At 35.2% G+C, this 55,107-nt stretch carries 87 protein-coding genes and 3 pseudogenes (2 of these 90 cut by a window edge); 87 read left to right on the top strand and 3 right to left on the bottom strand.

The annotated features are described in order from the left end of the window. The 85 genes and pseudogenes from HFE01_RS06740 to HFE01_RS27040 form a co-directional block, all read left to right on the top strand. Positions 1-356: the 3' portion of a YhjD family protein gene (locus HFE01_RS06740; RefSeq protein WP_019687616.1), read on the top strand. It extends 28 nt beyond the left edge of the window; only the last 356 of its 384 coding nucleotides appear in the window; the start codon falls outside the window, past its left edge; the stop codon is at positions 354-356. 113 nt (positions 357-469) lie between these two features. Further along, entirely contained in the window at positions 470-625 is a 156-nt protein-coding gene (locus HFE01_RS06735; protein ID WP_167438087.1) for a hypothetical protein, read from the top strand. Positions 626-1,013: 388 nt separating this feature from the next. Further along, positions 1,014-1,784: a hypothetical protein gene (locus HFE01_RS06730; protein ID WP_167438088.1), complete on the top strand. Its 771-nt coding sequence runs from the start codon at positions 1,014-1,016 to the stop codon at positions 1,782-1,784. Between the two features lie 29 nt (positions 1,785-1,813). Continuing rightward, positions 1,814-2,131 (top strand): hypothetical protein, encoded by a 318-nt coding sequence (locus tag HFE01_RS06725; protein ID WP_167438089.1) that lies wholly within the window; start codon positions 1,814-1,816, stop codon positions 2,129-2,131. Positions 2,132-2,200: 69 nt separating this feature from the next. Continuing rightward, positions 2,201-2,890 carry a hypothetical protein gene (locus HFE01_RS06720; RefSeq protein WP_167438090.1) on the top strand — a complete coding sequence of 230 codons (690 nt, stop codon included), beginning with the start codon at positions 2,201-2,203 and terminating at the stop codon, positions 2,888-2,890. A gap of 98 nt (positions 2,891-2,988) precedes the next feature. Continuing rightward, the gene (locus tag HFE01_RS06715; RefSeq protein WP_167438091.1) at positions 2,989-3,504 is read left to right on the top strand and encodes a DUF1643 domain-containing protein; all 516 of its coding nucleotides are present in this window, start codon (positions 2,989-2,991) and stop codon (positions 3,502-3,504) included. 34 nt (positions 3,505-3,538) lie between these two features. Then, positions 3,539-3,706, top strand: a complete 168-nt coding sequence (locus HFE01_RS27055) for a hypothetical protein (RefSeq protein ID WP_155613662.1) — start codon at positions 3,539-3,541, stop codon at positions 3,704-3,706. A gap of 202 nt (positions 3,707-3,908) precedes the next feature. Beyond that, positions 3,909-4,271, top strand: coding sequence for a hypothetical protein (locus tag HFE01_RS06710; protein WP_167438092.1), 363 nt, complete (start codon positions 3,909-3,911; stop codon positions 4,269-4,271). A gap of 32 nt (positions 4,272-4,303) precedes the next feature. Further along, the gene (locus HFE01_RS06705) at positions 4,304-4,837 is read left to right on the top strand and encodes a 3'-5' exonuclease (RefSeq protein WP_167438093.1); all 534 of its coding nucleotides are present in this window, start codon (positions 4,304-4,306) and stop codon (positions 4,835-4,837) included. A gap of 326 nt (positions 4,838-5,163) precedes the next feature. Next, on the top strand, positions 5,164-5,373 hold the full coding sequence (locus HFE01_RS06700; RefSeq protein ID WP_063213224.1) for a hypothetical protein: 210 nt from the start codon (positions 5,164-5,166) through the stop codon (positions 5,371-5,373). A gap of 42 nt (positions 5,374-5,415) precedes the next feature. Next, the gene (locus HFE01_RS06695) at positions 5,416-5,565 is read left to right on the top strand and encodes a hypothetical protein (RefSeq protein WP_167438094.1); all 150 of its coding nucleotides are present in this window, start codon (positions 5,416-5,418) and stop codon (positions 5,563-5,565) included. A 32-nt stretch (positions 5,566-5,597) separates the two neighbouring features. Continuing rightward, positions 5,598-5,816: a hypothetical protein gene (locus tag HFE01_RS06690; RefSeq protein WP_167438095.1), complete on the top strand. Its 219-nt coding sequence runs from the start codon at positions 5,598-5,600 to the stop codon at positions 5,814-5,816. Positions 5,817-5,846: 30 nt separating this feature from the next. Further along, complete coding sequence (locus HFE01_RS06685; protein ID WP_167438096.1) at positions 5,847-6,104, top strand: hypothetical protein; 258 nt, start codon at positions 5,847-5,849, stop codon at positions 6,102-6,104. A gap of 37 nt (positions 6,105-6,141) precedes the next feature. Continuing rightward, positions 6,142-6,324: a hypothetical protein gene (locus tag HFE01_RS06680; RefSeq protein WP_167438097.1), complete on the top strand. Its 183-nt coding sequence runs from the start codon at positions 6,142-6,144 to the stop codon at positions 6,322-6,324. Positions 6,325-6,420: 96 nt separating this feature from the next. Continuing rightward, entirely contained in the window at positions 6,421-6,636 is a 216-nt protein-coding gene (locus HFE01_RS06675; protein WP_167438098.1) for a DUF1653 domain-containing protein, read from the top strand. Beyond that, a complete protein-coding gene (locus HFE01_RS06670) occupies positions 6,633-6,806 on the top strand; it encodes a hypothetical protein (protein ID WP_167438099.1) in 174 nt (57 codons plus the stop codon). Before HFE01_RS06675 ends, HFE01_RS06670 begins: the two co-directional genes overlap by 4 nt. 76 nt (positions 6,807-6,882) lie before the next feature. Further along, the gene (locus HFE01_RS06665; protein WP_243208152.1) at positions 6,883-7,716 is read left to right on the top strand and encodes an ATP-dependent DNA ligase; all 834 of its coding nucleotides are present in this window, start codon (positions 6,883-6,885) and stop codon (positions 7,714-7,716) included. Between the two features lie 5 nt (positions 7,717-7,721). Beyond that, a complete protein-coding gene (locus tag HFE01_RS06660) occupies positions 7,722-8,303 on the top strand; it encodes a hypothetical protein (RefSeq protein WP_167438101.1) in 582 nt (193 codons plus the stop codon). Continuing rightward, positions 8,296-9,813, top strand: coding sequence for a replication protein (locus tag HFE01_RS06655; RefSeq protein WP_181955920.1), 1,518 nt, complete (start codon positions 8,296-8,298; stop codon positions 9,811-9,813). Before HFE01_RS06660 ends, HFE01_RS06655 begins: the two co-directional genes overlap by 8 nt. 19 nt (positions 9,814-9,832) lie before the next feature. Next, on the top strand, positions 9,833-10,906 hold the full coding sequence (locus tag HFE01_RS06650; RefSeq protein ID WP_167438103.1) for a toprim domain-containing protein: 1,074 nt from the start codon (positions 9,833-9,835) through the stop codon (positions 10,904-10,906). 169 nt (positions 10,907-11,075) lie between these two features. After that, positions 11,076-11,318 (top strand): hypothetical protein, encoded by a 243-nt coding sequence (locus tag HFE01_RS06645; RefSeq protein ID WP_167438104.1) that lies wholly within the window; start codon positions 11,076-11,078, stop codon positions 11,316-11,318. 111 nt (positions 11,319-11,429) lie between these two features. Continuing rightward, positions 11,430-11,858, top strand: coding sequence for a hypothetical protein (locus HFE01_RS06640; protein ID WP_167438105.1), 429 nt, complete (start codon positions 11,430-11,432; stop codon positions 11,856-11,858). A 27-nt stretch (positions 11,859-11,885) separates the two neighbouring features. Continuing rightward, positions 11,886-12,203, top strand: a complete 318-nt coding sequence (locus HFE01_RS06635) for a hypothetical protein (protein WP_167438106.1) — start codon at positions 11,886-11,888, stop codon at positions 12,201-12,203. A gap of 46 nt (positions 12,204-12,249) precedes the next feature. Further along, a complete protein-coding gene (locus HFE01_RS06630; RefSeq protein WP_167438107.1) occupies positions 12,250-12,531 on the top strand; it encodes a hypothetical protein in 282 nt (93 codons plus the stop codon). Positions 12,532-12,586: 55 nt separating this feature from the next. Then, positions 12,587-13,156, top strand: a complete 570-nt coding sequence (locus HFE01_RS06625) for a hypothetical protein (protein WP_167438108.1) — start codon at positions 12,587-12,589, stop codon at positions 13,154-13,156. A gap of 75 nt (positions 13,157-13,231) precedes the next feature. Next, positions 13,232-13,759 (top strand): hypothetical protein, encoded by a 528-nt coding sequence (locus HFE01_RS06620; protein ID WP_167438109.1) that lies wholly within the window; start codon positions 13,232-13,234, stop codon positions 13,757-13,759. Between the two features lie 31 nt (positions 13,760-13,790). Next, positions 13,791-14,021, top strand: a complete 231-nt coding sequence (locus HFE01_RS06615) for a hypothetical protein (RefSeq protein WP_167438110.1) — start codon at positions 13,791-13,793, stop codon at positions 14,019-14,021. A 23-nt stretch (positions 14,022-14,044) separates the two neighbouring features. Further along, positions 14,045-14,191, top strand: a complete 147-nt coding sequence (locus HFE01_RS06610; RefSeq protein ID WP_167438111.1) for a hypothetical protein — start codon at positions 14,045-14,047, stop codon at positions 14,189-14,191. A 16-nt stretch (positions 14,192-14,207) separates the two neighbouring features. Then, positions 14,208-14,366: a hypothetical protein gene (locus tag HFE01_RS06605; protein ID WP_167438112.1), complete on the top strand. Its 159-nt coding sequence runs from the start codon at positions 14,208-14,210 to the stop codon at positions 14,364-14,366. A 34-nt stretch (positions 14,367-14,400) separates the two neighbouring features. After that, a complete protein-coding gene (locus HFE01_RS06600) occupies positions 14,401-14,592 on the top strand; it encodes a hypothetical protein (protein ID WP_167438113.1) in 192 nt (63 codons plus the stop codon). A gap of 350 nt (positions 14,593-14,942) precedes the next feature. Then, a complete protein-coding gene (locus tag HFE01_RS06595) occupies positions 14,943-16,469 on the top strand; it encodes a DHH family phosphoesterase (RefSeq protein ID WP_167438114.1) in 1,527 nt (508 codons plus the stop codon). A 30-nt stretch (positions 16,470-16,499) separates the two neighbouring features. Next, positions 16,500-16,721: a hypothetical protein gene (locus HFE01_RS06590; RefSeq protein WP_167438115.1), complete on the top strand. Its 222-nt coding sequence runs from the start codon at positions 16,500-16,502 to the stop codon at positions 16,719-16,721. A gap of 4 nt (positions 16,722-16,725) precedes the next feature. Next, on the top strand, positions 16,726-16,965 hold the full coding sequence (locus tag HFE01_RS27050) for a hypothetical protein (protein ID WP_019687575.1): 240 nt from the start codon (positions 16,726-16,728) through the stop codon (positions 16,963-16,965). 68 nt (positions 16,966-17,033) lie between these two features. After that, positions 17,034-17,294 (top strand): hypothetical protein, encoded by a 261-nt coding sequence (locus tag HFE01_RS06585; protein WP_167438116.1) that lies wholly within the window; start codon positions 17,034-17,036, stop codon positions 17,292-17,294. 36 nt (positions 17,295-17,330) lie between these two features. Beyond that, positions 17,331-17,624 carry a hypothetical protein gene (locus tag HFE01_RS06580; RefSeq protein WP_167438117.1) on the top strand — a complete coding sequence of 98 codons (294 nt, stop codon included), beginning with the start codon at positions 17,331-17,333 and terminating at the stop codon, positions 17,622-17,624. 31 nt (positions 17,625-17,655) lie between these two features. Then, positions 17,656-18,105 carry a hypothetical protein gene (locus HFE01_RS06575; RefSeq protein WP_167438118.1) on the top strand — a complete coding sequence of 150 codons (450 nt, stop codon included), beginning with the start codon at positions 17,656-17,658 and terminating at the stop codon, positions 18,103-18,105. Between the two features lie 34 nt (positions 18,106-18,139). Next, positions 18,140-18,679: a hypothetical protein gene (locus tag HFE01_RS06570; protein ID WP_167442850.1), complete on the top strand. Its 540-nt coding sequence runs from the start codon at positions 18,140-18,142 to the stop codon at positions 18,677-18,679. Positions 18,680-18,685: 6 nt separating this feature from the next. Further along, positions 18,686-18,958 carry a hypothetical protein gene (locus HFE01_RS06565; protein ID WP_167438120.1) on the top strand — a complete coding sequence of 91 codons (273 nt, stop codon included), beginning with the start codon at positions 18,686-18,688 and terminating at the stop codon, positions 18,956-18,958. A 10-nt stretch (positions 18,959-18,968) separates the two neighbouring features. Continuing rightward, positions 18,969-19,172, top strand: coding sequence for a hypothetical protein (locus HFE01_RS06560; protein WP_167438121.1), 204 nt, complete (start codon positions 18,969-18,971; stop codon positions 19,170-19,172). Positions 19,173-19,206: 34 nt separating this feature from the next. Beyond that, positions 19,207-19,485 (top strand): hypothetical protein, encoded by a 279-nt coding sequence (locus HFE01_RS06555; RefSeq protein WP_167438122.1) that lies wholly within the window; start codon positions 19,207-19,209, stop codon positions 19,483-19,485. Between the two features lie 6 nt (positions 19,486-19,491). After that, entirely contained in the window at positions 19,492-19,788 is a 297-nt protein-coding gene (locus tag HFE01_RS27045; RefSeq protein ID WP_167442979.1) for a hypothetical protein, read from the top strand. A 34-nt stretch (positions 19,789-19,822) separates the two neighbouring features. Further along, positions 19,823-20,227, top strand: coding sequence for a hypothetical protein (locus HFE01_RS06550; protein WP_167437949.1), 405 nt, complete (start codon positions 19,823-19,825; stop codon positions 20,225-20,227). After that, positions 20,228-20,650 (top strand): hypothetical protein, encoded by a 423-nt coding sequence (locus HFE01_RS06545; RefSeq protein WP_167438123.1) that lies wholly within the window; start codon positions 20,228-20,230, stop codon positions 20,648-20,650. Between the two features lie 44 nt (positions 20,651-20,694). Continuing rightward, a complete protein-coding gene (locus HFE01_RS06540; RefSeq protein WP_167438124.1) occupies positions 20,695-21,015 on the top strand; it encodes a hypothetical protein in 321 nt (106 codons plus the stop codon). A gap of 40 nt (positions 21,016-21,055) precedes the next feature. Beyond that, a complete protein-coding gene (locus tag HFE01_RS06535) occupies positions 21,056-21,484 on the top strand; it encodes a hypothetical protein (protein WP_167438125.1) in 429 nt (142 codons plus the stop codon). 27 nt (positions 21,485-21,511) lie between these two features. Next, complete coding sequence (locus HFE01_RS06530) at positions 21,512-21,709, top strand: hypothetical protein (protein ID WP_167438126.1); 198 nt, start codon at positions 21,512-21,514, stop codon at positions 21,707-21,709. A 203-nt stretch (positions 21,710-21,912) separates the two neighbouring features. Then, positions 21,913-22,113, top strand: coding sequence for a hypothetical protein (locus HFE01_RS06525; RefSeq protein ID WP_167438127.1), 201 nt, complete (start codon positions 21,913-21,915; stop codon positions 22,111-22,113). Further along, positions 22,091-22,321 (top strand): hypothetical protein, encoded by a 231-nt coding sequence (locus HFE01_RS06520; protein ID WP_197492096.1) that lies wholly within the window; start codon positions 22,091-22,093, stop codon positions 22,319-22,321. The genes HFE01_RS06525 and HFE01_RS06520 overlap by 23 nt, the downstream gene beginning before the upstream one ends. 16 nt (positions 22,322-22,337) lie before the next feature. Further along, complete coding sequence (locus HFE01_RS06515; protein ID WP_019687558.1) at positions 22,338-22,598, top strand: hypothetical protein; 261 nt, start codon at positions 22,338-22,340, stop codon at positions 22,596-22,598. Next, on the top strand, positions 22,582-23,043 hold the full coding sequence (locus HFE01_RS06510; RefSeq protein ID WP_019687557.1) for a hypothetical protein: 462 nt from the start codon (positions 22,582-22,584) through the stop codon (positions 23,041-23,043). Before HFE01_RS06515 ends, HFE01_RS06510 begins: the two co-directional genes overlap by 17 nt. Before the next feature lie 41 nt (positions 23,044-23,084). Beyond that, positions 23,085-25,280, top strand: a complete 2,196-nt coding sequence (gene nrdD / locus HFE01_RS06505) for an anaerobic ribonucleoside-triphosphate reductase (protein ID WP_207714765.1) — start codon at positions 23,085-23,087, stop codon at positions 25,278-25,280. Next, a complete protein-coding gene (gene nrdG, locus HFE01_RS06500; RefSeq protein WP_167438128.1) occupies positions 25,280-25,783 on the top strand; it encodes an anaerobic ribonucleoside-triphosphate reductase activating protein in 504 nt (167 codons plus the stop codon). The genes nrdD and nrdG overlap by 1 nt, the downstream gene beginning before the upstream one ends. A 68-nt stretch (positions 25,784-25,851) precedes the next feature. After that, on the top strand, positions 25,852-27,102 hold the full coding sequence (locus HFE01_RS06495) for a ribonucleotide-diphosphate reductase subunit beta (protein WP_207714827.1): 1,251 nt from the start codon (positions 25,852-25,854) through the stop codon (positions 27,100-27,102). Between the two features lie 28 nt (positions 27,103-27,130). Continuing rightward, the gene (locus tag HFE01_RS06490) at positions 27,131-28,801 is read left to right on the top strand and encodes a ribonucleoside-diphosphate reductase subunit alpha (protein WP_167438130.1); all 1,671 of its coding nucleotides are present in this window, start codon (positions 27,131-27,133) and stop codon (positions 28,799-28,801) included. 358 nt (positions 28,802-29,159) lie between these two features. Next, entirely contained in the window at positions 29,160-29,594 is a 435-nt protein-coding gene (locus HFE01_RS06485) for a dUTP diphosphatase (RefSeq protein ID WP_167438165.1), read from the top strand. 2 nt (positions 29,595-29,596) lie between these two features. Next, positions 29,597-30,382, top strand: coding sequence for a hypothetical protein (locus HFE01_RS06480; RefSeq protein ID WP_167438131.1), 786 nt, complete (start codon positions 29,597-29,599; stop codon positions 30,380-30,382). A 40-nt stretch (positions 30,383-30,422) separates the two neighbouring features. Next, the gene (gene thyX / locus HFE01_RS06475) at positions 30,423-31,106 is read left to right on the top strand and encodes an FAD-dependent thymidylate synthase (protein ID WP_167438132.1); all 684 of its coding nucleotides are present in this window, start codon (positions 30,423-30,425) and stop codon (positions 31,104-31,106) included. A gap of 178 nt (positions 31,107-31,284) precedes the next feature. Beyond that, the gene (locus tag HFE01_RS27750) at positions 31,285-31,749 is read left to right on the top strand and encodes a CPBP family intramembrane glutamic endopeptidase (protein ID WP_167442978.1); all 465 of its coding nucleotides are present in this window, start codon (positions 31,285-31,287) and stop codon (positions 31,747-31,749) included. Between the two features lie 237 nt (positions 31,750-31,986). Beyond that, a complete protein-coding gene (locus HFE01_RS06465; protein WP_167438134.1) occupies positions 31,987-32,169 on the top strand; it encodes a hypothetical protein in 183 nt (60 codons plus the stop codon). Between the two features lie 23 nt (positions 32,170-32,192). Next, positions 32,193-32,480 carry a hypothetical protein gene (locus HFE01_RS06460; protein ID WP_167438135.1) on the top strand — a complete coding sequence of 96 codons (288 nt, stop codon included), beginning with the start codon at positions 32,193-32,195 and terminating at the stop codon, positions 32,478-32,480. Between the two features lie 164 nt (positions 32,481-32,644). Continuing rightward, positions 32,645-32,842: a hypothetical protein gene (locus HFE01_RS06455; RefSeq protein ID WP_167438136.1), complete on the top strand. Its 198-nt coding sequence runs from the start codon at positions 32,645-32,647 to the stop codon at positions 32,840-32,842. Positions 32,843-32,871: 29 nt separating this feature from the next. Beyond that, the gene (locus HFE01_RS06450) at positions 32,872-33,126 is read left to right on the top strand and encodes a hypothetical protein (RefSeq protein ID WP_167438137.1); all 255 of its coding nucleotides are present in this window, start codon (positions 32,872-32,874) and stop codon (positions 33,124-33,126) included. 41 nt (positions 33,127-33,167) lie between these two features. Next, positions 33,168-33,407 carry a hypothetical protein gene (locus tag HFE01_RS06445; RefSeq protein ID WP_167438138.1) on the top strand — a complete coding sequence of 80 codons (240 nt, stop codon included), beginning with the start codon at positions 33,168-33,170 and terminating at the stop codon, positions 33,405-33,407. Positions 33,408-33,493: 86 nt separating this feature from the next. Then, positions 33,494-34,090: a hypothetical protein gene (locus HFE01_RS06440; RefSeq protein WP_167438139.1), complete on the top strand. Its 597-nt coding sequence runs from the start codon at positions 33,494-33,496 to the stop codon at positions 34,088-34,090. Between the two features lie 21 nt (positions 34,091-34,111). Further along, on the top strand, positions 34,112-35,230 hold the full coding sequence (locus HFE01_RS06435) for a hypothetical protein (protein WP_167438140.1): 1,119 nt from the start codon (positions 34,112-34,114) through the stop codon (positions 35,228-35,230). A 32-nt stretch (positions 35,231-35,262) separates the two neighbouring features. Next, positions 35,263-36,009, top strand: a complete 747-nt coding sequence (locus tag HFE01_RS06430; RefSeq protein WP_167438141.1) for a hypothetical protein — start codon at positions 35,263-35,265, stop codon at positions 36,007-36,009. A gap of 446 nt (positions 36,010-36,455) precedes the next feature. Next, positions 36,456-37,112 (top strand): sigma-70 family RNA polymerase sigma factor, encoded by a 657-nt coding sequence (locus HFE01_RS06425; RefSeq protein ID WP_167438142.1) that lies wholly within the window; start codon positions 36,456-36,458, stop codon positions 37,110-37,112. Positions 37,113-37,787: 675 nt separating this feature from the next. After that, positions 37,788-38,330, top strand: a complete 543-nt coding sequence (locus HFE01_RS06420; RefSeq protein WP_167438143.1) for a hypothetical protein — start codon at positions 37,788-37,790, stop codon at positions 38,328-38,330. Positions 38,331-38,501: 171 nt separating this feature from the next. Then, a complete protein-coding gene (locus HFE01_RS06415; protein ID WP_167438144.1) occupies positions 38,502-38,705 on the top strand; it encodes a hypothetical protein in 204 nt (67 codons plus the stop codon). Positions 38,706-38,741: 36 nt separating this feature from the next. Beyond that, on the top strand, positions 38,742-38,882 hold the full coding sequence (locus HFE01_RS06410) for a hypothetical protein (protein WP_167438145.1): 141 nt from the start codon (positions 38,742-38,744) through the stop codon (positions 38,880-38,882). Between the two features lie 39 nt (positions 38,883-38,921). Further along, positions 38,922-39,056 (top strand): hypothetical protein, encoded by a 135-nt coding sequence (locus HFE01_RS27570; protein WP_279288080.1) that lies wholly within the window; start codon positions 38,922-38,924, stop codon positions 39,054-39,056. A 15-nt stretch (positions 39,057-39,071) separates the two neighbouring features. Continuing rightward, positions 39,072-39,527, top strand: coding sequence for an IDEAL domain-containing protein (locus HFE01_RS06405; RefSeq protein ID WP_167438146.1), 456 nt, complete (start codon positions 39,072-39,074; stop codon positions 39,525-39,527). 248 nt (positions 39,528-39,775) lie between these two features. Next, positions 39,776-40,750, top strand: coding sequence for an AAA family ATPase (locus HFE01_RS06400; protein WP_167438147.1), 975 nt, complete (start codon positions 39,776-39,778; stop codon positions 40,748-40,750). A 169-nt stretch (positions 40,751-40,919) separates the two neighbouring features. Beyond that, positions 40,920-44,864, top strand: coding sequence for a PHP domain-containing protein (locus HFE01_RS06395; RefSeq protein WP_243208151.1), 3,945 nt, complete (start codon positions 40,920-40,922; stop codon positions 44,862-44,864). A 14-nt stretch (positions 44,865-44,878) separates the two neighbouring features. Then, complete coding sequence (locus HFE01_RS27565; RefSeq protein WP_260403047.1) at positions 44,879-45,004, top strand: hypothetical protein; 126 nt, start codon at positions 44,879-44,881, stop codon at positions 45,002-45,004. Further along, on the top strand, positions 44,994-45,221 hold the full coding sequence (locus HFE01_RS06390; RefSeq protein ID WP_167438148.1) for a hypothetical protein: 228 nt from the start codon (positions 44,994-44,996) through the stop codon (positions 45,219-45,221). The genes HFE01_RS27565 and HFE01_RS06390 overlap by 11 nt, the downstream gene beginning before the upstream one ends. Positions 45,222-45,395: 174 nt before the next feature. Then, positions 45,396-45,971: a RusA family crossover junction endodeoxyribonuclease gene (locus HFE01_RS06385; protein ID WP_167438150.1), complete on the top strand. Its 576-nt coding sequence runs from the start codon at positions 45,396-45,398 to the stop codon at positions 45,969-45,971. A gap of 79 nt (positions 45,972-46,050) precedes the next feature. After that, complete coding sequence (locus HFE01_RS06380) at positions 46,051-46,203, top strand: hypothetical protein (protein ID WP_167438151.1); 153 nt, start codon at positions 46,051-46,053, stop codon at positions 46,201-46,203. A gap of 7 nt (positions 46,204-46,210) precedes the next feature. Continuing rightward, a pseudogene (locus HFE01_RS27250) lies at positions 46,211-47,392 on the top strand (recombinase family protein); the annotation flags it as partial. A gap of 502 nt (positions 47,393-47,894) precedes the next feature. After that, a pseudogene (locus HFE01_RS26945) lies at positions 47,895-48,311 on the top strand (AAA family ATPase); the annotation flags it as partial. Between the two features lie 112 nt (positions 48,312-48,423). Continuing rightward, positions 48,424-49,710 (top strand): GTPase HflX, encoded by a 1,287-nt coding sequence (gene hflX, locus HFE01_RS06360; protein WP_167438152.1) that lies wholly within the window; start codon positions 48,424-48,426, stop codon positions 49,708-49,710. A gap of 111 nt (positions 49,711-49,821) precedes the next feature. Beyond that, complete coding sequence (locus HFE01_RS06355) at positions 49,822-51,075, top strand: methionine gamma-lyase family protein (protein WP_117289579.1); 1,254 nt, start codon at positions 49,822-49,824, stop codon at positions 51,073-51,075. Between the two features lie 83 nt (positions 51,076-51,158). Then, positions 51,159-51,572: a MerR family transcriptional regulator gene (locus tag HFE01_RS06350; RefSeq protein WP_007430683.1), complete on the top strand. Its 414-nt coding sequence runs from the start codon at positions 51,159-51,161 to the stop codon at positions 51,570-51,572. Positions 51,573-51,697: 125 nt separating this feature from the next. Next, complete coding sequence (glnA, locus tag HFE01_RS06345; RefSeq protein WP_016822091.1) at positions 51,698-53,026, top strand: type I glutamate--ammonia ligase; 1,329 nt, start codon at positions 51,698-51,700, stop codon at positions 53,024-53,026. Between the two features lie 3 nt (positions 53,027-53,029). After that, entirely contained in the window at positions 53,030-53,275 is a 246-nt protein-coding gene (locus tag HFE01_RS27040) for a hypothetical protein (RefSeq protein WP_207714764.1), read from the top strand. Here HFE01_RS27040 and HFE01_RS06340 read toward each other — a convergent pair. Both HFE01_RS06340 and HFE01_RS06335 read right to left on the bottom strand, forming a co-directional pair. Next, positions 53,267-53,488 carry a DUF6199 family natural product biosynthesis protein gene (locus HFE01_RS06340; protein ID WP_107733481.1) on the bottom strand — a complete coding sequence of 74 codons (222 nt, stop codon included), beginning with the start codon at positions 53,486-53,488 and terminating at the stop codon, positions 53,267-53,269. The genes HFE01_RS27040 and HFE01_RS06340 overlap by 9 nt on opposite strands. Positions 53,489-53,605: 117 nt before the next feature. Next, entirely contained in the window at positions 53,606-53,908 is a 303-nt protein-coding gene (locus tag HFE01_RS06335) for a hypothetical protein (RefSeq protein WP_243208150.1), read from the bottom strand. A gap of 170 nt (positions 53,909-54,078) precedes the next feature. On the opposite strand from HFE01_RS06335, the gene HFE01_RS06330 reads away from it, so the two are divergent. Beyond that, a complete protein-coding gene (locus HFE01_RS06330) occupies positions 54,079-54,234 on the top strand; it encodes a hypothetical protein (RefSeq protein WP_167442848.1) in 156 nt (51 codons plus the stop codon). Positions 54,235-54,586: 352 nt separating this feature from the next. On the opposite strand, the gene HFE01_RS06325 is transcribed toward HFE01_RS06330, so the two are convergent. Further along, positions 54,587-54,913 (bottom strand): hypothetical protein, encoded by a 327-nt coding sequence (locus HFE01_RS06325; protein ID WP_031461613.1) that lies wholly within the window; start codon positions 54,911-54,913, stop codon positions 54,587-54,589. Positions 54,914-55,057: 144 nt separating this feature from the next. Here HFE01_RS06325 and HFE01_RS27745 point away from each other — a divergent pair. Further along, a pseudogene (locus tag HFE01_RS27745) lies at positions 55,058-55,107 on the top strand (hypothetical protein) (its annotated part continues 296 nt past the right edge of the window); the annotation flags it as partial.

Below are 55,107 nucleotides of genomic sequence, written 5' to 3'. Positions count from 1 at the left end.
ACACTCAGCTTGTAATTGATTTTATACAACTACCTTATGTGTTGGATGTATTGGAGCTTAACATAAGCAAGATCAAGAAGTCTGACTTAAAGATGAAGGAATTGTTTGTTTTATATCTAGAGGGCTTACAAAGCAGAGTATTGACAGATTTAAAAGTGGTTCGTCAAAAAATGAGACAGAGAGGCATAAAAGTTTATGAGGGGGTTAGGTCAGATAAAGATTTGGTGACCGAGTATCTATGTCGTGGATATACTCACACCATGCGATTTCTTTGGTCTAAAATTAGGAATGATGTAGAAGTAAGGATAGCTGCTTATATGGATGTTGACTTGAGTAAATTGGTCAGGTTGGAATAATTCAGCTTGACTTAAACAAACAAAAATAATAAAATAATATGTATAAGTTGTTAAGAAATACATAGGAAAATGTTGTATAATATTGCTATGTTAAGCATCGAGGAGGGATAGAGATGCAACAAGAAGATATTGATCTTATTTACAAGAATATTGGTGACTACAAAGGTTGGACATGTCCATTTATCGGTTTGGGCTCATTAGTTATGAGAAAAGGCAACGAGGAAATTAAAGCTAACAGAGGATTAGAAGTTAGCAATTGGGTAGTTTAATGTTGGTATGAACTAAAAAATGATATTGATAAAATTGAAAAAAGAGCTACTGCATAAGGTAATAAGTTAGTTCTATAAAGAGAGGTGACAGCATATGAAGACTAAAATCTCTAAAGAAATTAGGGCTTCAATTAGGAAAGCAGCCAAATATCGTCACAAGGCTAGTCATTTTGAGATTATAATTGAAAATGGTTGGATACAAATGGGGTCGGAGATAATGACAGTTTTAGAGATACATACATAGATTCGGTACAACTGAGCAACAATCCCGAAGAAGCCATTGAACGTTTCGAAGAACTGCTTATAGAAAAAGAGATATCTGAGAAAATAGATAGAGAATATAATAACTAAGGATTAAAAAGATAAAATTTTATTGGTGGTGATAATATTGGAGATGACGCAAAGAAAAGTAAGAAAAAAATTGCGTGGGAAAATCGGTAGAATCAGACATGCATTACAATTGGTCACTATTTTATTTTATACGCTAATACTATTGATTTTAGCATTATTGATATCTATTTGGATTGAAGGTATTATACCCGGTTTGCCCAGTATCATCTCTGTCATAATCCCGTACATAGGATACTTTGTTCTTGTTCCTTTACTCTATCCTTTGAAATCGAGATATTACATAAGACGGATCATAAAAGAAGAGTATGAAAAATTGAATGGAAGGAATTTAATACATTATACCGACCACTTATTTCCTTACGAAATTGAAGAGGCTGAAAGAACTGGGATAATTAGATTGATTGCAAATAGTAGCGCACGTTCAAATTATAATTTTAAATTCAGTGATGCAACTAAGAAATTTGTTTGGTTTCACCCTTCTCGAACTGATGAAAACAAGGAACCTAAATTTAACTCTTTCTGGTACTCTCATTATAGCGAATCAGATCCAAGAGACTATAAGATAATAGTTAATCCAATGAATGTAGATATGAACAGAATATTTATTAGACCTATTGATGGTGCAATAGTAATTGAAGATGATTATACAGGTGAAGCGAATATAGAAAAAACATTTAATTGGTACAATAGTAAGATATATTTTTGGAGGTCGTTGTGTGTGTCGCCAATCACATTCGGTCTTGTCATGTTTATTGGTATTAAGCAACTTATGGGAAGTATTATCGATAGGAAACGCGCAATAAAATAACACTTTTACTAGGAAACGAGGTGTAGCAAATGGATTCTCAATCAAAATATAACCGAAGTATGATGGATTACAACAATCTAAGAGATAGCAATAATTCATCAGGATATTTTTTAGAGCAAATAAGGAAAGGTGAAATAGTAAGAGCAGTGGACTTGTTTGTTGGGGGTCACTATGTTGTTTCACCATTGAATCTTCTGAAGATCAAACACAGAGATAGAAGGTGTGTTATAGCTGAATTTGAATTAGATGAGTTGGATAATCCCATAAGGGCTAAAGTTCGTTTTGATGACAATAATCGATCAGGTATAGTTGATTTGCACGATTTAGATATTATTCAAAGTAGCTGATAAAGCAATTCTTTTATTATATATGCTTGGTAAATAGAGTGTGTGACAACATAGAATGGAGGAAGGAATATGCAGTATTTTTCTCCTTTAACTCCTTGGCTGGAGAGGAAAAGAACTCTCCCTGCTTTTGCTTATTTAGAAGAAGGAAAACCCGAGTTCAATCTTGGTGGTTTTTTAGGTATGGATGTTTGTTATCCTCTTCACGAAGTTAATAAACATATACCTAGAAGTCTAGAAACGACGTGGAACATGGTAAGGGAATATGTGAATGAGGCTTTAGTCATCACACAAAACAATACAGGAAATTGGTTGGATAGAGAAGAAGTCGAAATGATTAAAGAGGAGCTTGGTGAACCTCCAAATCACTGTTATCCAATTTATATTGTTACTGTGGGAATTTTTCCAAATGAAAAAATTGTTTACATTGGTAAAACATCTTCAAATTTAAGTCGTTTTGCAGGAGGGCATAGAGTAGCTTTAAAACTTCATGATCCTATATATAACAATCTGCCCAAGAGGGTTTACTTTTGTAGTGTGAGTTTTTTGGTGGGAAAAGAATATTTACCAATTGAATGGATATCGCCAATAGAAGAAGCAAAGACTATTTTGGATAGTGTGGAGTCACAATTAATATCTAGTTTTCAGCCTGAATTAAATAGGTCAAAAACAAAACGGAACTATTCAAAACATCCTATAATGCTCCAATTACAGAATTTTACGGGGAGTAGATTTCTACATGATGAAATGGTAAATGATTAAACAAACTTAAGGTGTGTTTATCACGCATTAAAGTCGTTTTTCGAAATGTAGATAATTTATATAATTAGTCTTTCACTTACAATTTAGGATGGTGCCACGTGGTCTATATTGATAAGAAGATAATTGAGTCGACTGCTGTAATGGCGGATAACAAGCTATACAGATATCGACTAACGAGAATTTGGGAGAAAGACAAGGAAATTGTAGGGGTAGTTATGCTCAATCCAAGTAGAGCTAATTCATTGAAAACAGATGATACGATAATGAACCTTACTAATTATTTGATTGATAACAACTATGGTGGCGTAGATATTGTTAACATGTATGCATTTATGGCATCAAAACCGTCTGAACTTCAAAATAGAGATCAAGCATATGAGGCGTATAATGATAGTCACATCACAGAAACAGCAGCCGAAAGAGATGTCCTTATTATTGCATGGGGATCTGACATGAAGAAATATGTGAGACGAAAAAGAGAGATTGAGACTTTATTATTTCCGTATGCTCATAAGATAAAATGCTTAGAAGACCCTGAAGGCAAGAGTCCAAGACACCCTCTGCTTTTGTCAAAGGATTGGAAGTTAGTCCCATATAGTTTTAGATACATCTAATCAAACGAATCTTTTAAGGGAAGTGATATTTTTCTTGAAGAGTAATGTTTTTGAAGGAATTGTAGATGTGTTTTTAGTTAATGGAGAACCCGCATACGCAGACGTTGATAATCGAGAGCAAGGTTGCTCTTTGAATGAGTATCTGCTCTTAGTTTTAGCAGGTAAAAGAGTGCGAATCACAGTTGAAAGATTAGAAGACTGAATGAAGTGTGAGTTTTAACAAGAAAATTAAATAAGGGGGGATTAACATAAGTAAAGAGTGGCTTGATAGTGATGACGTACTTGAAGAATACTATGACTCAACTAAGTATGCATTAATTGAATTAGGTGTACAATTAATTGATCCTAAGAAGATCATTGCTTTATCACGGGAACTAAGAGAAGTGAAATTAGAGAGACTTCGAATGAAAATAATAAATAATGGTTGGCAGGACGAGTCTCCAACGGATTTTAATCTCATAAAAACATTGGATGGAAATTATGTTGTAGATGGTGGAGGCAATCATAGAGCCTATCTCAGTAATGAACTTGAAATTAAAGAAGTGAAAGCTAGAGTGTGGTCTCACGTTGAACTTAATAAATTATCGAAAGAAGAGTTTGATCAATATAAAATATATAAGGATGAAATTTCTGGATTCTATAAACAATTTAAAATTTATAAGATTAGAGGAGACGAAGAGAAACAATTCGAATTTTTACATAAAGCTGGGAAATTAGAGGAGAAGCTTAAAGCATTTCTTCTAAAAATTTATAACGGATCATTATAAAACAAATATTTTATAAAGAAAAAGGAGCATATATGAACTACATAATTTTTGATCTAGAAGCTACTTGTTGGGAAAATGACCGCAAAAGACAAAACGAAATTATTGAGATCGGAGCCGTAAAACTAAATGATAGGCTGAAGACTGTAAGTGAATTCCAAATTTTTGTCAAGCCTGTATTAAGCCCACAGCTTTCTGATTTTTGTAAGCGGCTTACCTCCATCTCTCAGGCGGATGTGGATGCTGCAATGTATTATCCGCAGGCAATCCGTCAATTTCGAGAGTGGATAGGCAATGAACCTCATGTTCTCTGCTCCTGGGGGTTCTATGATAAGAACCAGTTGCAGAAGGATTGTGCACTACATCAAATCGCATGTGAATGGACGGATAACCATATCAGTCTCAAGCATCAGCATGGGAGGATGATTGGTAGGGAGCGAGGCGTAGGCATGGAAAGAGCTTTGACTATGCTTAAACTGCCAATGGAGGGAACCCATCACAGAGGGATTGATGACGCTAAGAATATTGCTAAGATTTTTGTGAAGATTTATGATCAATTGAGATTCTGATAAATCGTACATTTTACGGGAAGAGTGATATAAAAAATGCCTTGGATTCAGGTTCTTATATTTCTAGTTGCTCTATTCTATCTACGTGGCACCATTAGATTGGGAAAAGAAACATTGTTTATAAAATTTGTTTTTGTAGTTCTACTGATAGTCGTATTTGCTTTGCCTTTTAATTTTATCTATAACGTGTCTCCTTGGAAAGAAGGTCCAGTGTTGGCATGGATATGTTCTTTATTTTATCTAGTATTGATTGTTTACCTTGCAAACATTAAACCAAAAGAAAAATAGAATCAAATTTTCCTTTTACATAGAAATGGGGAGATAATATGAGCACAAGTACGGATTATGTGTTGGGGTACAACAAAGGAAGAATGGTCGAGGCAGAAGAAACATTAAGGAATTTGTACATTATCTTAGACCAAATGACTGAAATCCCTCATTACTCAAATCATATTATGGTTTACATTCGTGACCTTGAGAAAGCCACTGGGAAAAATCGCAAATATTTTTCAGATGAAGAAAACGCATTTGACTGATCCAATTAAAATCTTTCTTTTACTAAGAATGGAGACTTAGGTATGCAGAACGAGAACAAGCATATGGTTGAAGAGTGCTATGATGCTTTAGAATGGGTCATAATTCAATTTAAAAAAGTTCTATCTGGAGAAGTCGCAGGGAATGTACAAGAAAGCCTATCCTATGCTGAATCAATCCTTAAAAACAGATAAAAGTTTACTTTGATCAAAAATGGGGGATGTCAATGCAATTGTATCAATTTTGGTGGGAAGGTTCTTATGAAGGTGATAATGGAGAGCCATTGGCTCATGAAAGTATCTTCACAAGAGAAGAATTAGTAGAAATGGTCAAAGAATCTGGCAATCGTTATGACTTGGACAGATTAGAGGAATTTTTAATCGAAAATAAAGGGTTTTTCAAGCCCAATTGTATTAGGATCAATACTGAAAATTCCTTTGGGTAGATAAGTACACGACAACAAGGAGCTACAACAATGAGCGAACAAGAATATAAAATTAAGCTACTTACCAGTAATCAATACAGTGATTTTTATTTTTATGCCTCTATCGATGAACTAGAAGAGTATTTAAATGAAACGTTGGCAATAACTCCAGAACAGTTTTTAGAGTGCTACACTTTGGGGCAGTCACGACAGTTTTTTGAATGGATTAAAGCGAAATCTAATCAAAGAAATCAGAATGAACTAAAGGGAACAAATGAAGAATTAAAAGAAACAAAAGAAGAAGAATAGTAAAAGGTTGATCTTACTAGGAGAAGGAGGTGAAATTTTGAGTTTATATGAAAAACTGTCGGGAATTTACCATGAATTGGGTTGGAAGTACGAGGAACTACATGTCGCAGTAGAGGATGATAATAAAAAAGAAATATTACGACTTAATGATGAAATTAACTCATTAATGCAACAAAGCGAAGAATTATATATTGAAAAAATACATACAAAATTACCGTAAGAATGCAGATTGGATATGAAGAAAAAATTTACTCGCTAGACATAAATACTTTGAGTAAAAGTTCAATTTTACCAAATACATAGTGGAGGAAAATAAATGGTTTACGAAGTAACTAAGGGAGCTAGATACAAGCATTATAAAGGAAATTACTACACAATTGTCAGTATGGCTACACACACTGAAACATTGGATGGTTTGGTGATCTACAAGGATAAAAATAATAACATTTGGGCTAGACCAGTGGATATGTTTTTTGGATATACAGATGATGGCATCAAGCGCTTTGAGCTAATGGAGGAGGAGATGGAATGACAGCAGGATATACACTAAGTCTAGAAGAGGTCAGGAAGATCATTGTAAAACACCTCAATGAAACGGGTGTCTATATTCCAATGGATGATTCATTCATTATGGTATTGGATGAACACGATCAATTAATCGACAACACAAATGTTTTACAAGTATACCATGAAATTGAATAAAATCTTCATTTTAAACGATATACATAACTTACCGCTGAAATAGTATATACTCATTTGATATACTGTTAAATGGGTGATGAATATGTTTGTATCTCCAATGCTTCTGTATAAGGCAGATAACAATGAGCCATTTAACAGTAATTTGCATTTAACAGAGTTAAAGCTTGATGGGATAAGACTTCTTGTAGATACACGAGATGGAGTAAGGCTATATACACGACATAAGAACGAAGTAACTGGCAAGTTCCCTGAGCTTATTGATAATATTCCAATTGAAAATGGAACAACTCTAGATGGGGAACTAATTGTTACTGACTCAGAAGGAAAACCAAATTTTGAATCAGTTATGGAAAGGTTTAAATCAAGAAAAAGTAAACACAAAGTAGCTTTTTGTGCATTCGATATCATTAATTATAATGGAAAAAGTGTTACCCACTTGCCGTTAATTGAGCGCAAAGAGATACTGGAGTCAGCATTTAAGGATAATGATTATTACAAAAAGACAAAGTTTATCTTAGGTCATGGAGTTGACTACTTTAATCTAACTAAACAACAAAAACTTGAAGGAATCGTTCAGAAAGACATCGGTTCAAAATATGAGATTGACAAAAGATCAGATAAGTGGCTTAAAGTAATTGCCTATGATGTTGGAGAGTACTACATTGCTGGTTATAAAAAAGATGAATTTGGTTGGCTACTATCTGATGGTGAACGAATAGTAGGTGTCTTAACTTTAGCAGTAGGCTCAAATGAGAGAAAAGCAGGGTACAAGGTATTCCAGCAGCTTAAAGTAAAGGAAACAGAAAGTACAGTCTACATTAAAGAAGTTATTAAGTGCGTAGTTAAACATAGAGGATTTACGAAAAACAATTTGTTGAGATTGCCTGAGTTTGAATGTTTTAAATTCTAAAGGGGGTGATTAAACTGGCAAGACCAGTTAAGTGTCCGATTTGTAGTCAGTATGGACTTAGAGAAGATATGATTTTAGAAAACAGGAGATATTACCACAAAGAATACTGCTTTGATAGGTTTAAGAAAGAGCAAGAGGCAACTAGAATTGAAAACGAACAATGGGATGATCTATATCAATACATAATAAAGTTTCACGATTTAGTAACACTATCAGTAGCAAATATAACAAGACTGAAGCATCTTCGAGCTGGCTTTGAGTATAAAAAAGGCAAGAAAATTCCAAAGTGGAGAACGGGGCCTGACTATGCTCTAATGCTTGAAGCTTATAGGCTATCTGAGAAAAATAACTTACATGCAATGTCTACAAAGATTGGAGATTGGAACGATGTTAATCAGGTCAACTATACAATCTCTACTATGATGGGGCATTTAAATGATGCTTGGAGAATAAGACAGAATAAAAAGAAACAATTAGAAGTGGCAAAGAGAGTTGAAAAACAAGAGTCAAAAAGAGACCAATCTCTTACAAACAAAAATACATATAGCAATAAACGGGATGAGTTAGACATTTCTGATTATGTGTAATTCGTTAGGAGTGGTAACAATAGAATATATCAAAGAATTTGTAGATCCATCAAAAGTTCATGAGTCTATATTTATCGGTTATTTATGGAATACGCCCACCTTATACGGTAAATATAAAACCCATAAAATCAGCAAAGAAACTTTTACAGAAGGAATATGGTGGTACTACTTTTATATTGGAAAAGAGATGTATGAAAGTGGTATTCGATTATTTGATGATGTAACCACTTACTCATTTATTACATCTAAACCTTCTGAAAACGGCAAGAAGTCATACTTTGATTATTATAATGATTATGGCGGCTTCTCAACAATTGATGAAGTCGTATCAGAGTGTGACGGAGACAAAGGAAATGATGAATATCATTTTAGCGAAGTACAAAAATATGAGTCACTTCGTAATCTTCAAAAGCAAGGATTGTTGGATATAAGTAATACAAATCTGGTTTCAAAATTGGCTAATATGTCACTTAAACAGATGCAAAGCTTCTTTCAATTTAAACATAAAGAATCCTTTTCTCACGTAAATAGTGGAGAAGTAATTGAATACAATCTTATAGATAACCTAGATGAAACCATTGATCAATTGGAGGCAGGTGAAGATGCAGGAATACCGCTATTCGAGTCTCCTAGGCTAAATAAGAAGATCAATGGTCAGAAGCTTGGGAACTTAATGTATCTCGTCCTTCCTTCAGGTGTGGGGAAATCGAGCATATTAACTGAGAAAGGTGTTTTGGGGTTACTTGAGAGCGGAGAAAAAGGAATTATCTTTGCAAATGAAGAAGGGATAAAAAGATGGAGAACAAGACTTCTAGTGACCGTTGCCGCAAGAATTTTGAAAAAGCCAGTGGCACGAGATACGGTTAACAGGGGTGGATTTAGTGCAGAGATTAAACAGACACTTAAGGAAGCTGCCGAATGGTTGCAGACACACCGTCCAGACTTTATTAAGTTTGTACAACTTAAAAAGTATCGGATTGAAGATGTCATTAATAGGATTGAACTTTATAGACCGTTAGGTTATAAGCATATTTATTTCGATACATTTAAACCTGACTTATCACAGAACGTAGAACGATGGCTGGCTTTCTCCAACTCAGCTCAAGAACTGTATGACTGTATCAAAGAAGAGTCTAATAATTGCGCCACAATAGCAACAGTTCAACTTAAGATTGGTAAAGAGTTTAGATACATAGATTTAGATTGTATTGGTAAATCACCAGAGATTGTAGAAGTAGCAGCCGTTGTGATGGCTGGCAGATTGATTTTTGCAGACGAATATCCCGGTGGAAAAAACGAATTAGATCCATACAACTGGGAGAAGGATAGTGGTTTTGGTGGATGGCACAAGAAACCGTATAAATTAGACCCGGGGAAAAAATATCTCATTCTGTTCCTACCTAAAAACCGTGAAGGATCTGAGGATGAACAAATAGTGTTTGAAGTGAATTATGATTTTAATATTTGGAAAGAGGTAGCATTAGTAGTCGTACCTAATAACGGACGTTAAACTCCTTTGGAGGAGCAACATGAGCAATGATCTGAAGTTAATAAAGGAAAGAATCATAGAAGAATCAAGGGTTGGAGAACTTTTAGAAGCAATGGGTTGCGAATATGTAGAAAAAAAGAATAATCGCTACGAGGCGCAACTCCCCCACAAATTTGAATCGCCAAATAAAAGATCCGTTCAAGTTTACTTAAATGAAAGCCTATCAAGCAGAATTAGGACGCTTGGAGAGTCAGACATAGATATTTATGGATTGGTATCTTATATAGTTTTTGATCAAATATCGGAAGATGACAGACAAAGAGGATTGCCTAAAGCGAAGAGATGGATATGTGAACAATTAGGCTACAAAGAATTTTTAGACAGCAGCTATATACCTCCACCTAGTTTAGTTCAACTTGATTGGCTCAAGGATGTTAGAAGGAAACGTAAGAAAAAAAGAGAGTTAAATAACCTTGAAAACGACACTTATGCTGACGAAATATTGAATCAATATGTCATGTACCCTCATCAATTTTATCTAGATGAGGGGGTGTCATGCGAAATACAGCGAGAATTTCAAATAGGGTTTGATTTAAGAAGTCAGCGAATCATTTTCCCCATTCATAATCGGTTTGGTGACATTGTATCTATAAAGGGCAGAACTATCTTTGAAGATTATGAGGAAAGAAACGTTTATAAATTTTTATATCTTATTAATTTCAATAAAATGATTGAACTCTACAATTGGCATAGAGCCTTGTATTACATATTAGAAAGAAAAGAGATATTGATATTCGAAGGTGAAAAAACTTGCTGGTTAATTAGTCAATACGGTCATCGAAACTGTGTTGCTATTAGTGGTGATGATCTAAGTGATTGGCAGGTTAAGATGATAAAAGAATTAGACCATGATGTAGAGATAGTTATAGCGTTAGATAAAGACAAGCCAGTAGAAGCAGTAAAAAAACAAGCAGCTAAGTTCGGGAAAACTAGAAATGTGTATGCCTTATATGACAATAGAAACTTGTTTAAAGATAAAGACAGTCCATGTGACAGAGGGGAAGAGGTATTCAGTATTCTTTATACAGAGTGTAAATACAAAGTATCAGTCTGAGTAAAATATAGTTTTTACTCAGATTATTTTTTTGATGAAGCTTGTTTGAAAGAAGACATAGCAGCTATTAGATTTACTAAAAGTAGAACTATAAAGTTATAAAATTAGCGGTTGACAACATTCCAATATACAAATATAATTAAATTATGAAACAGAGAGGTGTGGTTCCATGCATGAAGAGCAACCTGCAAATCTTATTCCTACGGAGAATATAGATGAAGCAACTCATGTTTTTATTGCAGACAAGAAATTCAACATCAAGACCACGGTGGGAAAGTTTTATAAATTATACAGATGGGAGGCAAACGCAAGTTCATGTGGTATAGCTGAAGCATATATTATTGATGATGAAGGAAAAGATTCAACGGGGTTCATGTATTATTGCAAAGCTAAGTTTTATATACAAAAATAAAGAATAATACATATAAGAGGTTGACCGTAGATTAATCATAGCCAACAACCTCTCAAACTCGTAAACAAGCATGTAGAAGTTGGATTTTATAAGAATAAAGGAGGCTACTAAATGCCACGACCAAGAGTATACAAACTTTTTCATACATTTGATCCAGAGGACTTAAAAATATATTTTAAAACAACAATGACAGATGAACACCTAATTAAACTGATTAAGATTTGGCAAGTTAAACTGAGCAACATTGTTCCTGAGTATGACTGGGGAACAGAAGAAATGATGGAGTTGCTTTCGACATTTGGCTGTGAACAGATAAACGAAAATAGTGGATTTAGAACATATTACGAAGCAAACCTGTATGATATTTGGGAGTATGCGAATACATGGCCTACGGATGAAGAAATAGAAGATCCTAAATATAACAATGACAATACTCAACCTGTTTTCGATAAAGTTATTGAGCAAAATAGAGAAGTTTATAAAGGTTATTGGATGAAGTGGGAAGCAAAGAATGAAGAAAGACAATCAAATAAAATTTGAATTTTAACCAAGAAAGGAGGATGAAAAATGGCAAAGGTTCATATTCATCAAATTCTTCCGTATACAGTAAATAGTATTGTAAAGACACCAAAAGGAGAGCTTATTCAGGAGCAGCTTATTCGGGGAAGTAGAAAAGACTATAAGGTTGTTTATAATGGCGATAAAACAATTGTAATTTTAAGCGATGGTTCGAAGGGAATTGCTAAAAGAAATCCTAATGATCCTTATAATATTCAAATTGGACATGATATTGCTCACGCAAGAGCGATTATCAAGCAGCAAGAAAAAGAAATTGAAGATATTACTAAGAATATGACTACTGAGGACAGAAGAATTGATTTTTAAGTAATAGGATAAAAGAAGAGTTTTACCAAGAAAGGAGAAAAGTAAAATGTTTGCTGAAATCAGTGAAGAAGGCGTCAGTTTCTATGAGCCAAACATCCGATACAACGAGGAAAACAAGTTAATTCTAGACGGTGTCTGCTGGGTTAAAGACGACCAATTAGATTGTTACAATTGGGAAAATGAAGATATGTTATGGATCTTAGACACTATTCCTGCAAGTGATGATGATATTCCAGAAGCTAGATATTATTGTCACAACGTTAACCAAAATGCAACTGGGTGGGTACTCCATAATCAGGTGAAATTTAATTTGGAATTGGCAGAGTAAACAACTCTAAGAAGTTTATAAAAATATACTTTTACATAGAGGAGAATAAAATATAATGACTAAAATTGCTATGGTCAAACATAATGGAAATTCAAAAGAGTACGCATTTAAAACAGACATCAATCTCAACATTGGCGACCTCGTGGTTTGCGATACTGCAAATGGATACGAGACTGGAAGAGTACAAAATATTACTGACCAAGACTATTGGGCAACTAAGAGATGGATTGTTTCTAGAATTGACACCAAAAGTCACGTAGAACGAGTAAAAAAAGAAAAGAAGATTAGTGAGCTAAATCAGCAGATCGAGATGAGAAGAAATGAGTACGAAGGAAAAATTAATGATTTGATTGCTCAACATGACAAGGTAATGTTTGATCTGTTGGATGAACTCAACGAACTAACGAATACTAATAATCGTAGTAACGACATTGAACTGAAAGATTCATTTTATTTTAAAAATCAGAATGGATTTGAATATTATGCTACTAAATTAGGAGATAAGTATTCTATTGTACACGTTGATACTTTAGATACCTATGAAATTAATGTAAAGACAGTGAAAAAATATATCTCTAAAGGGGAATGGAGAATAATTAAGTATTATAAAATGGGTATCTTTTGAGGAGAGTGGGAGTAAAAACAAGAATTTATAAAAAATGTGTAAATAAAAAATATAATAATATGGGGAGATAGCGGAATGAATGAAATGAGATTTTTTAAGATTAAACAAGGAACAAAATATCATGAAGCAGTGAAACAACACTTAACCTTACTTCCAAAGTGGAAACCAATTTATGCTAAAGTAAGTGAATTGCTCGATGAGAAAATCACTTTAATGGTTCAAGCCCCAGACTATCTTCAAATAGAATACTCAGAACTTAAAAAGGATGAAAACAAGAAGATTTTCAAAAAAGACGGTACTTTAAAAGCAAACTCGAAAAAGGCAAAAGAAATTGAAGCTGCTTACAAAGAGATTGTCAAAGAAGCTGGACTAGAGAAGTTTGAAAGTTTGGGACATATCAATTTCTGTTACTGTGTAATGCGTTATCATGGAGAAACATTAAAAACCTTTAAGACTAGTGGCCATGAACTCTATTATGAGGCAGATTTCGATCTAGAAGAGAGAACTAAAGAATCAAATTCAGGAGATGGTCTAGTAATTCCGATTACAGAAATCGAGCATCAAGAAAAATATCTTGAAGAAATTAAAAAACAGTCTGCGTAAAACTACTATTTTATAAGGAGTGATGATAGCGATGACACAAGATTTAGAACCAACAGCCACACTAAAAGAAAAAGCAGATATAGTGTTTATTAAAGTAGATTCAGGAATCTATCAGATACATAAAGACAGAAATGGTAGATTTGCAGGAAGAGTTTATGTAGGCACGCAGGAAGTTTTGGATGCACTGAATTTTGATGATGTAGTTATTATAAGAAAACATAAAAACGGATTATCCTTGCATGATAATTTCAGTGATTTTTGAAAAAGGAGAGGAGATAGAGAACAATGGATGAACTCGAATTAAAATTAGGGATTTACACAGACGTTTTGTATTCAAAAGTGGAACTGTTTCGGAAGCAAGGCAAGGAAGAAGTGGCACATGAAATCATGAATATAATCAACGAACTGCTTGAAATTCAAGGAATGATCTAAGAGAGGGGACAGCGGAATGAAAAAGGACATAGAAAAAATCATCGAAGACCTGAAGCAAGAACGAGAAGAGTACGGAGAACGAATCGTATCCTTATCCCATGCCTATGACAGTGCCTTAGAAAAGCTTTGTGATTTGGTAGGTCAAGAGTTTGTTGCTTACGAGGATAGATACTAATACAGCCCCAAAAGGGCAAGGAGAGGAATAAAGGATGATTAGAATATCGGGAACAGCAACTGTGCGTGTGGATTATGAAGTGGAAATCGAATTGACGGAAGATGAATTTTATGAACTAACCGAGAAGAAACAAACCGAACTAATTGAATCTGCAATTGACTGGCGGGATGCTTTACGGAATGGACAAACAGACGAAATTGAAGTCGATGACATTGAGGAGGCCTAAACCATATATAAGAAGTGATATAAAAAGTAGAAATATTGAATTATATGTCTTTAAACTAACCTGAACTGAGGAGTGATTAGATATGGCAAGTATCAAAGTCATAAACAAACAGACAGGAAGGGAGAACAGGCATCTCACCCACAACTTTATGAAAGCAATTGACAATAACCTTAAAATTACACTACCTGAAAAATTCAAAATAAGTATTCAATAAAGTAGTATCAAGGGGTGATTAAATCATAGTCTGGAAGCAAAAGAAACCCAAAATTCCGTTTGAGCCTTATGACAATACATACAGTAAACTCGCTAAGATTAATGGAATTGAAGATATAGATCAATTTCTAAATCCATTGTCTAATGTAATATGTAGCCCATATTTACTCAAAAATATCGATCCATTAGTAACACGAATAGTCCTTGCAATTAGAAACCATGAAACTATAACTATATCAGGAGATCCAGACTTTGACGGGATAACTGCTCTAGCAACCCTATATAAATATCTTAAGAATTTTACCGATGATGTCAATTATGTGTGTAATGAACGAAGTGAAGGCCACTCAATAAATAATCTAATTTCTACTGTCTCAGATCAAACAAGATTATTTATTGCTGTTGATAGTTCATCAAATGATTTATGGTCAATGAAAGAGTTGACAGATAGAGGCATTGACTGTTTGGTAATCGACCATCACACAGTAACCGTAAATAATCCATATATTACATTGGTTAATCCTCAACAAGAAGGATGTAAGTATCCAAATAAAAATGCTTGTGGTGGATTGCTTGTATTCAAGGTTTGCGAGGTAATTGATGATTACATGGATACATATTATGCAAACCAACTATCTGACTTGCCGGGATTTTCATTAATGGCAGACATGATGTCAATGATGGAGTTAGAGAACAGATATTTTGCGAAACTATCCTTAAAGGGGTTGCGACATGCAGGATTAAAAGCGCTATTTTCAGCTATGAACTTTGACTTAAACAACCTTTCAGCAGCAGACTTTCTTTATGGCGTAAGTCCTGCTGTTACCGCTGCTACAAGAGCAGATAATATTCAATTAGCAATAGACTTCCTGATGTGTGATGAAGACTCACCAGAGATTAAAACGATAGTAAAAGAATTGATCAAGTTAAATGAAAATCGTAAAGTAATCCAAGCTGAAGCATTAGTTAGATTGAAGCCCTTGGTTAATAAAAACGACAAAGTTGTTATTGTTATTGATCATACTCTTGGAAAAGGGATGAATGGACTTGTAGCGCAAGAGCTATCTAGAACATTCAATAAGCCAGCAATTGTTCTTGGAGAAGGAGCTAATGAAGATACATATGCAGGTAGCTTCAGAGGATTAGAGGACTTTTCGATGCTCGACTTGCTAAACGAATGTGAGAGTGTAATTTATACTGGTGGACACCCTGCGGCTGGAGGGGTGCAGATACTTAAAACGGATTTTGATGTATTGCGTCAAGAGTTGAATGAGAAGCTTTACGAATTTGAGCCTGATGATACTGTATATTATGATTTACAATTCGATATTAGAGAAGTTAATGAAAAATTAGTTCAACACCTATCAGAGTTTTATCGGATTACGGGAAACGAATTTAAACAAGGTCAATTTAAGATTTCTGGATTATTTGTTTCAGATAAAAAACTGATCGGTAAGTTAAATAATACAGTTAAGTTTGATTGTGACAAACTCCAGCTTATGAAGTTTAAGACTGACGTAGATTACTATAAAAGCGTTCCTGTCTTTAGTGAAATTGAAGCAATTGGAACATTAAATATAAATGTATGGAAGGTTTATAGACCAAAATTCAAAGTAACTAAAACAGTCCAGTTATTTATAGAAGAATATAGAGAAACAAAATAAAAAGACATATAAGAACGGAGAAATATACATATGAAATTTTACGGAATCGCAGTAAACACACAAAACAAAAACGTGGTAATTAACAATCTACCAACTGACTATCTTGGAGCAGTAAAAGAGGCAAAACGAATCGCGACTAAAGAAGGATTAAAGTTTCAATTTGTTAAGCCTGCCGTGAATGGACAAAAAGAAGGGGCAACGCTCACGAAATTTGCAGCACAACGCAAGAATCGTAAGTCTGTAAAACGGTGATTTTATGCGTATTAAAGTGTCCGATCATGCGAGAACAAGATGTGAGCAAAGTAATGTTGGAGTGGGTCGCCTCATTAAAGAGGTGGCTGCCATTCCTAATATTGTGGGAAAGATTAGCTGGAAGACTAAATTTGGAGTAATAGTTGTAGAGAGGGTTAATGAAGGATTGCTGCTTATCAAGACGTTTATCGCTCGATTTAAGTATAGAGGTAAACAATATCACAAAGGTTGTAGAACAATTTAAAGGGTGAAGAATTGTGAGCAAAAATTACGATCAAATACAAGTTTGATGAGAAGTGAGTGTGTATCCAATTGACTAAAAATAGAAATCTTTTGATTACTATTGAAGAAGTTATAGAGAAAAAGAATCCATCTCAACCATACATGGCCGGGGTTCATGTTGCTCAAACGACATCAATTTACACGGAAATAGATCATAACTATGAAATTGTAAATATGATTGTTGATAATACGGTTATTCATGAGGAAGAAAAAGAAAGATTTGTTAAGGTTAGTAGTGAAGATAAGGATATTTTTAAGCGAATATTGAATAAATATCTCAAAATAAAATAATGCTTTTACTGGGATGACAAATTAGGAGGAATGAGTTTGAAGTATATCCGTCTACCTAGGGGATCAGGAAAGCCAGACACCATTATGAATTTAATCAAAGAAAAGATAGAAAAGGAGGAATGTTTCATCGTGTTAAATGATATGAATTATCTTGATATCACCAAACGTTTGGAGAAGTTACGCAAGGATCGAGCAAAGATTGATCGGGAAATATATGACCTAGAAAATATGAAAAGCAGAAAGCTATCTGAAGAATCAAGTATCTGGAATCAAATTCAAAAAGTTCGGAAAGATTGCGAAACAAGACATCCTACAACAATTAGATTTTAAAAGAATAATGAAAAGGAGAATTTAAATACATATGATTTTTTGGACAATTGTATTTTTCGCAATTAATTTTTATGGAATGATTAAGGGAAGTATTTTCTATACTGCATATAGAAATTTAGAATTGCTTGGCATTAGAGAGGCACAGGGAGAAGATAAACATAAGATCAATCTCGAATTTACAAAAAAGGGATGCTTACCTATGTTTATTCTATTCATATTGGCAGTTGTTGAAGTAATTTATTTGATTAACGCAATCGGACATGACATTTACAAATATCCAAGCATTCTGATTATTCTTTATTTGATTATTTCATTCATTGCAAGTAAAAAGAAGACATCTTATAAGAGCATGAGTGACAATGAGCTGCTTGAAGCAAAAGAAAATCTACAAAAAGAAAATAAACAGACTCTGAAATCGTTTCTTAAAAATTTTGTATGGGTCGTTTATTTCGGGTACATGTTCTACTGCCTTGTGTTTTAGGTAAAAGAGTATTTCTCAGAGAAAGGAGTAAATGTTGCATAATTATACTTATGAAATACTGGGTGATACGACCCAATTCACCTTTGTTCAAAAGAATGGAAATGTGGTTCAATCATACATTGACACAGAAGATTTAGAAAGTGTATTGAATTTCAAATATAGATGGCATCCGCATTATCATAAATGTAAGAGAGATTTTTATATAGAAGCAACAGTCTATATGGGTATAGTGGATGGTAAACCTAAATACCATATCCTATCTCAACAGAGATTCATAATGAATGCCAACAAAGGCGAATATGTGGATCATATTTCTCACAATACAAGAGACAATAGAAAGCTTAATTTAAGAGTCACCGAGGCTTCGAAAAATTTAAGACATAGAAGTGGCAAGAACTCGAACAATAAATCGGGTTATCGTAATGTTTGCTGGATGTATAATAAATGGGTTGTTCAATTGCAGTTAAATGGTAAAAATACTAAGTTGGGTAGTTTCGATGATGTACATGAGGCAGGACGGTTTGCTAAAGAGATGAGAGAAAAATATTACAAGGGTTTTAGTGGAAAGGGTTGATAAATAATGGCTGAAAGAATCTATGGTTACAACCATAACAAAGATTACACTGGATTTGTTTGTGAACTAACTTGGACACTTGAAAAGACAATGACTAAATTAGAGGAACTGGGCGTTATCCCTCCAGACGGTTGGATTCCACACCCAGAAGGATTTTCTGTAAAAGAAGATCATCAAGATGATATGTTGATTCAATTCTGTAATATTGATTCTGGAGAGGATATCGAAGGAGAACCGTTTTGGATTAAATTTGAGGATGCCGTGTCTTATTGGGCATAGGAATAATTGAATGGATAAATATGAAGCTATAGATAAATATGAGCAGCGAGTAAATGAATTAGAAATTCAACGAAAAATAATTTTATTGGCTCTTGAGGACAGAGATGTATTTAAAAATAGAGAATTGGTTTTTAAAGAAGTCACAGACATTGATGTTCAAATTGCATTATACATAGACGTTATTGAAACGATTAATTCATTAAACTCTAAGTAAAAGTGAGATTTTATCTAAAAAGGAATAGGTGTATATGGGGTTAAAACCAGAACGTTTGAAAGAGATTACGGAAGCATACTACTCAGACGATGACTTATTTAAAGAAGAAATGATAGTTGAGTTAATCAACGGAGTTAATGCATTAAGAGAAGGTTTTGAATGGATCAAGTATGGTGAGGACGATTTCTATAACCAGATTTCTGATACTGCATTTGGAGAAATAAGAAAGTTAGATCCACGTTTGAAACCATGGGCTAGTCAAATTCAAGTTATTTACTCAACAGTAAACGAATCATTGAATCCAAAATATTGAGGGGAATTGATAAAACTGACACCCAGTGAATTTAGGTTTGAATTAATTTGTGATGGGCATCTTGTCAACAAACATAGTGATGGTGGAAAGTACTATGGTTGGGGTAATCCGTTTGATGTATTACCTCCAGTTGGATCAATTGTTGAATATAAGACATTTAATCAAGGTAGCAATCCCCGTGAAGGAGACGGATTATTAAGTAAATATGTCGTTAAGAACTATTTGTTTACAACTGAAGAGGATTACAATCACACATATAGACACAAGGTTTGCAAAATTATCGTAGACAAAATAAATCAGTAAAAGGCGTATTTTACATAGACATAGGAGCAGAGAAATGAATCTATATAAAATCATGTTTGAGCATTTTTCACAAAAAGATAGCCAAAATGGAATTCTTACTTATCTCGCTGCAAATTCAGACAGCGAAGTATATGAGTGGTTAAAATCAGAACCATACTCTGAAAGCTGGGGAAATATCTTTAATAATTACAATTACAAAGAAAAAGACAATGAAGTATTCGATATTTATGACAATGACTTTAGCATTATAGATCAAGAGAGTTTCAGAGATAGGATGATTAGATTGCATGGAGATATGTACGATGAAGAGGTAGAGTTAAGTGATTTGTATTATGGAGCAACACTGTATGGATGGAATTTAGTAAGAGAAAATATAAGTTTCAATGATATAAAAATAATGAGGGACTTAGGAGTCAATGTTGAAATGGGGGGAATCTAATTGAATCATAAAGAGTATGCACCAAAAGTAAAATTGGGGGATGAAGTATGGATCTGTGACTATAGATTCAACGATATAGATAATCAACCAATCCGTCACATTACTCCTAGAAAAGTCGTCGTTTTGAGTAATGATAATTTGCCTAAAAATAAACGTGTTTACTATTCTGATTTCCACTTTAGGCCAGTTAATGAGAAAGGGAAAGTACTCTCACAAATAATTGCTCCTTACGATAACACTGGATATAGAGCCTATACAGGAGTATCGTTAAATATTTTCTACACGGAGGAAGAATGTAAACAGCATTATCTAAATCAGTGTATGGAAAATCTTAAGCAGTTTGAGCAAGCCAGGATTAGCAAGGTCAAATATTATGATAAAAAGATTGAGGAGATAAACAAGGAGATATTGGCTTTGTTGTAATAAAAGCCGCATTTTAAAATAATTATAAAATTGGAGGAATATGAATGACAGAGTATGAACTGGTAGTTCCAAAAATGGAGGAGTGCAATAAGTTTATTGTTACCGTTGTTGCAGATTCAAATGACGGAGACTATATTACGACCATTAATACATATACAAAACCATATTTTGAAGAGGCGATTGTACGTGATTTGATTGACTTAATTAATAATTACAGCGGACACCATGAATTAGAAAAATATAATGGAGAATTTGAAGATTTACCCTTTAATCCTCACGATGATTACGGGCGATGTCATACATTAGTATCTGTAAACATTCGTTTTATTGATAATAAAGGTTTTACGTGGAATGTGAAATTGTAAGAGAGTAAAAGTCAAATTTTAATAAGAAAGAGTGGATTTAATGAAATTAAAGAATCTCACATTGGATCAGTTGGAAGAGATGCAAAAAGAAATCGATAAAGAAATTGAACAAGTTAAAAGAGCAATGGAACTGGAAAAGTGCGGGCATTTTAAAGAGGAAATTGCCATTTGGGGCCCTTCTTTTGGAGCGGACGAGTTGGATGAGATTGTTGATCCACTAGAAAAAAACTTTCTTCGATGGTTTTTAAAAACAAAAGTAAATCACAATATTGACTTAGAGAAATATTTTATGATTTATAAAGTTGCTGATTCAAGCATAAAAGAAGGCTACAGAGACATATCTGTGTATGGCTTCTTCGATGTTAATCCTATGGTGGCCTCAGCAGGAGTAAAATATCCCACAATTCAAATTGGTTTAAAAGGAAGAGAATATTTACTTCAAGAATACGTGAAATATAAGTTTGTGTAAAATGCACATTTGAAGGGGGGATGCGAGATGGACTTTAACAAAAAGTTGATGTTTGAATATAAGAATTATAAAGGTGAAGTGAGTCTGAGACATGTGTATCCTCAAGGTATCCGCTATGGGTCTACAGAATGGCACCCAGAAGAACAGTGGTTACTTAAAGCTTGGGATTATGCTAAAGGAGATTATCGAGAATTTGCCATAAAAGACATCTTGGGATTCATATAAAATGTACCTTTTACAAACAGTAGACTAAAATAAATAAATAATTAAAATACAATTGACTTATTCTTTATAAATGAATATAATGAAATTATAATAAAGAAGGAGGTGAGCAATATGGAACAGATAAGCGGTGCAATACACCACTTGTTATTTGTAGCTTCAATAGCTTATCCTGATGGTACATATCCTCGAAGGTGGGATGAGTAATGAGTAAAAAAACCACTGAGTTATTAAGAAATGTTGCTAAGCTAAATGATTCAATAGAAAGACTGAATAAGAGTCTTAAAAGTTTAACAAAAGCACGAATCAGCTTAGAAAAAGCTCAAAGAGACAAGATAGATTTTATAAATGAACGGATGGGGCATATCAATATCAAGAGATGGATTGAAAAAAATGGACGTAAGTGATGAATTGGCTCAAATACTCGTTAGTTGTTTTATGTGTGATATAGGCACTGAGCAAGAAAAAAAGCTGCATGAAGATAATTATGTAAAGAAGAAACTTAAACAGTATTTGGGCAAGAAGGATTTTGATAAGTATGATGGACTAAAGGAACAGATTTGGAAGGACGCTTGGAGAGAGTTTGATAAAGTAGTGTCAAACAAAAATACATAAAAGAGGACAACTTAATATGAATGATGAATTGAAGAGATTTATTGTTGAGGATATGTTGCCTCGTGAAGTCGAAGCTTTGACTATTGCTGCTGATACATTATATCTAAAGAGAGATAAAGATAGGGAGTATTTAGATGACTGGTGGCTCGTGGTTAGAGCATTGCTAGGAGAAAGAGTAGAGGAATTTAGAAATTGTCGGATTGTAAATGAATTATATAATTATTTAAATCATAGACAGGAAAATGAGGAGGTAAGGAAACGTGAATTATGGTATTAGAGATATCATTGAGCTGCATGTGTTTGATGAGGCTGGAAATTTTATTTCAACTATCAATACCCTGAAAAAAGGGAGCATAAGTGTAGCAAATAGAACGATCAGAGTTAAAGATGCTCTGTTGAATGGCGACATGCTCAAGTTTCTAAATAAATCGGAAGACACGAAGTCAGATTATGATAAGTTCTTTAGTAAAACTCAAAATTGTGAAACTATAGTTTTTAATCGTAGAGTTGTTAATTGCAAACTTATAGCTGAAGGCTTTTATAGAAAACAAGAAAATCAAAAAGATGTATTAGTACAATATGAAATGCCAAAGTGCAGTATTGTAAGTGCTTATAACTTCAACCATTCTTATATGGGCGATGCAGATGATTTTGATTATGTATTTGAAATAAAAGAGTTTAATGAAAAAGGCGATTTATTCAAGCTTCATATTGAGAAGTAATACATAGCATTTTAGATAAAACAGTTCTTTTACACAGGATAATGGAGATGATACATACGCAAGTTACTAAAAGAGATGGTTCGGTTGTAGCGTTTAATCAACAAAAGATAGTTGAAGCTATTTTCAAAGCAATGAATAGAACAAAAAGAGGTATCGATAAGCAATTAGCGACTAATGTCACCAAAGAAGTTGTAGCAATTTTTAACAATGTGACTAACGTAGACATTGAATCCATCCAAGATACAGTAGCAGATGTTCTTATGCAGAGTGAGAGAAAAGATGTAGCCAAAGAGTACATAGGCTATCGAGAAGTGCGGAATCTAAAACGAAGAGAACGAAGCAGCCTTGATAAAAAAGTATCTGGATTATTGGACATGTCCAATGAGGAAGTATTAAAAGAAAACTCAAACAAAGATGGACAGACGATTCCCACACAACGAGATCTTCTAGCAGGTATTATGGCAAAGGACTATGCTCAAGCCTATATGATACCAAAACGAGTTGTTGAAGCTCATAATAGAGGAGATTTACATTTCCATGATCAGGACTATTCACCTTATTTCCCAATGACGAACTGTATGTTAATTGACTTAAAAGGAATGTTGGAGAATGGGTTTAAACTTGGCAATGCTCAAATAGAAACTCCAAAGTCTATTACAACCGCCGCAGCAGTTACTGCACAAATTATTGCACAAGTAGCTAGTCATATCTATGGCGGTAACACAATTAACGAAATCGATATGATTTTGGCTCCATATGTTAGAGCTTCGTTCATCAAACATTTTAGAGTCGGAATGAAATGGTTTGAGGGCAATCCAAACGATCATATACTTGAAAGCCAAGTGTATCCAGAAAGTTCAATCTTCAAGACCAAATTTATAAAAGAATACAATTACGCAATTCAAATGACAGAAAAAGAAACACTAGATTCATTCCAATCACTTGAGTATGAGATCAACACATTGGTTTCGGCAAACGGACAAACTCCTTTTTCAACGTTCGGATTCGGTAGAGGAACAAGTTGGGAAGAAAGACAGATCCAGATCGCCATTCTTAAAAATCGAATTAGGGGACTAGGTAAAGAAGGCAGTACCCCCATATTCCCAAAATTGATTTTTGCCCTAGAAGAAGGAGTTAATCTTAAACCTAAAGATCCCAATTACGACATCAAACAATTGGCAATCAAATGTAGTACATTGAGAATGTATCCTGATATCCTTTCAGTCCCGAAGGTTAAGGAAGTGACTGGTTCATTTAAGTTCCCAATGTCATGTCGCAGCTTTTTAAGTAAATACATAGAAAATAATGAAGAACTACATGATGGGCGATTTAATATGGGAGTAGTGACTCTTAACTTGCCACGGATTGCAATTCGCGCAAAGAATAGTGAAACAGAATTTTATAATCTATTGGATGATGAATTAGAAATTTGTAAGGAAGCGTTAATGTTTAGAATCAATCGCCTGAAGGGAGTCAAAGCAAAAGTTGCACCGATCCTCTATATGGAGGGGGCGGCAGGAGTCAGATTAAAACCAGAAGATACAATTGATCGCCTGCTACAAAATGACAGAGCTAGTATCTCACTTGGATATATAGGTATTCATGAAGCAATATTGGCGCTATTTGAGAAGCACATTTTTGATGACTCTATTATGCGTCAAAAAGGATTAAATATTGTAAAATATCTCAATAGCAAAGCGAGTAAATGGAAAGAAGAAACGGGTTACGGATTCAGCGTATACAGCAGCCCAGCAGAGTCCGTGTGTTATCGTTTTTGTGAGTTGGATAAGAATGAATTTGGAATAATAAAAGGTATTACCGACAAAGGTTATTATATTAACTCGTTTCATTTAGATGTTAACAAAAAGGCAACTCCTTTTGAAAAGATTGAGTTTGAAAAAGATTACCCTCAATACGCAAGTGGTGGATTCATTTCATATTGTGAATTTGATTCATTAGTGAAAAATCCAGAAGCATTAGAAGTTGTGTGGGATTTTGCTTATGAGAGAGTGCCTTACTTTGGAACAAACACTCCAGTAGACAAGTGTTATGATTGTGGATATGAGGGAGAATTTGAGGCAACTAATCAAGGATTCAAGTGTCCAAATTGCAATAACAACGATCCAGAGACATCCTCCGTCATTAGACGCTGCTGTGGTTACTTGAGCCAACCATCTCAAAGACCGTTCAACAAAGGAAAACAAAAAGAGGTCGTATCGAGAGTGAAACATAACTAATGTACATAGCTGATTATAAAAGATTCGATGTTATAAATGGTATTGGTCTGAGACATTCATTGTTTGTATCTGGATGCGCTCACCATTGTAAAGGGTGCTTCAATGTTTCAGCATGGAATTCACACTATGGAATAAAATATACGGATGAATTAGAGAATAAGATTATCAGTGATTTGAAGATTGATTATGTACAAATAGCTGGATTATCAGTGTTGGGTGGTGAGCCATTTCAAAGTATTGATGGACTGTTACCACTTTTGAAACGAGTAAAGAATGAGTGTGAAGATAAGACAATTTGGATATGGTCGGGTTATACGTTTGAAAAGATAATGGAAAACCAAACAATGAAAGAATTAATGTTACACTGCGACATTCTGGTTGATGGACGTTTCGAACTTTCCAAACGTGATCTAAACCTTAAATGGCGCGGCTCATCCAACCAGAGAATTATTGATATTCAAAGAAGCTTATCAGAGAATAAAGCAGTTTTGTTCGCAAATTAATAAATGGGTGGACGGATGGGGGATTTCTAAATAACAGAGAGAAAGGAAGAAGAATTGGGTTGCAAAATTTGATTACGAAACGCAATGGAACAAGAGTCGGTTTTAACGCAGAGAAGATCACGAATGCTATTAAAAGAGCAGGAAATCAAACAGGAGAATTTGATATACCTGAAGCAAAAAGACTGACTCAGTGTGTCTTAGAATTAATAAAGCTTAATGAGTACGATGAATTGACCGTTGAAAATGTGCAAGATTTAGTAGAAATGGTCTTACTAAAATCAGAATATAAGGTTACGGCAAAAGCATACATTATTTATCGTGAAAAACGAACACAGGCAAGAAAGCCCGACATTTTCAAATACCGCTTAAATTTGAAGCCATATGAGTATCCCGAACTCATAGAGTACAAAGAAGCAATCCAACATTCGTACTGGCTTCATACTGAATTCAACTACACTTCGGACATTCATGATTTCAAATTTAATGTAAGCAACAATGAGAGAAATGCAATCAAAAATGTAATGCTCGCCATTGCACAAGTTGAGGTTGCAGTTAAGACGTTTTGGGGAGATATATATCATCGTCTCCCAAAACCAGAGGTTGGTGCGGTGGGGCATACATTCGCAGAAAGCGAAGTTCGTCATCATGATGCATATTCACACCTACTTGAAATATTAGGATTGAACGAGGAATTTGAGAAAATCAAAGAAATTCCAGTCCTTAGTCGGCGAGTAGACTATTTGACAAAATCTGCTAAATTGGCTCGTACTGGTGAGAATAAAGATTATGCCTTATCCATCCTACTGTTTTCTTTATTCATTGAGCACGTATCATTGTTTTCACAATTTTTGATTATCATGTCGTTTAATAAATATAAAAATATCTTTAAGGGAATGTCAAATGTGATTGAAGCTACCTCAAAAGAGGAGCAGGTTCATGGACTGTTTGGAATTGAACTTATCAATATTATCCGCAAAGAACATCCTGAATGGTTTGATAAGAAACTAGAAAATACAGTTTATCAGGCGTGTATTGAAGCTTATGATTCTGAAGGACTGGTTATAGATTGGATTTACGAGTCAGGAGAATTGAGTTTTTTACCAAAAGAAATTGTTAAAGAATTTGTTAAGAATCGCCTTAATAACTCATTGAAAAGTATTGGATATAGACCTGTCTTTGATGTTAATGAGAAATTGGTAGATAAAACTGATTGGTTTGATGATGAGATAATCGGGACAAAACATGGCGACTTTTTCGTAAAACGTCAAATCAATTATACAAAGCGTACACGTAGCATTACTGGAGATGACTTATTCTAATACATAAAAAGATGGGGATTGATTAAATATGAAATGGTTGAATGAAAACAGTAAAAGCTTCTTGTCTCGGGGATATTTAACAGAAGGAGTTACGGCAGAAAAACGTATTCGTACAATTGCAGATACGGCTGAGAAGATTCTTAATATCAAAGGGTTTGCTGATAAATTTTACGATTATATGGAAAAGGGATACTATTCGCTCTCTTCTCCAGTGTGGGCTAATTTTGGAATTGACAAAGGATTGCCTATTAGTTGCTTCGGTTCCTACCTCTCAGATAATATGGGAGATATTCTTTACACAACATCTGAGGTTGGAATGATGAGTAAGTTTGGTGGAGGAACATCTGGATACTTTGGCGAACTTCGTCACAGAGGAGCACCAATCAAAGATAACGGTGAATCATCTGGTGCAGTTCATTTCATGAAATTGTTTGAATCCACTATGGATGTCGTTAGTCAGGGAAGTACGAGACGCGGAAGATTCGCTCCATATCTTCCTATCGATCATCCAGATATTGAAGAATTTTTGAAAATTGGAACCGAAGGAGACCCTATTCAAGAATTGACACACGGAGTAATTGTGACAGATAAATGGATGGAGAAAATGGTTTCTGGAGATCCTGAAAAACGTACTCTATGGGCAAAGGTCATTCAGAGACGCGTTGAGATTGGCTATCCCTATATTTTCTTTGATGATGCAGTCAATAATAATACCGTTGATGTATACAAAGACAAAGGTCTGAAGATTTATGCTAGCAACCTTTGTAGTGAAGTTATGTTACCAAGTAACGATGAATGGTCATTCGTTTGTAACTTATCTTCAATGAATATATTGCATTATGATGAATGGAAAGATACAGATGCGGTTGAAACAATGGTATTTTTCTTGGATGCCGTAATGACTGATTTTATAAAAAAACTAGAAAAGATGCGTGACTCTGAAAGCAGAGAAGAAAATTTAGCTTTTTATTTTATGGAGAAGACCTACAACTTTGCAAAAGCTAATCGTGCATTAGGAGTAGGAGCACTGGGGTGGCATTCCTACCTTCAATCAAAAATGATTCCATTTGAAAGTCTGGAAGCAGCTAAGTTGAATTCTCGTATCTTTAGTTTGATTCAAAAGAGATCACATGAAGCATCGAGAGAGCTAGCGGCACTTTATGGCGAACCAGAAGTATTGAAAGGTTACGGAAGACGGAACGCTACCCTCACTGCTATTGCACCTACAACAAGTTCTGCGTTTATTCTCGGCCAAGTTTCACAAAGTATCGAACCTATCTGGTCTAATTGTTATGTTAAGGATATTGCTAAAATCAAAGTAACAATCCAAAATCCATATCTAAAAGAAGTGTTGAAAACTTATAACAAAGATACAAAAGAAGTGTGGAATAGTATTCGAGATAATGACGGCTCTGTGCAACATCTTGATTTTTTAAGCACGAATGAAAAAGAAGTGTTTAAAACATTCAGTGAAATCGACCAATATGTAATTCTAGACCAAGCTTCAACTCGGCAACTATTCTTGGATCAGAGCCAATCTCTAAATATTACGGTTAACCCGAAAATGTCTGCTAAACAAATCAATGAACTGTATTTATTCGCTTGGGAAAACAAGATTAAAACACTGTATTATCAACATAGCACAAATGCAGCACAGCAGTTTAGCAAGGATAAACTATGTTCTTCGTGTGAAGCATAATATATATTCAAATTCATAAAAAGTAGAGGGCAATAAAAAGCCCTCTTAATAAATATTTTAAAGGGAGCAATTAATACATATGACAGCTAAAAATAATAAGCAAGTAAAACAACCATTTTACGCAATTAATGAGACAGTATACATCAAGCCACTCAAGGTGAAAGGTGTTGTTAAGGGACATCTGGACGGTTTGACAGTGGTAACATACTATATCAAGAATAAAAGACGGACAAACAAGTTTGATGATTCCTTGCTGCGACAATATAAAGAAAAGAAGAGTTCAATTAGAGATAAAAATAAGTACATGAAACCTAATGGAGTAAAATTACATGCTTCACCTATTAACACAAAGGGAGAAATGACAAAAAAACAAATCAAAGTAAAATACTTTACTGATATCGAACCTCTGCAAAAGATTTCTAAGGGTGATTGGATTGATCTTCGTTCTGCTAATGATGTTGAAATGAAGGCAGGAGAATACAAACTTATCCCTCTTGGTGTAGGGATGAAGCTACCTGAGGGTTATGAGGCCAACCCAGTACCTCGAAGCAGCACATTTAAGAATTTTGGAATCATTCAAGCAAATCATTTCGGAGTTATTGATAACTCGTATTCAGGTAACGAAGATCAGTGGCATTTTCCGGCTATTGCTCTTCGGGATACTGTTATCAAAAAGAATGATCGAATTTGTCAGTTTAGAATTCAAAAGGTAATGCCTGAAATCGAACTTATCACTGTTGATGTGCTTGATGATATTTCAAGAGGTGGATTTGGCAGTACAGGAGTAATGTAATTTTGGGGGTTGTTGTTGATATAACTGGGAATAAATACGGAAGACTTTTTGTGCTAAATATGTCAAGGATATTCAAACATAAGGCTATGTGGTTATGTATTTGCGATTGCGAAAACACTGTAGAGGTGTCTGGAAGCGATTTAAGAAGTGGACACACCAGAAGTTGCGGCTGCTACCATAAAGATATTGTTACGAAACACGGTTTACGGAGTACTAAGCTTAATTCAGTTAGATCGGCTATGATAGATAGATGCTACAATATTAAGAATTCCAATTATTATAATTATGGTGGTAGAGGAATCAAAGTATGTGATGAATGGTTGAATAAAGAAAAAGGACTATTAGATTTCTACAATTGGGCAATGGATAACGGATACAAAGAAGGTGTATCAATCGACAGGATAAACAATAACGGTAATTATTGTTCAGAGAATTGCAGATGGGTCGATATGAAAACTCAATTAAACAATCGAAGAAATAATAGGCTTGTTACCATAGGAGGAGAGACAAAAACAGTTTCGCAGTGGGCTGAGGTTGCTGGTATTGGTACAAGCACTATAGACTTTAGGCTAAGATCGGGTAAATCAGGTGAAGACTTAATTAAAAGTTCATCGCGTGACAAAACTAAGTCTGGAGTAAAAGGAGTAACATGGGAAGCTAAAAGCAACAAATGGATAGCAAGAGTGCAATTCAATGGCGCGCGCCAATACTTGGGTCTTTATGAAACAGTAAATGAAGCGAGTTTAGCCATTCAGGATTACTTAAGCAATACAACTGGGCGGTGGTAATTCCACTGCCTTTAAAATTGATCAAAAGGAGAATTTATATATGAACAAAATCGATGTACTAGACAAGGGTTATGTACGATTAGTAGATGTAATGGGTTCGGATCTTACAGTGGTTAATGCTGCAAAAGCATCATATGCAAAAGAGTCAAAAGAATTAACTGAAAAGGATATTAAGCTAATTAAATTTCTAGCGCGAGAAGATCATACCAGCCCTTTTAGACATGCATTTCTCCAGTTTGAAGTGTATGCGCCTCTTATGGTAGCTCGACAATGGTGGAAATATATCGTTGGCTCTGACCATACAATGGACGCATGGAACGAGTCTAGTCGCCGTTACATCACTGAAGAGCCGAACTTTCATGTACCAGCATTTAATGAGTGGCGTTCTAAACCTGAAAACTCAAAGCAAGGCAGCGGAGATATTGTTAAATTTGAGCTTGGTGAAGAAGCTACATATCGACTTATTAAAACCATTGAGGATGCAGAAAGCAATTATGAGTGGGCCATTGAAAAAGGGATCTGTGCAGAACAAGCAAGACTGTTTCTCCCAGCGTACGGTATGTATGTGCGTTGGTATTGGTCTACTTCACTCCAAGGAGTTTGCCATTTCCTAAACCAGAGACTTGAACATGACGCTCAAAAAGAAATCCAAGAATACGCAAAAGCAGTTATCGAATTGGCAAAAGAAAGATTCCCTGTTAGCATTGACGAATTAAATAAATAAAAATAATGAAATACCTATATACAAAAATAATTAAATATGATAATATGAGTACAGGTTAAACGAAGCCTGTACTTTTTTTATTAGGAGGTTGATAGTTTGAAAGTTGCACACAAGAAAGGAAGTGAAGAGTACGCTCTTCTTCATAACAAACATTGCACCTACGATCATATTGGGATTAATGATGAGGTATGGTCGTCGAATATTTAAAGAAGATTTTTCTCAAATAGATTCAAAATTAAATAGAGAATCGATCTTCAATTCATTTTGTATAGCAATTATGGGCTTCTCAATTCTCTCTAAATTATTTTCGCTACTGATCACACAGCAACCAGTTATATCGCATATTCAAACACCGATTATGTATGTGTATGCCATAGCATTTAGCCCTGTATTTGAAGAATTGATTTGCAGAAAGTATATATTCACAAAACTACATAAACGTTACAACTTTTGGTTGTCAGCAATATTAAGTTCTATAATATTTGCAATTCCACATTTCAACGCAGTTAATTTTATAGGGTATGTATTTATCGGAATTGTGTGGAGTTGGTATTATAAAAAGACAGATAACATTCTAGTACCAATATTCAGTCATCTATTATTTAATTACTTTGTTATTTTATTTATGTCATTGAAAGGGTGAAACATATGAACTTATCAAAAGAAGCAGAAACATTATTGAATTTATGTTGGGTAGACAATGAGCCGAGATCTACAACTTTCCTTGTTGGTGAAAAGATGATTTTCAATGGAGTCGAGTTTAAGCCAACCGAAGAGACATATGATGAATTACTTGAATATCAGCAACATTCATTTCGACCATACAAAGTCGAGAAGTTTGGCAAGTTCGTTAATCTCACGGGAAGGAAGGTAAAATAATTTGATTCAAAACATTATACATAAGATATTTTGGAGTAAAGCATTTGAGGAAGTCAGAGAAGGACATAGGAAAATGTGCTATGAGCTAGGCATTAAAGATGGTCAGGATGAATTTGATAAAAACAATAAATTCTATAAAGAGTTTGCTGAAGCATATAACAAAGAATCAATCATATTAAATTAAATAATACATAGGAGAACAGTTGAATGAAAGTGAGTTACAGAGTTATTGAGCAGTTTAAAGTGTGTTGTCCAATTAGTTATTTAAAGTGTGATTCAATCACTGATGTTGAATACAAAATTAAAAGGGCAGTTACATTGGGAAGAAAATATGCTGAACACGAAGACAGAAAATATATACAATACTATCACCTTCAGTTTACAGTACAAAACGGCAAAGTGATTGATTTGATCAAAGATTATGATAAATACATAGAAGTAAGCGAGAGTGTAAAAAACGCATATGATCGATTAGAAGGAAAGTTGCTTGTGTAACTCTTCGTAAAAGCCATCTTTTATCAAGATGATAAATTCATATAACTTTGTATTAATAATACTAATAGGAGGATTAGCATAATGAGTAAAGTGATTTTTGGAGCTAATAAAGAAATGGTCGGGATGTATGTGGATCAAGTGTTAGAAAATACGATGACAGTTTAATGGTCTTGGCTCCACCTTCAGGAACGATTAACACCTATGCGCCATCTAAAAAAGGAAAGAACAAGGGCTATTATCGAGTCAAACTTGAAGTTTGGATTCCTGAAGATGCAATTAAGGGTGAGGACGCATTAAATGATTTTGGCGCATCTATTTTAATGAGACTACCCAAAGATAGAGTTGCAGACCATTTGAAGTGAACTACGCAAACAATAAAGGAGATGATTCAATGAAAAGTAGTGTGGATTGTGAACTGATTAGTGTTTCACTTAGTGGTGAAAATTATTTTGGCGAAGATGTTGAACTTAATGGAAGTGCAAAAATTAAAGTTGATATCTCGATGGAGAAATTATTTGGAAAAACATTGGAGTGTTCCGAAACAGAATATATCAGTCTGTCAATGTTCTCTAAAGGAACTCAACAAAAAGCAATAGAATTGTTTGAACAAATTAAAACAGAAATTAAGAACGAGATAAAAATCTAATTTTATCACTAAATACGGATATGTAAATGGAGGAATAGAATGTGGAAGAAGAATATGAACGTCTTAAAGTGATCAACGACACTTTAGTTAATAAAGGTGAATACATTTTTAAGGAAGAAAATGCTGCTCAAAAATTTGCAAGAGAAGTGTTATCAGAGGCAGAAAACCAATACTCAGATGAGGGCTATTATCGCACTTATGAAGATTTCAAAGATTTTCTTTATACTCATCATGTTGATAGTATTGCCTACTTCATTTATGAAGAGAAGTATTCAAACTGATTTATGATCAAATACCTGTTTTTTTATTTAGAGGAAGAGTTTCTGATTGTACAAATTAAATAGTTATTGAATAGAGGGGGACGCAAGTGAATAAAATAGAAAGTCTAATTAATGATTTCATGAAGAGTATCTTTCACGATGAGATAGTTATTGATAATTTTAGTGAAGAGAGCAGAGATATTGAATTCACATTGATTAATAAACTCTTTAAAGACGAAACGTATGTGTTGATAGATACTTACTGTCAGGATGAAAACGAGCTTGCCGAATATCTATCCAAATATTTCTTTGATAGTTTTAAGGAGTATATTGAGGATCTGCGTAAATCAGCGGATTTGGCATTATGCGATGAACCAGACGAAATGGAGTATGAAAATTGTTATCCTTCAATTGACGATATTGCTTATAGTATGGGGTTTGACATTGACGATGATGGACATTGGACTGAACGTTCAAATGATGATTTTGGATGGTGGAGCTATGACAATTGTGGCCCACACACTTACTATGAAGAAATAGATGGTGACAATGTTTATGAATATGAAGATCACATATTTTTCAAAACACGCCGAATAATCAATAGGGCAGATTACGAGAAAAAAATTATGCCATTTTCAGACCATGAATACAGTGATGATCCGTTTGAAATTAAACCACGACAGAATTTGCAGAACAATTTGTGAATTTCTACTGGAGGAAGATGAATGAGTAAATATGAATTAAGTTTATCAAAAGACTATGTACCAACTTGGACAGTAGTTGATGCTGTACGTGAATTGTTTCAAAATGCACTCGATCAGCAAACGATATCGGATGACAATAAAATGTTCTTCAAATATGATAACGAAAAGCAAATCCTGCATATTGGAAACAAATCATCTATCCTAAATGTGAAAACTCTTCTGCTTGGCTCTTCATCTAAACGTGACGATCCAAATACAATTGGTCAATTTGGAGAAGGGTATAAAATTGCTACACTAGTGTTGACTCGACTCAATAAACCAGTGACCTTTTATAACTATGGAGCAAAAGAAGTTTGGAAGCCTAGATTCGTTAATAGTCGTCGTTATGGTGAAGAAATACTAACTTTTTTCGTTGATAAAAAATATCCATGGGAGAAAGCACCCGACAATAATCTAACTATTGTTATTGAGAATATTACAAATCAAGAATATCACGATATTTTAGAATCTAATCTTCATTTACAGGAAGTTGGAGAAATAATTGAAAGTAGCTTTGGACGAATACTTGAAGAAGATAGATACAAAGGTAAAGTGTTTGTTAATGGACTGTTTGTATGCAATTACAGTGAGTATACAAAAGGATATGATTTCAAGCCTGAGTACATAAAGATTGATAGGGATAGAAAGTTGGCAGACTCATTTGAATTGAAATGGTTGTCTTCAAGGATGCTGAGTGGCGTTAACTCGAATAAGACTGTTGATATGATCAAAAGTAGCTCTCCAGATGTTCAATATATTACAAGTGCCTATGCTACAAACGAAAACAATAAGCTCAGAGAGATTGTAGATAATGTTTATGATGATTTTAGAAATGAACATGGCGAGAATGCTATTCCTGTTTCAAATCAAGAAGAGTATATAGAGGTGTCTAAATCGGCAAAGTATAGACCAATTTATGTTTCATCGTCACATGCAATTGCAATTAAAACTAGCCACAAATATGTGAAGCCTATTCTAGAACCAGAAAAGAAAGAATCGGTAAATAAAAGACTCGTTACATGGTTAGACAGTCACAAACAAAGCTTGTCTAAAAAAGCAATTAAGCAGCTAGAAGAAATTATAGAAGACGTTGTTGAATAATTGAAAATAAAAGATAAAAGGAGTAATTAATAATGACACTAGAAAATAGTATTAAGGATGTAATTTCTAAAAAACTTGAGGATGGAACAGTTGAAAAACTTATTGAACAGCAACTAGAGAAGGGAGTGGTTAACGCTCTTGAAAACTTGTTCAGATCCTACGGAGATGTCACCAAAATTATTGAGGAGAAAGTGAAGTCGGTTATGGTTCCTCATCTTGAGAATTATGATTATTCACAATACATAACAAAGCTAGATAGTGTCTTGGTTGACGTTCTTCAAAATTCAGCACTTGAGAATAAACAGCTACTTCAGAATTTTAAAAGTATCATGACAACTGACAATGTAGATAAGCAAATGAATGTCTCAAGGCTTTATGAACAGTGGATGGATTTTGTTGCTGAGAATATCGACACAAGTAAACTAGAGGTTAATTATGACGATGGTGTTAGTTACGAATATGCAGAAGTCAGTCTGGAGCTGGAAAGTGATGATACTAGAAGTTGGAGTATATACGAGTATGCAAATTTAATCTTTGAATGTGAGCAAGATGAGGAAATGAACCAATCCATTAGACTGTATCGATGGAAAGAAAGCAAAGATAAGGGGTGGGATATTGAACGACACGGAATCATGAATTTACAATCGCTTAGACACCTAAACGACTTTGAAGTATTGTTAATGAATTTAAATCAGAATCATATTAAATTGAACATTGATACGGAATCTGAATCAGATAGTGTTGAAGTAAAAGCAGAACCCGAACCGACATTTAGTTAATACATACTCTTGATGAAACACTTGTTTTATAGAACTCGCTGCTCCTCAGGAGTCTATAAGGAGCAGCGAACTTATTAATGGGTTAATTCGAGAACAATTTCAAGCAATACATCAAATAGAACTTCTTTTGATTCCCATACAGAATCCATAAAACGATTTGGAAAGATTACATTTACGTAGATAGAAATGCATTTTTTGCGACAGAAATTTAATAAATGAGTAAAAATGATCAAGGTGTAACCACTCCTCTATTTTGTGACTCCTACACCTTGATTTTTCAGACAATTTTGCGCTCTATATATGAGTACATTGTTAATTTTTATAGACAGATATGCTCTTATGAGAACGCGTTTCACTTTAGTTAGTACAATTGCTATTTGTGCAGTACAAAATGATTTTAGCGAAAGAAAATGCAAAAAATTTCATTATACATAGAGGCGAAATACATGATTAACAAGACTTTAAATTATAAAAGAGATCCTAGCTTGAACAATGAAGAGATGATTAAAGAGGCAAAACTAACAAACAATAAAGACATCAGGGATAAGATTATAAATAATAATATTCCTTTTGTTAAAAGCCTAGCTGACCGCTGGTTTAAACGTGGAGTTCCAGAAGAGTTTGATGATCTAGTGGGAATGGGAATGGTAGCACTAATGAAGGCTTACGATACATATGACATAAGCAAAAATATTAAATTTACTTCATATCTTGGAAAAGTGGTATGGAAAGAATTTATGGCACATTCCAGATATAAAAGCATGAAATGTCGAAGCAAGTACTACAGTATTAGCTTCAATGAAACACTCCATAAATCAAAAGGAACAGACGAAGAAAAGCTACTTGCTGAAGTTATTTCAAATGACAGTCACCTAGATTATCTGACAGTCGAGGATGAAATGTTCAATACACATTTAGTTGAACAAATGGATGCATTGTTGGCGAAGAAGGAAAGAGCTGTTGCTGACAAGTACTTTTTTGAAGGGAAAAGCATATCGGAAATTGGAGTTGAACTTGGTGTGTCGCGTCAGGCAGCGCATCAAGCTTTTCAAAGAACAATAAAACGACTGAAACCAATCTATACTAATTGGGAAGTGGTTTAATCTGAACAGAAAACAACTTTTAACCTTCACTATTAACTTATTAACTATATTGACTGCTTGCTGTCTAGTAGGTGCAATTTATGGTCTGATTTATCCCCAAACTACAACCCCTTGGTTTTGGTTTGGATTCTCTGGAGTTTGTTTATTAAGTGTTGTTTTAGATTATTTAGACTATCGAAAATTGAAGTAAAACTCATATTTTACATAGAGGAGATGATCAAATTTAATGGACAAAGAATTATACAGATACACGAAAAAACTAATTAAACAAGCTTTCCCTAAATACAAAAGAATTCAAGTGGGTGCTACACTAACCGAAGTGTTAATAGAAAGAAGCGATAGCTACACAAAAAAGATTCCTTTAGTGAAATTCACAGTTGTATGCAATTCGTATGGTCTTTTTACGACAAATAGACATCAAATAAATGTAGCTGTTGATCAACTGACGAATAGGGTCTATTGGAATTTTGAGAGATTGTAATGGACGATTGGAGATGGGACTGTGATTATATTTTGGATTGGATTTTTGTTTATGATGGCACAAATGGTACACGTAGGAATTTATAAAAACCTAAAGAGAAACTTTACTTGGAATCAACTTGGCTGGTTTGTGCTGGGACTGATTGATGGAGTCTTTTTAAAGTATATCCATAATCTTAGATAAGGAGTGCCTACATGAACAAGAAAAAACTTGAAGAGATATTTTATTCCAAAGAGATGGAACAGATTAGGCTTGATTATTATAACAATGCATATAATCAGGGAAAATTCGATGAAACAATGAAGAAAATGAATCCCAAAACATTGATCATTATGCATGATGGAGACTTTGAAGTCTGGAAAGGTAAGGTATGGTATTCAGATAAAGATCAGTACAACATTTCAGTTGAGGGTTACATGGGGTTTGAAACTATTCAGCAAGGCATTGAGTTATACGAAATGTTTAATGCAGAACTATTGAGATACATAGAACAAAACGGTGGTCTGAAAGGTAGGCACGAGTGGAAGAAGGTATATCATACTAGAGCAGTCGAGGTATCAAACGAACATGATAGTTACTGGATTTTTCTTGATGGATACAAATCTGAAGAGATTAGTGACCTTTATTGGTATATGTGTGATGTAATTGAGCAACTGAAACGGTTAAACAAAAATTTAAATATAACTAAAATTATGAAAGAGGTAGCATATGAAAATAGTACTCGATTTACTAACTGACAGCTATAACTCATATTCATCAGAAACAATTGATTTTGAATCTTACAGTGATTCTTCGGAAGTGGAGATAAGGTTGGGAGACAGAGTGGTTGGTATTGATAAGCAAGAATTAATTAAGTCAATTGAAGCACTATGTAAGTAAAAGATGCATTTTACGAGGAGATGGAACATATGGCTTTTGATATTGAGAATTATAAAAATGAAACGCAGTACTATATTGATGAGTTTAAATTATGTTCTTACAAGGACGAAGATGGGTTTCCCAACGTTTATGTTGATAGAGTTTGGAGTACCATAGACAAAATGGATGAGAAGATGAAAGATAAAGTATTGTTTTGGTTTGCGGCAGAACATCTAACATTGATTAATAAATAAAAGGTAACTTGTAAAATGAGTAAAGGAGATGTAACGATGAAGATTGAACGCGAAGAAGTTGTTTATACGTATGAAACAGAAGAAGAAGGCATTAATCACCAAAAACTGATGGAATCACAAGGGTGGAAGATTAGAGACGTTCACCCTTATATATTAAAAATAACCTATGTTAAATAATTCGGCTTGAATCGGAGGTACAAATTGATTCAAAACTACATGGAAATCATGAATAACAAGAAAGATTCTAAACAAATTTCAGATGAAGAATATGCAAAATACATAAGCAAGCTATGGCAGTGGCAAATAAATAGTACAACAGAATATTATCAATCGGAGGATGATCATTTTTGATGATCAATAATACATATGAAATTTTTAAATCAAGATGATATTTTTCAAATTTTAAGGAAATCACTTAAGAAGCATTATGGCAATTTTAGAAGCGAGCCTAAGATTGAAATTGATGTTGATGTAATGGCTAGTAAATATGATTTTTATTCGAGAAAAATTAATTTTAGTGGAAAGATTGTATCTTTTAAATATAATGAGGAAATCTATAAGAGAAGACTTACTTTGAAAGAAATTGAGGGAATGATTAAATTAGAGTTAGGTGGAGAAGTAAATGTTGCAGCATACATAAATGAGATTGAAGAAGTCTTAACAAGAGATAGTTACAATAAACACACTGTTTTAGTGGCTACAGTGACAAACGAAGAACTTTCTTTAGATAAAGATTGCACCATGACTTTAATCGATATGGCAATCGACATGAACGACAAAGAGTGGTTTATCGAGCTATCAAATAGATATAAGCAATTATAGTAAAACATGAAAAAGAAAACTTAATGTTTATAAGGGTTTTATGAATCAATAATCTACGTAAAATCCTGATTTCATTGGGATTGAGTAGGCTACGGCCTACAGATACATAAAATAAGAGAAGCTACCGTTGAATATCAGAAGCACCTAGTGAATAAGTGTTATGTTAATGGCATTAATCATTTGATAAAACATATCAGCATGTTGTAGACCATATAAGGCATATACTGTCACAACGAGAGGTGATTACTGTGGATGAAAACTCCAGAAGGATTACTGTTAATGAATCAAGAATCAATGTTGTTTTTAAAAGTCAGGAGGCTTATGAAGCAATATCTGAACAAAACGAAGAAATTCCATTAACCAGTAATCATTACGAATCCGCAGCAGACATATTTAAAGATTTGGATGATATGATTGGACTTGAAAAGGTAAAAGAACTTGTGTACGAAATTTATGCATTGATACAGGTGCAAAAACTTAGAAGTGAAGAAGGTCTTAAAAGTAGTAATCAGGTATACCATATGATATTCAAAGGGAATCCCGGTACAGGGAAGACGACAGTGGCAAGAATAGCTTCTAAATTGCTAAACAGAATGGGTATCCTTAGTAAAGGTCATCTAATTGAAGTGGAACGAGCAGACTTAGTTGGAGAATACATTGGTCACACTGCACAAAAAACACGAGATCTTGTTAAGAAGGCTATGGGAGGTATTCTTTTTATTGATGAAGCCTACAGTTTGGCTAGGGGAGGGGAAAAGGATTTTGGGAAAGAAGCTATAGACTGTCTTGTAAAAGTCATGGAGGATAGAAGCGATGATTTAATAATTATCCTCGCTGGATATCCAGATGAGATGGAGATGTTTCTTAGAACAAATACAGGTCTTCCATCCCGGTTTCCAATACAAATAGATTTTCAGGATTACACAACAGATGAGCTAATGTTAATTGCAGTAAAGATGGCATATGAAAAAGACTACAACATTACCTCTGATGCACTTATAAAGCTTAGAGAAATAATTCAGATTGAGAAAGACTCAAGAAGTAATTTTAGTAATGCACGTTATGTTCGTAATGTGATTGAAAAAGCGATTCGACACCAAGCTGTCAGAATAATGAGTAGACGTGTGAAGATTTCTAAGCAAAATTTAATGGATATTTTGCCACGAGATATATCAAATTCAAATGTTGAAATGAATAAAAGAGAATCTATCATATTGCCATAAATTGAATTGTATTTGTCCATAAAGAACAATCATACTTAATTAACTTAGCTAGAAATCCATCGATTGTTCTTTATGAAGCCTCATAAATATTTAAGGGGGTGAGAGGTGCAAAGTATTCATATTAGATTAAATCAATATTTTATAGAAAGAAAACGTAGTTTGAAGGAGTGTGTTGATTAATTTGTGTGAAAAGTGCAATTCGATTTTACTCCATAATCATGTCGATAGGGGTTCAAACTTAAGGCTTAGAGATACAACAAATCGAGTGGAAGACCTAATACAAACAGCTTATGATATGGGACATAAGGGAGTTGCTATAACAGATCATGAATCCATCTCAGCTCATGTTAAAGCAATTCAGGCAACAGAAAAACTGAAGCAAGAAGGCAAGATACATAAAGAATTTAAGCTAATATTAGGCAATGAAATTTATTTGGTGGAAAGCCTTGCAGAAGTAAGAGATAACTATAAATCTGGAGTTACTAAATTCCCGCATTTTTTGTTATTAGCCAAAGATGAAATTGGTCATGAACAGCTTCGCTATATGAGTTCAAAGGCTTGGACTGATTCATTTTTCACAGGCCCAATGTTAAGAACACCAACAGAACGCTTCTTTTTACGATCAGTTATAAAGGAAAATCCGGGACATTTGATTGCTTCGTCTGCATGTTTAGGTTCACCTCATTGCATATACCTTTTGGAGATGAAGTCACATTTAGAAAATAACAATAGAGAAGAAGCAAAAAAGAGCTATAAAAAAGTATGTGATTTTACAAATTGGTGTATCGAAGTATTCGGAAAAGAAGATTTTTATTTAGAGTTGCAACCTGCCTACAGTGAGGAACAGATTTATTGCAACAAGCAATTGCTTTTATTGGCTGATAAATTTGATCTTAAATACATAGTAACAACAGATAGTCATTATCTTCGTCCAGAAGATCGTATTGTACATAAAGCTTTCCTAAATGCAAAAGAAGGAGAACGGGAAGTTGATTCATTTTATGAGGCAACCTTTGTACAAAATCACGAAGAGATAAATGATCGCTTAAGTTACCTAAGTCACGATGTGATAATGAAAGCATTAAACAATACAATAGAAGTCGGTAACAAGATTAAAGATTATACTATTTTAAAACCAACGATTATCCCTAAAATCGATCTTCCAAACTTCGAAATTAGTGGATTATTTCGTTCAATTTATTCTCAGTATGAATATATAGATAAAATGGCTCACTCGAATAATAGCCAAGATAGATACATAGTAAAATTAATAGAAGATGGATTTAGAGAGTATCTTCCATACAACACCTACTCGAAAGAAAAATTGCATGAAGTAGCCGCTAGGATCAACACTGAATTGGGCGAACTATGGAAGATATCTGAGAAAATGAATCAATCAGTAGCAAGTTACTACATTACAGTTCGAGAAATTGTAAATGTTATTTGGGATGACGAGTGTGGGAATAGTTTGGTTGGCCCATCCCGTGGCTCTTCTGCTGGGTACTTAATTTGCTTCCTCTTGGGAATTACTCAAGTCAATCCTTTAGAGTATGGTATCGAAATGCCGCATTGGAGACACTTGACAGCAGAGAGACCCGAATTCCCAGATATTGATATCGATACTGAAGCAGCAAAACGGAATCAGATCTTCAAACAACTAAAGAAGTACTTTGGTGAAAACCAAGTTCTACAGGTTTGCACATTTGGTACAGAAGCATCAAAATCTGCTGTACAAACAGCAGCTAGAGGATTAGGGATCGATAATGATACGGCTATGTATGTATCTGGACTAATTCCTTTCGAAAGAGGCAGCAGTTGGACGTTATCAGATTGTGTTAATGGAAATGAAGAAAAAGAACGTAAGCCAGTTAAAGAATTTGTTGCAGAAATAAATAAATTTGATAATTGGCTCAATGTGGCAATGAAAATTGAGGGATTAGTAAATAAAAGAAGTATCCATGCTAGTGGTGTAATAGTTTTCAATGAAGAATATTATAAAACCAATGCTATGATGACTGCCCCCAATGGTACTCATGTAACGCAACTTAGCCTAGAAGACTGTGAAGCCGTATCAAATATGAAATTTGACTTGTTGACAATTGAGGGTTTGGATAAGATCCGTGTAGCATTAGATTTTTTGATCAAAGAAAATCTAATGGAATGGCAAGGATCAATTCGCAAAACTTATAACAAGTATTTGCATCCCAATATTATCGACATAAAGAGTCAAGAAATATATGACCTAATTGGTTCGGATAGTATAACTGATCTTTTTCAGTTTTCCACAGAAATAGGAATACAAACCGTAAAAAGAACTAAACCATCTAATCTAATCGAACTAGCTGCTGCAAACTCACTTATGCGTCTCATGGGTGACCATAACAGCGAAACACCAATTGACAGCTTTATCAGATTTAAAAAGGATATTAATGAATGGTACACGGAATTGCACGAGAATTTTTTAAATGAAGAAGAAATAGAGACTATGAAGAAGCATTTGCTTGCATTGAATGGAGTGGCAGACACACAAGAGTCTATAATGCTTCTTTCAATGGACAAAAAAGTGGCAGGATTTACAATCCAAGAAGCAAATAAGCTCAGGAAAATTATTGCAAAGAAAAAAGCAAATGAAATCGAAGACATAAAGAATAAATTTTATAAGAAAGGCTTGGAGTTAAACAATAGAAAAGAGATCCTAGATTATGTCTGGAATAAACAAATAGTTAGACAGTTAGGATATTCATTCTCTGTGTTGCATACCTTGGCTTATTCAATTATCGCGTTACAGGAAGCTAACTTGAATAATATTTACGACCCTATCTATTGGAGAACAGCTTGTTTAACTGTAAACTCTGCTTCTATTCACGATGAAGATGAAGATACTAAAACACAATCCACAAACTATGGGAAAATTGCTTCTGCAATAGGGAACATGCAAAGCCGTGGCGTAAAAATCGGTCTTCCTGATATAAGCAAAGCCGATTATGGATTTTTTCCCGATACAGAGCTTAATCAAATTGTTTTTGGTCTAAAAGGTATCAATGGAATCGGTGACGATGTAGTTCAGAACATCATTAAACACAGACCTTATAAATCATTTGATGATTTTATTGAAAGAATGTTTAATACCTCAATCATTAAAAAGTCCCAAATAATTCAGTTGATAAAGGCAGGTTGCTTTGAATCCTTTGGTAATCGTTTAGAGATTATGAAGCAATTTATACATAAAATTTTTACACCTAAACAAAAAGTTACTATGCAGAACTTTAATGCTCTCAGTGAAAACAATCTGATTCCTGAAGATATGTCCCAATATAAGAGACTGTTCAATTTTAGAAAGTACGTTACCAAAAATGTCTATGGAAAAGAAGGTAAAGAGAAGCTTTACTTGCTCGATAAAATTTCCACTCCTTTTTATTATGAGCACTTTTCAGGAGAAGCTATAAAAGACTATCATAATAATTTCCCAATTATAGCAGAACGAACATTCAAAAAAGAATACGATAAAAAGATGGAAGGAATAAAGAGTTGGTTAACTGAGGATACTACTCTGTCTCTTTTAAACTCGAAGTTATATCAGAATGAGTGGGACAGTTTAGCATCTGGAACATTGAGTAAGTGGGAGATGGACTCTTTATCATTTTACTATACAGAACATGAACTCCAAAAAATTGACACATTCAAATATGGAATTGTTAACTTTTTTGAATTACCTGAAGAACCAGTAGTTGTTGAAATAATTCAATATAGAAATGGATCAACCAGACCTAAATTCAAATTGGATTTTATTGCTGGGACTGTATTAGATAAAAACAAAAATAAAAATACAGTAACGATTCTTACAACAACAGGTGTAGTTACTGCAAAATATTATGATGGTGCTTTTGCACATTACAATAAACAAATATCAAAACCAAAACCAGATGGGACTAAAGAAATTATTGAAAAATCATGGTTTACGCGTGGTAATAAGTTGATCCTGTTTGGATATCGTAGAGGTTCACAGTTTAGACCTTACAACTATAAAGATTCTAGAGTTAAACATACCACTATATTTATTGATGAAATCAGAGAAGATGGCACAGTTAAAGTAATTACAGAGCGAAAAAGCTAAAGGAGAATGACTTAATGGACAAGATGAGCAAACATAAGATTGAAAGTATTTTGAATCGAAAGCTTAGCGAGAAAGAGTATAAAGAGATTGTATCTATCGTACTGAACAAGCTTCTAGAGGAAAGCAATAATGAACAATAATCTCGACAGATTTGAAACTCCATATCAGAAGTATAGATTTCCTGATACACAAGATAAGGAGGTGAATAGGTTTTCAACTTGTGCAGGATGTAATGAAGATATCTTAGTTGGAGATGAAATATTGATCTTGTTTGATGGTTTGACTGTTCACGATGACTATGAATGCCTAAAGAAAGCAAATGGAGCAAAAAGAATTATTGCAGGAGAGGAATGGTAATTTGAATTTAGTTGGACATAACATTGAATTGATTAAAGAGTTGAAGACACATACTTTGAATCGACTAAAAATTTACAAAAAGTTGGGATTTATAGTTGATGAAAAATATGATGAATTAGTAAAACTAGAAACTGATTATATAAATAGTAGAATTAGAACGATGGAGAGTTTTTTATGAAATTAACATTAAAACTCCCCTTACCAGTCTCCATTAACGATCTATACATAAATCAATATGTTTGGAATCCGAAAAGTAAAACTAGAGTTCCTTCAGGAAAAAGAATACTCAGCAAGGAGGGAGAAAAAGTTAAAGAAAAAATAATAGAAGCAGCCAAAGACCAAGTTAGCAATCAGATGTGGGATTACGAATATACAATGAATCATTATTTATATATGGATTCGATTATTTACTTTAATCGTAAAGGGCGAGACGATAATAACATTTATAAACTCAATAATGATGCATTAGAAAAGATTGTTTACGATAATGACAGTAGAGTATTAACCAGAACACAACGTATCCTTTATGACAAAAAGAATCCTAGAATTGAGCTTACGTTTTCCCCCGTTGAGTATATAGGAATATTTGATAACGAGGAAACATACATAGAGTTTTTAGAAAACTGTAAAACATGCAGTAGATATAAACGCAATTGTTCCATTTTAAAAGCTGCAACCGAGGGATACGTTCAAGATGAAATTATTGAGGGAAACTGCTTCAAATACAAGCGGGCGAAGGTTAATGAGTGAGTAAAAGTAGTATTTTATAGAAGTGTAGATAACTATTTATTGCGCCTTCTTTCAACACAAATAGAAAGGAGGGAACAAATTGAAAAGAAGTAACATAAATATTTTTGAGGTTGCAATACATATTGCTGATAAAGAAGAAGCCAAATCGATTGAAGAAATAAATAATGAATTTTTAATTTGGTTGGAAAGTACCATGAAAAAGTATTCTCATTTAGTACCAAAAGATATATAATGAATATATGAAAATAAATAAAAAAACTATTTGGAGGAACTTAATGCTCAGGACTCTAACAGGTTCAGAAAAATTTAGTAAAGCTGAGCTTGAAGCCTTGGTCGCTAAGATCAAGGCCCTTATTTACGCTCGTGTATCTACTGACGGACAAGTTGATAATTATTCAATCGAGTCACAGATTGAAAGATGCATGGATTTAGCCAAACAAAAGGGGATTAAAGAAGAAGAGGTAGTTGTTCTAATAGAAGATGGGGAATCAGGTGATAACCCTAATCGCCCAATGATCAACTATGTTTTATTCTTGTTGGAGTATGGGATTGGTGATCACGTTATTTTTCTACATCCCAACAGAATGAGTCGTTTTCTTCATTTGCAAACACAACTGTCTAATCGTATATGGGGTCTTGGTAAAGATTTCTGGTTTGTCGAGTTTGATTTTGACAAATCGAGTCCAGAATCAATGTTAAACTTCAATATTCAAGGTTCTATTGCCGAATACAACAAAGCAAAGATATTAGCAGATACTAAGCGTGGAAGAATTACCAAAGTGAAGAGTGGAAAAATACCCGGATTAAATAGAATTTATGGATATACTTATGATACGGAACTAGACACACTAGTTGAAAACCCTGTTGAAAAAGAAATATATCTGAAAATGGTAGATATGCTCCTACATAAAGATTATAGTTGCTCTAGGATTGCCGAAGAGTTGTCTTTACGAAACGTGCCAGCCCCTAAAAAAGATAGGTGGTATCAGGTTACAATAAGTAGAATATTTAAAAATGAAACTTACACAGGTAATTTTTACTTCGGAAAATCTAAAGTAATAACAAATCCTGATGGCACGAAAAAACAAGTTCCACAACCGAGAGAAGAATGGAGGCATATATCTGTACCTGCTTATATTACAATGGAGATATACCATAGAATTCAAAAGAGACTTGATGAACTAAATAAGAATAAACCCGGAAGACCCACAGAAGATTATCTGTTACAGGGAATTTGTCGTTGTGGTAGATGTGGGGCAGCAGTATCGTCGGGTGTGACTACGAAAACTAAAAATGGATTGCTGAAGTATTACGTTTGTCAACATAAAACAAAGAAGTCTTATAAAGTAGGAACTGGAGAATCTAATCCAATTTGCAAAGGACGCAATTGGAGAGTGGACTATGTAGATAAGATTATTTGGGAGTATGTTAAAAAAATAATATCTGAACCAACAGAATTTTTTGAGCGCATAATTAAACAACAGTCAGAAAACTCAAATTCTGATGAATTACTTAAACAGAAAAACAAATTGGAAAAGTCTCTAAAGGAAACAGAAACATCTCGTGAACGTTATACTGAGATGTATGCTGCTGGAATAATTAAAACAATGAAGGACTTAGAAGATAAAGTGTCAGCCGTAGATAAACAGATAAAAGATATAAAAGAGGAATTGCATACAATAGAACAAAGTTTATCGACAGTGCTTAATAAGAAAAATCACATTGAATTAGTACAAAAATCGCTAAGATCTTTTAAATATTTGCTTGATAACGATCATATAGATATAGAAACAAAAAGAAAAGTGACGCGATTATTTGTGAAAAAAGTTATGCTCAATGAGGATAATAAAATAAATGTTTATTTACACCTAGGATTTATTGATAACGCCGAGAAAGAATCCGATAATAAACATATAAATGTAAACAGTCGCCAAGGCCATGGAAGACCAAAAAAATCAATTTATTTTGATCCTCGCAGGGTATTCGGGAGAAATGGACTTTTTTTTACGGACCAATCCTGGTCTTCCTTCTCGTTTTCCAATCCAACTGGATTTTCCTGACTACACTGTGGATCAACTCATTCAAATTTCGGAGATGATGGCTAAGGAACGGGATTATATTCTCATGCCTCAGTCTATACTCAAAATGAAGGAGCATTTGCTAAATGAGCGGAATGACAGTCTCCATGCATTTAGTAATGCACGTTATGTTCGTAATGTGATTGAAAAAGCGATTCGGCACCAAGCCGTCAGGCTGCTTAATCAGTACAGGAGTGGGCAACCCGGCAAGCAGGAATTGATGACGTTGCGACCAGAGGATTTGAAAATGGACAAAAGATAGGCGATAATAGGAATCTGAATCATATCGAATTGTATGACATCGAACGAGGGCCGGCCTGACATCAGGTCGGTTTCTGTTCGAGAGTTGACATGAAAATAAAGGAGCAAACAATATGGCGAACTCCACTCATGATACACAAACCGAAATGCAGGATAAGGCGGTTCTGGTCAGTCTAATTACGGATGAAGTCAAACGATCTGGTATCAATACGGAATATTCGTTGGAAGAACTGGTGAAGCTGGCTGAAACAGCGGGAGTTGAAGTGCTGAGCGTCCTCACACAAAATAGGGAATCCAAGGACTCAAAATGGTTTATTGGCAAAGGAAAAGTAGATGAATTGCGTGCAGTTGCTGAAGAATTGGGAGCGAATACAGCTATTTTTGATCAGGAGCTCTCGGGAGCTCAAGTACGAAATCTTGAAGAGAGCCTGGATCTCAAAATAATTGACCGGACACAGTTAATTCTGGATATTTTTGCTCAGCGTGCAAAGACACGGGAAGGTATTATCCAGGTTGAACTGGCGCAGTTGTCATACTTACTCCCTCGACTGTCTGGACACGGTAAAAATCTTTCGCGGCTCGGTGGCGGAATCGGAACACGTGGTCCTGGTGAAAGCAAGCTAGAGACGGACCGTCGTCACATTCGTGACCGAATCAGTGATCTGAAACGCCAACTTGAGGAAGTGACGCGTCATCGGTATTTACACAGGGAGCGTAGACAAAAGGCCGGCATCGTCCAGGTGGCACTCGTTGGCTATACAAATGCCGGCAAATCAACACTGTTGAAGCAACTGACAGCTGCCGATGTATATATTGAGAACCAACTATTTGCGACGCTTGATCCTACCTCTAGAACAATGGAACTGCCGAGTGGCAAAGAAGTTATTCTCACAGATACAGTAGGATTTATTCAAAATCTGCCTCATGATTTGGTTGCCTCTTTCCGAGCCACTTTGGAGGAGGCCAATGAGGCTCATCTCATTTTACATGTCGTGGACGCCTCCTCAGACATGCGTGACGAACAAATGAAAGTTGTAGAGTCAATCCTGCAACAGCTTGGGGCTGCGGACAAGCCTCAGATCGTATTGTTTAACAAAAAAGATGCTTGCACCCCTGAGCAATTGGAAATGCTCCCTTCTGGGGAAGGCTATTTGAAAATCAGTGCTTTTGATGAAGCAGATTTGCTACGCATTCGCGAACTGGTTCAGGAGCATCTGAGCGGTGACACACTGAGATTTCGTATTCCTGCGGAACGTGGGGATTTAACATCGGTGCTTTATCGAATTGGAGATGTACTGCTGACAGAGTATGATGGCAATGATGTCATTTATGAGGTAGAAATTCAAAGAGGAGAATACGAAAAGTATGGTCATTCGCTTAGTGAGTTCACAGAAAGTTAACATCTAATGATGTTTTTGGGTCCATAAGATGATAATGCTCATCGTTCGAATTGAATAGCAATATAACATGATTAGCCTAAGGCTGCGAAAGAGAGAGGGTCAAGAAGGTAAATGGTAGTTTTTAGTCCGGAAATTCAGCAAATTCAGGAATTAGTAGAACTTAAAATACAAGAACGTATCCAGCACATAGATCATATTGTGGATGCAAATCAGTGGAAGGTCATTCAGGCCTTCCAGCGCAAGCAAGTGAGCGATTTTCATTTTGCAGGTTCAACGGGATATGCTTACAATGACCGGGGGCGTGAAGTGCTGGAAGAGGTCTATGCAGATGTGTTCGGTGCGGAGGCAGCGTTGGTGCGTCCGCATTTTGCCTCGGGAACGCATACCATCGCTACGGCTTTATTTGGTGTGCTGCGTCCAGGGGATGAGTTGTTATACATTACAGGGCGACCTTATGATACCTTACACAAAGTGATTGGTAAGCCTGGCGATGGAACAGGATCATTGCAGGACTTTGGTGTTACTTATGGAGAGACAGCGCTGACAGCAGAAGGTAAGGTGGACTGGAAAGCGGTGGAGTCCGCAATCCATGCGAACACCAAAGTGATCGGTATCCAGCGCTCACGCGGCTATGATTGGAGAGCTTCCTTTAGTGTGGCAGATATTGAAGAAATGACGGCACGAGTGAAGAAGATAAAGCCTGATGTTATTGTCTTTGTGGACAATTGCTACGGGGAATTTACTGAGAAGCTGGAACCTACCCAGGTCGGTGTCGATTTGATGGCAGGTTCGTTGATTAAAAATCCTGGTGGAGGTATTGCAGAAACGGGTGGATATATCTGCGGTAAACATCAATATGTAGAGCTGGCATCCTACCGATTAACAGCACCTGGTATTGGTGGAGAAGTAGGAGCCATGCTAGGCACTACACGGGGCATATACCAGGGGCTATTCCTTGCTCCTACATTGGTGGGGCAAGCGGTTAAAGGAAGCATATTCGCTGCTGCAGTCTTTGAAGAAATGGGGTTTGAGACCAAACCTGATTGGTATGAAGAGCGTACGGATTTGATTCAGGCCATTTCTTTTAGCGGACCAGAACATCTAATTGCTTTTGTACAGGGCATTCAGCGCGCAGCCGCCGTGGATAGCCATGTGGTGCCAGAGCCGTGGGATATGCCGGGTTATGAGCATCCGGTTATTATGGCCGCAGGTACGTTTATACAAGGTGGAAGCTTGGAACTATCCGCAGATGCTCCGATTCGGGAGCCTTATATTGGTTACATGCAAGGGGGCTTAACCTACTCTCATGTCAAATATGGAGTACTTATGGCTCTGCAAACGATGAAAGAACGTAAATTATTGTGAGTTTTTCTAACATATCATTGACACTTTGCATCAGCTAAATGTACAATAAGGTGAATAATAGATCACTGGAAGGTTGATGACAAATGGGCGACGAAATTCGCAGAAATATGGCCTTATTTCCAATAGGTATTGTCATGAAGCTAACGGACTTGTCAGCACGTCAGATTCGTTATTATGAGCAGCATAATTTGATAGTTCCTGCCCGTACATCAGGTAACCAACGTCTTTTTTCATTCAATGACGTAGAGCGTCTGCTTGAAATTAAGGCGTTGATCGAAAAGGGTGTTAACATTGCAGGAATTAAACAAGTCATGAATCCGGTTACCAAGGAATCGGAGGAAGCTACAGTTATTACTGCAGATACGGAAGTCAAACGCCGTGAAATGTCCGATACTCAGCTTCATCGTTTGTTGAAACAACAACTTGTTGCAGGCAAAAGACCAGGACAGGTATCTTTGATCCAAGGCGAATTATCACGATTTTTCAACAAAAGATAATGCTTGGACTTACCTTTTGGCATAAGGTTATTTTACTTAAAAAACGGTCTCATCATTTAAGTCTTTTATGTCATTTATGATACAGCCGATTTGCATATAGTCGTTACAGAAAGGGAGAGGTTAGTGTGAGTTATACCAGAGAAGATATCATTAGGATTGCGGAAGAAGAAAATGTTCGTTTTATTCGTTTGCAGTTCACAGATTTGCTGGGTACCATTAAGAACGTTGAAATTCCGGTTAGCCAGCTGGAAAAAGCGTTAGATAACAAAATGATGTTTGACGGTTCTTCGATAGAAGGCTACGTACGCATCGAAGAATCTGACATGTACTTATATCCGGATTTGGATACTTGGGTTGTATTTCCTTGGGTAACCTCAGATCGTGTAGCTCGTTTGATCTGCGATATTTACAAGCCAGACGGCTCTCCATTTGCAGGTGACCCGCGGGGAATCTTGAAACGTGTACTTAAAGAAGCCGAAGAACTGGGCTACACTTCGATGAATGTCGGACCAGAACCTGAATTCTTCTTGTTCAAAACCGATGAAAAAGGCGACCCGACCACAGAACTGAATGACCAAGGTGGATATTTTGACCTGGCTCCAATGGATCTGGGTGAGAACTGCCGTCGTGAAATTGTTCTTAAGCTTGAAGAAATGGGCTTCGAAATTGAAGCATCCCACCATGAGGTTGCACCTGGTCAGCATGAGATTGACTTTAAATATGCAGATGCAGTAAAAGCTGCCGATCAGATTCAAACGTTCAAGCTCGTTGTTAAGACAATTGCTCGTCAACATGGTTTGCATGCAACCTTTATGCCAAAACCTTTGTTCGGCGTGAATGGTTCCGGTATGCACTGCAACCAATCGTTGTTTAAGGACAATGAAAACGTATTTTATGATGAGACGGATGAACTCGGATTAAGCCAGACAGCTCGCCACTATATGGCAGGCATTCTTAAACATGCCCGTGCAATGGCAGCGATCACGAATCCAACAGTAAATTCCTACAAACGTCTCGTACCAGGTTATGAAGCGCCTTGTTATGTCGCTTGGTCTGCAAGCAATCGGAGTCCGATGATTCGGATCCCCGCATCTCGTGGCCTGAGCACTCGCGTCGAAGTTCGGAACCCTGACCCGGCAGCGAATCCTTATCTAGCCCTGGCCGTAATGCTGAGAGCAGGTTTGGATGGTATCAAACGTCAGATGGCTCTGCCAGCCCCAATTGATCGCAACATCTACGTGATGTCCGAGGAAGAGCGAATTGAAGAAGGCATTCCAAGTCTGCCTGCAGACCTGAAAGAAGCTTTGTCTGAGCTTATTCGGAGCGAGGTTATCTCTGATGCACTGGGTGATCATGCTCTGGCTTACTTCTATGAGCTCAAGGAAATTGAATGGGATATGTATCGCACCCAAGTACATCAATGGGAACGTGATCAATATCTGACGCTTTACTAAAATGTGGAATCCCTTGGCGCTCTAAGCGTTGAGGGATTTTTTGTTTTGTGGGTAATGCATCATTTTCTTGGACTACGTAGTAGTCTCCCACAATACGAAGTAGACTGGGAAGAATACAAACGCCAGCAGGGCGCAAAGAAGTGTTTAGAAACAAAAAAAGAAAAGTGTGAAATCTATGAAGCCAGTTATGGAACTGCTACTAAATTCGCTGGTCGAGCTCTGAAGTTTAAGGAAGTGCGCTTACAGTAAGATAACCAAAAGTCCACATGCTAAGAAGAAGAACCCAAAGAGAATAGATACAGAGCCCCTAAATTTCATGTCATCAATGTAAGCATCGCTTGGTTCTGAGTCACCTTTGATCTTCCAGGCTTCGTTTGCACGCCATCCCCAAGTGGGATTCTGTTTACTTAAAATACCAAGCGAGAAAAAAATAATAGCAATAAGAATAAGCATGATCCCCATTTGATCACCCCCTTTAAGTAAATTATACCAAAAATGAACGACAGATAGAAAGCATTGTCCCCAAGAGCAGATGAAACAAAAATAAGAGGGCTTTGCCCTCCATGTTACGGTAGTATTTTAATCTGAATAAGCAACAGCATTAAAGCTTTCCATTCCTATTCGGGTAGCATCTGCTGTGCAAAATATATATAAGGTATATACCAATTCATTGGATGGTGGTAGAGGGATATTGTAATCGGATGCATTGATGGTGACAACTTGTACAGCGTTTGGGTTTACTTCGGAGACACTCACGGAGTAAAGGGCGTAAGCAACGAGCGAATCGACATCGCCTCTAACAATGGAAAAAGAAATAACGGAGTCAAATGGTGGAGTGGTAGGAAATGCAAGCTCGGCTATCCCTGATAATTGTACACGCATGTTATCCCCTGCGCCCTACTTACAGTAGTGCGGAAAGGAATTTTTAATTGTATACGCCCGTAAAATGTTCTTTTATGCTGCAAAGAGTGGATGGAGCCAAGATGGCGGATTAGTGTGGAAAAACATGTAAATTAAGATGGGGAGCAACGACCATTCAATATGCTACAGGATTGGACGGAATTACAATGCTACTGAAAATCTGGAGCAAGCCTATTACAAGCATTTGGAAAATGAGATTGATTACGAAACTGTACCGTGCTGTTAAGAAGGATGCGATGAGTGCGAGTAGCTGGATGACCATGTCTATAAAACATACCGTGAGTTAATTAACGATGGCAGAGAATTTCCTAAACTTCTGGTTTTTGATCTCTAAGGAGGAACATCAATGACAGAACAGAGTTTCCGTTTTTATGAAAGTTAAGCATATTGAGATTCATCGTGTTGGTAGAGTTGCCGTGCTTGCTTATAGTGACGAGACTTATAAAGTGTACGTAAATCAACTCCAAAAGATAGCGGAGGGCACCCCATGATAAGAGCCTATACCTCTATACTATGCGCTGTATTGTTATATGTTGGTGTAGTCAGTATAGATAGGTGAGGATTAAATATGGCAGATAACAACGATAAAAAAGTAAGCACCTATGAAAAAAAGTGCTTACTTTAGGGTTAATTTTATTATTAAGGGAACATTTTGTAAATGTAGCCTTGATATAATGGGCATACTTTATTGTTGCCTTTTTGTTGCCATTTATATAAAGAAATATTCCCTCCAAAGCCTCCTGTCATGTAAAATTTTTGAGTTGGAACTGTTGATTTCATATCCTCTTTAACCGTTGCACCTCTGATGCCACTTACCCATTTTTTGTTCCCTTGAGGCGGAGTATATGGTGACTCAGAAGAAATATTTGCTGAAGTTGGGACTGGTTCTGCAAAACTTAAAGACGGTACAGACAATGCCCCAAGAAGAACGGTGCCAGCAGCCAAAGCGATAATAGATTTTTTCAAAAGTAAAGCCTCCTTAGTTTGTTTATCTTCGTATGCAAACTATGGTGTAAGGTAATTATAGTGCTTAGTTTTACATTCATCTACCAAAAATAACGATTTCACCAAATAATCACATCATATAAAGAAATGATAAATGATGAATGGCAGTATACTGACTTAATTGGTGTAATGAAAAATTACGAGTACTCACTTCA

This window comes from Paenibacillus sp. EKM10P, assembly GCF_011800655.1.
Classification (GTDB): Bacteria; Bacillota; Bacilli; order Paenibacillales; family Paenibacillaceae; genus Paenibacillus; species Paenibacillus polymyxa.
This window is presented reverse-complemented; position numbering and strand designations above follow the sequence as displayed.

Coding starts and splice junctions, on each gene's coding strand:
- HFE01_RS27570 (WP_279288080.1), top strand. CDS start 38,922: ATGGAAATCATGAATAACAAGAAAGATTCTAAACAAATTTCAGATGAA.
- HFE01_RS06690 (WP_167438095.1), top strand. CDS start 5,598: ATGCAATTGTATCAATTTTGGTGGGAAGGTTCTTATGAAGGTGATAAT.
- HFE01_RS06415 (WP_167438144.1), top strand. CDS start 38,502: ATGGCTTTTGATATTGAGAATTATAAAAATGAAACGCAGTACTATATT.
- HFE01_RS06675 (WP_167438098.1), top strand. CDS start 6,421: ATGGTTTACGAAGTAACTAAGGGAGCTAGATACAAGCATTATAAAGGA.
- HFE01_RS06390 (WP_167438148.1), top strand. CDS start 44,994: ATGAACAATAATCTCGACAGATTTGAAACTCCATATCAGAAGTATAGA.
- HFE01_RS06620 (WP_167438109.1), top strand. CDS start 13,232: ATGAATGAAATGAGATTTTTTAAGATTAAACAAGGAACAAAATATCAT.
- HFE01_RS06425 (WP_167438142.1), top strand. CDS start 36,456: ATGATTAACAAGACTTTAAATTATAAAAGAGATCCTAGCTTGAACAAT.
- HFE01_RS06535 (WP_167438125.1), top strand. CDS start 21,056: ATGAAATTAAAGAATCTCACATTGGATCAGTTGGAAGAGATGCAAAAA.
- HFE01_RS06340 (WP_107733481.1), bottom strand. CDS start 53,488: ATGGGGATCATGCTTATTCTTATTGCTATTATTTTTTTCTCGCTTGGT.
- HFE01_RS06335 (WP_243208150.1), bottom strand. CDS start 53,908: ATGCGTGTACAATTATCAGGGATAGCCGAGCTTGCATTTCCTACCACT.
- HFE01_RS06695 (WP_167438094.1), top strand. CDS start 5,416: ATGCAGAACGAGAACAAGCATATGGTTGAAGAGTGCTATGATGCTTTA.
- HFE01_RS06630 (WP_167438107.1), top strand. CDS start 12,250: ATGTTTGCTGAAATCAGTGAAGAAGGCGTCAGTTTCTATGAGCCAAAC.
- HFE01_RS06670 (WP_167438099.1), top strand. CDS start 6,633: ATGACAGCAGGATATACACTAAGTCTAGAAGAGGTCAGGAAGATCATT.
- HFE01_RS27050 (WP_019687575.1), top strand. CDS start 16,726: ATGCGTATTAAAGTGTCCGATCATGCGAGAACAAGATGTGAGCAAAGT.
- HFE01_RS06635 (WP_167438106.1), top strand. CDS start 11,886: ATGGCAAAGGTTCATATTCATCAAATTCTTCCGTATACAGTAAATAGT.
- HFE01_RS06405 (WP_167438146.1), top strand. CDS start 39,072: ATGAAATTTTTAAATCAAGATGATATTTTTCAAATTTTAAGGAAATCA.
- HFE01_RS06450 (WP_167438137.1), top strand. CDS start 32,872: ATGAAAAGTAGTGTGGATTGTGAACTGATTAGTGTTTCACTTAGTGGT.
- HFE01_RS06615 (WP_167438110.1), top strand. CDS start 13,791: ATGACACAAGATTTAGAACCAACAGCCACACTAAAAGAAAAAGCAGAT.
- HFE01_RS06565 (WP_167438120.1), top strand. CDS start 18,686: ATGGCTGAAAGAATCTATGGTTACAACCATAACAAAGATTACACTGGA.
- HFE01_RS06410 (WP_167438145.1), top strand. CDS start 38,742: ATGAAGATTGAACGCGAAGAAGTTGTTTATACGTATGAAACAGAAGAA.
- HFE01_RS06720 (WP_167438090.1), top strand. CDS start 2,201: ATGCAGTATTTTTCTCCTTTAACTCCTTGGCTGGAGAGGAAAAGAACT.
- HFE01_RS06435 (WP_167438140.1), top strand. CDS start 34,112: ATGAGTAAATATGAATTAAGTTTATCAAAAGACTATGTACCAACTTGG.
- HFE01_RS06550 (WP_167437949.1), top strand. CDS start 19,823: ATGAATCTATATAAAATCATGTTTGAGCATTTTTCACAAAAAGATAGC.
- HFE01_RS06710 (WP_167438092.1), top strand. CDS start 3,909: ATGAAAATAATAAATAATGGTTGGCAGGACGAGTCTCCAACGGATTTT.
- HFE01_RS06610 (WP_167438111.1), top strand. CDS start 14,045: ATGGATGAACTCGAATTAAAATTAGGGATTTACACAGACGTTTTGTAT.
- HFE01_RS06705 (WP_167438093.1), top strand. CDS start 4,304: ATGAACTACATAATTTTTGATCTAGAAGCTACTTGTTGGGAAAATGAC.
- HFE01_RS06350 (WP_007430683.1), top strand. CDS start 51,159: ATGGGCGACGAAATTCGCAGAAATATGGCCTTATTTCCAATAGGTATT.
- HFE01_RS06525 (WP_167438127.1), top strand. CDS start 21,913: ATGAGTAAAAAAACCACTGAGTTATTAAGAAATGTTGCTAAGCTAAAT.
- HFE01_RS06540 (WP_167438124.1), top strand. CDS start 20,695: ATGACAGAGTATGAACTGGTAGTTCCAAAAATGGAGGAGTGCAATAAG.
- HFE01_RS06490 (WP_167438130.1), top strand. CDS start 27,131: ATGAAATGGTTGAATGAAAACAGTAAAAGCTTCTTGTCTCGGGGATAT.
- HFE01_RS06665 (WP_243208152.1), top strand. CDS start 6,883: ATGAATATGTTTGTATCTCCAATGCTTCTGTATAAGGCAGATAACAAT.
- HFE01_RS06455 (WP_167438136.1), top strand. CDS start 32,645: ATGGTCTTGGCTCCACCTTCAGGAACGATTAACACCTATGCGCCATCT.
- HFE01_RS06430 (WP_167438141.1), top strand. CDS start 35,263: ATGACACTAGAAAATAGTATTAAGGATGTAATTTCTAAAAAACTTGAG.
- hflX (WP_167438152.1), top strand. CDS start 48,424: ATGGCGAACTCCACTCATGATACACAAACCGAAATGCAGGATAAGGCG.
- HFE01_RS06560 (WP_167438121.1), top strand. CDS start 18,969: ATGGATAAATATGAAGCTATAGATAAATATGAGCAGCGAGTAAATGAA.
- HFE01_RS06600 (WP_167438113.1), top strand. CDS start 14,401: ATGATTAGAATATCGGGAACAGCAACTGTGCGTGTGGATTATGAAGTG.
- nrdD (WP_207714765.1), top strand. CDS start 23,085: ATGGAGATGATACATACGCAAGTTACTAAAAGAGATGGTTCGGTTGTA.
- thyX (WP_167438132.1), top strand. CDS start 30,423: ATGAACAAAATCGATGTACTAGACAAGGGTTATGTACGATTAGTAGAT.
- HFE01_RS06655 (WP_181955920.1), top strand. CDS start 8,296: ATGTGTAATTCGTTAGGAGTGGTAACAATAGAATATATCAAAGAATTT.
- HFE01_RS06575 (WP_167438118.1), top strand. CDS start 17,656: ATGATTTTTTGGACAATTGTATTTTTCGCAATTAATTTTTATGGAATG.
- HFE01_RS06650 (WP_167438103.1), top strand. CDS start 9,833: ATGAGCAATGATCTGAAGTTAATAAAGGAAAGAATCATAGAAGAATCA.
- HFE01_RS06530 (WP_167438126.1), top strand. CDS start 21,512: ATGGACTTTAACAAAAAGTTGATGTTTGAATATAAGAATTATAAAGGT.
- HFE01_RS06355 (WP_117289579.1), top strand. CDS start 49,822: ATGGTAGTTTTTAGTCCGGAAATTCAGCAAATTCAGGAATTAGTAGAA.
- HFE01_RS06385 (WP_167438150.1), top strand. CDS start 45,396: ATGAAATTAACATTAAAACTCCCCTTACCAGTCTCCATTAACGATCTA.
- nrdG (WP_167438128.1), top strand. CDS start 25,280: ATGTACATAGCTGATTATAAAAGATTCGATGTTATAAATGGTATTGGT.
- HFE01_RS06700 (WP_063213224.1), top strand. CDS start 5,164: ATGAGCACAAGTACGGATTATGTGTTGGGGTACAACAAAGGAAGAATG.
- HFE01_RS06735 (WP_167438087.1), top strand. CDS start 470: ATGCAACAAGAAGATATTGATCTTATTTACAAGAATATTGGTGACTAC.
- HFE01_RS06515 (WP_019687558.1), top strand. CDS start 22,338: ATGAATGATGAATTGAAGAGATTTATTGTTGAGGATATGTTGCCTCGT.
- HFE01_RS06460 (WP_167438135.1), top strand. CDS start 32,193: ATGAAAGTGAGTTACAGAGTTATTGAGCAGTTTAAAGTGTGTTGTCCA.
- HFE01_RS27565 (WP_260403047.1), top strand. CDS start 44,879: ATGGACAAGATGAGCAAACATAAGATTGAAAGTATTTTGAATCGAAAG.
- HFE01_RS06725 (WP_167438089.1), top strand. CDS start 1,814: ATGGATTCTCAATCAAAATATAACCGAAGTATGATGGATTACAACAAT.
- HFE01_RS06645 (WP_167438104.1), top strand. CDS start 11,076: ATGCATGAAGAGCAACCTGCAAATCTTATTCCTACGGAGAATATAGAT.
- HFE01_RS06640 (WP_167438105.1), top strand. CDS start 11,430: ATGCCACGACCAAGAGTATACAAACTTTTTCATACATTTGATCCAGAG.
- HFE01_RS06590 (WP_167438115.1), top strand. CDS start 16,500: ATGAAATTTTACGGAATCGCAGTAAACACACAAAACAAAAACGTGGTA.
- HFE01_RS27750 (WP_167442978.1), top strand. CDS start 31,285: ATGATGAGGTATGGTCGTCGAATATTTAAAGAAGATTTTTCTCAAATA.
- HFE01_RS06605 (WP_167438112.1), top strand. CDS start 14,208: ATGAAAAAGGACATAGAAAAAATCATCGAAGACCTGAAGCAAGAACGA.
- HFE01_RS06420 (WP_167438143.1), top strand. CDS start 37,788: ATGAACAAGAAAAAACTTGAAGAGATATTTTATTCCAAAGAGATGGAA.
- HFE01_RS06685 (WP_167438096.1), top strand. CDS start 5,847: ATGAGCGAACAAGAATATAAAATTAAGCTACTTACCAGTAATCAATAC.
- HFE01_RS06555 (WP_167438122.1), top strand. CDS start 19,207: ATGGGGTTAAAACCAGAACGTTTGAAAGAGATTACGGAAGCATACTAC.
- HFE01_RS06485 (WP_167438165.1), top strand. CDS start 29,160: ATGACAAAAAAACAAATCAAAGTAAAATACTTTACTGATATCGAACCT.
- HFE01_RS06625 (WP_167438108.1), top strand. CDS start 12,587: ATGACTAAAATTGCTATGGTCAAACATAATGGAAATTCAAAAGAGTAC.